Here is a 56,800-nt window from a genome sequence, read left to right as displayed (position 1 = left end):
TTCCGGTTGCTTGAGCTTGAGGATCTGCGTGTCGGAACCGACGGCGAGAATGCGGCCGTTCTCCACCGCCACCGCCTGCTGCAGTGCCTGGCCGGGTTCGGCGGTGTAGACCTTGCCGCCATGGAAGATCAGGTCGGCGGCGGCCATCGTTTCCATCGAGGAAAAAGCGCAAGCGGCGGATACCAGCGCCGGAATCAGTAGTTTCATCGCAAAGCCTTCGTTATTGTTGGTCTGCGAAGAAGGTTAAGCAAAAGCCCCGGCGCCTTTAACACCGACTTCCCGCACAACTTCTGTTCCTGCCAGGAAGCAATCCATGGACAAGATGACCGCCCTGACCATGTTCGTCGCCACCGCCGACCATGGTGGCTTCAGCCGCGCCGCCGAACAGCTGGGCAAGACGCCCTCGGCAATAACCAAGGGCGTCGCGCAGCTGGAGGCCGAACTGGGCCAACGCCTGTTCGAGCGCACCACCCGGCGCATGGCGCTGACCGAGGCCGGGCACATCTACCTGGAAGGTGCGCGCCAGGCGCTGGTGCAACTGCAGCGGGCCGAGGAGGAAGTAGAGCAGTTGCAGACCGAATTGCGCGGCAGCCTGCGCATTGCCGCCCCGCCCTCCTTCGCGCCGGCCTTCTTCAATGCCGTGTGTTGCCGCTTCCTGCGCGAACATCCGCAAGTGCGCCTGGAGGTCGACCTGGCCGACGAGTTCGCCGACCTGGTGGAAGGCGGCTACGACCTCGCCCTGCGCGACGGCCCCATCGACCTGCCGGACGTGATCGCCCAGCCACTCCTGGAAAACCGCCTGCTGCTCTGCGCGAGCCCGGCATACCTCGCGCGCAAGGGGCTGGATGTGACCCTGGAGAACTACGAGCAGCACGACTGGCTGATCTTCCGCCACCCGTTGCTGAACCGGAATTTCTGGTGGGTGCAGCGTGACGGCGAGCGCATCCGTATCCGCCAGCCGACACCGCGTGTGGCCAGCGACAACTACGACTTCCTGCTGTCGTGCCTGCTGGATGGCCAGGGCCTGCAATTCCTGCCGCAATGGAGCGCGTTGCCCTATCTCGAACGCGGCGAGCTGGTGGAGCAACTACCGGACTGCTGGCGCGACCAGAGTGCATTCGGGCCATGGGTGCATGTGCTCTACCTGCCGCACCGAAGGAGCACGCGCAAGGTGCGGGTGTTCATCGACTACCTGCGCGAGCATTTGCAGGGGAAGGGATTGATCTGAGGTGCGCACCGGCCTCGTGGGAGGTGTGATGTCGATCCTGATCGTGCACAGAGTGCGCCTCTGCATCATCAAAAGCCCCTCGCCCTGACTCTCTCCCGCACGCGGGAGAGTGCTGAGGTGAGAGGGAAGCATCGGCACCGATCAGGCGTCAGAAGATCGTTGCTCCTACAGGGATTTTCCTGCCCGATCAGACCAACCGCTGCTCGCGCAGGTAATCCCGGAGGTGCTCGATGAACGCGATGATCTTGCGCGTCGCCCGCCGCGTACTCGGGTACACCGCCAGCAACTCGGACCCGAGCGCCTTCGGATCGAAATGGCAGTCGTCGAGAATCGTCCGCAGCCGCCCGTCGCGCAGGTACGGCAGCACGCTCCAGTAGGGCGACGGCAATATCCCCTGCCCGGCCAGGCAAGCCTCCAGCAGCAGTTCCTGGTTGTCGCTGTTCAACCGCCCGTTGCGGGGCAGCAATACGCGCTCGCCACCGCGCTCGATCAGCCAGCTGTCCCCCAGCGCCGGGTGGCGATAGACCAGGCACTCGTACTCCACCAGTTGCTCCGGCCGTTGCGGCTCGCCGTGGCGCTGCAGATAGTCGGGGCTGGCACAGAACACGATGCGGCTCGCGCCGACCGGCTGCGCGATCAGCCCCGGCAGGTCGCTGTGGCCCAGGCGCAGCGCCAGGTCATAGCGACCGTCGAGCATGTCGATGTAGGCATCGCTCAGGTCCACCTGCAGGCGCATGTCCGGATGCTTCTGCAGGAAGCTTGCACAGGCGCCATTGAGGAACGGGCGGCCGAATGCCAGCGGCCCGTTGATCCGTAGCCGTCCCTTCAAGCTGTGGTGCAACTGGGCGATTTCCTCCTCGGATTCGCGCATGCGCTCCAGCACTTCCCGCGCGGTTTCCAGGTAGAGCTGCCCGACCGACTTGGCCACGGCGGAGGGCGTCTTGCCCAACTCCTCGGCGGCACGGCTGAAACTGCCGAGTTCGGCGCTGATGACGAAGAGCTGCAGGCTGTTGAGCTTGTCCACGATTGAGTCCGATTTTTCCCAAGTGTTGTGCCGGCGCGCCGCTTACTTGTCGCCCGCCAGGCACTTAGCCTCTGCGACACACCAACAAGAATCAAGGGCAACGCCATTTCTGCGGGTACTGACGCCAGGTCATCCCGCCGCACGCCGCGCCCTGCATTTTGAACTCGAAAATGAAAATGAGCTGCCCCGTCCGTCCCCGAGCACCGTTCCCGCCCCGCCGTCCGCACCAATGGGTGACGGATTTGGCAAGTCCAGCCCGAGCCGCCCCGCCCATCCCAAGCACCCTGGACGACTAACCGCCATCCAGGCGATACGCGGCCTCCGCGATGTCGCCTCTGCCCACTCAACTTCCGCCTTGCCTGGAGCCAACATGTCCACCCCTGCCGAGCTGATCATCACCCACGCCGACATCCGCACCCTCGATGACCGCCAGCCGCGCGCCGAGGCCATCGCCATCCGCGACGGACGCATCCTGCGCGTCGGCAGCAATGCCGAGATCGAAGCCCTGGCCGATGTCGCCACCCGGCGCATCGACGCCGGTGGCCGCCTGATGCTGCCGGGCTTCCAGGACACCCACGTGCATTTCCAGCTGAGCGCCGCCGACCTCTACCACAACGCCTCGCTGTACGAGGCCACCAGCCTCGACGAGCTGCTGGCGACCATTCGGGCCTTCGCCGAAGCGCATCCGGAGAAGCCATGGATTCGCGGCGTCGGCTTCTCCTCCGCGCGCTTCACGCCCGAGCAATTGACCAGGGAGCTGCTCGACAGCGTCACCGACGGCCGCCCGGCACTGATGTTCGCCAGCGACTACCACAACGGCTGGGCCAACAGCGCCGCCTTCGAAAAGTCCGGCGTGCGCCCCGGCAGCGCCGAGCCGGACAATGGCGAATACCTGCGCCTGGCGGACGGCACGCCGAAAGGCTGGCTGGTGGAAGACGCCATCTGGACGATGAACCGCATCGCCCCCGGCTACACCGACGACGACTACCTGCAGGCCATGGCGCACTACAGCAAGGCCTTCAACGCCCGCGGCATCACCGGCGTGCTGGATGCCATGGCTGCACGCAATTACCTGAAGAACTACCAGGCCTCCCATGAGCGCGGCGACCTGACCCTGCGCGTCTGCGCGACCTCGAAGGTCTTCGCGCACAAATCACTGGCCGAGCAGATGGCCGAGCTCAAGGACCTGCGCGCCACCTATAAGGGCGACCGCGTGCGCCTGCATTCCGCGAAGTTCTTCCTCGACGGTGTACTGGAGAACGGCACCGCCGTGCTGGCCGCGCCGCGCAGCGACACCGGCGGCAATGCCGAACTGATGTTCAGCCAGGAGCAGATCGACGAGTTCTTCACGGCCTTCGACAAGGAAGGCTTCCAGATCCATGTACACAGCATTGGTGATGGTGCCGTGCGCGCCGCACTGAATGGCCTGGAGGTCGCCCGCGAACGCAATGGCAAGTGGGATTCACGCCACCAGTTGGCGCACCTGCAGGTCGTCGCGCCGGAGGACATCCCGCGCTTCAAGCAGCTGGACGCACTGGCCAACTACCAGACGCTCTGGGCGCAGCCCAACCCGGAAGCCGACGCCATCGTCGAAGCCATGATCGGCCCCGAGCGCAGCCAGTACATCTACCCGCTGGGCGAGTTCGTCCGCCAGGGCGTGACCTGCATGCTCAGCAGCGACTGGGGCGTGACCGGCTACGACCCGTTCCAGATCATCCAGTGCGCCCTCACCCGGCAGAACCCGGCGCTGGGCAGCGACAGCCCGGTGCAGACCGCCCAGCACCGTATCGGCATCGACGACGCGGTCCGGGGCTACACGATCAACGCCGCCCACGCCGCCTGGCGCGACGACTGCACCGGCAGCCTCGAACCGGGCAAGTACGCCGACCTGATCCTGCTGGACCGTGACCTCTACGCCATCTCGCCCTACGAGATCGGCCAGACCCAGGTCCTGCTGACCCTGCTCGAAGGCCGCGAAGTCCACCGTGACGCCGCCTTCACCGGCTGAGCCTCGCCGCCACTACGCCCGTCGCATGGACGGGCATCCCTCAAGAACAACAAGATCGGAGCCTGATCATGGGCGTTGCAAACCTGCAGAGCGGAGCGCAACTCAAGCGCACCCTCGGCCTGAAAGACCTGGTGGCCTATGGCATGGCCTACATCGCGCCGATGGCGCCGCTGACCACCTTCGGCTTCGTCTGGGACGCCTCTGGCGGATTGATCGCCCTGGCCTACCTGCTGGGGGCGATCTGCATGTACTTCACCGCGCAGAGCTACGCCACGTTGTCCGGTGAAGTGCAGAGCGCCGGCTCGGTCTATGGCTTCGCCCGCCATTGCCTGGGCGAGCTGCCCGGCTTCGTCGCCGGCTGGCTGATCCTGCTGGACTACCTGCTGATCCCCGCTCTGGTATTCCTGATCATGTCGGTGGGCCTGCAGATCCTGATCCCCGGCCTCGACCGCGCGCCCTGCCTGGTGCTGCTGGTGGCGGTATCGCTGGGCATCAACTGGTTCGGCGTCGCCGTCACCACGCGGGTGAGCATGGTCTCGGTGGTGCTGCAGTTCACCGCAATGTTCGGTCTGCTCGGCCTGGCGCTGTTCGCGCTGTCCCAGGGCAAGGGTGCAGGCACGCTGACGGCTGCGCCGTTCTTCGACAGCAGCACCTTCGATGTCGCCAAGGTGTTCACCGCAACGTCCATCTGCGTGCTGTCATTCCTGGGTTTCGATGCCATTTCCACCCTCGCCGAGGAGGTGAAGGACAACGACCGCCGGCTGGTCGGACGCGCCATCCTCACCGTGCTGTTCATCTGCGCGGCGCTGTTCGTGGTGACGACCTGGGTGCTGGGCAACCTGATGCCGGGCGTGGCCATCAAGGATGCCTCGGCCGCCATCTACGAGCTGACCTCGACGCAGATCGGCCCCTGGCTCGCGCTGGTGCTCGCCTGGGTGATCGCGGTGATGGTCGGCCTGACCAACGCACTGCCGATGCAGGTCGGCGTATCCCGCGTGCTGTTCGCCATGAGCCGTGACCGCCAGCTGCCATCGCTGTTCGCCCGCCTGCACCACAAGCACGCCACGCCGCATGTCGCGCTAGTGCTGTCGACGCTGCTGTCGCTGGGGATTGCGCTGGTGATGCGGGAGAAAATCGACACCCTCGCCTCCTTCGTCAACTTCGGCGCACTCACTGCCTTCGTCCTGCTGCACCTGTCGGTACTGGTCAAGCTCGGCATCAAAGGGCGCAGCCGCCGCTGGTTCGCCCACTGGCTGGTGCCGATCGTTGGTATCGCAGTGGTGCTGACGGTGCTCGACGGCATGGACGTGCATGCACTGGCCATGGGCAGCATCTGGCTGGCGGTTGGCGTGGCCTACGGCCTGTATCTGCGCGGCAAGGGGCGGGTTGCACTGAGCGTTTGAGGCGCGGACAGGCCATGCCCGGGCAATCCGAATGATGGAACAACGCAGCGATACCCATCGACTTCCTGCACCGACTCACACTTCGGCGCCGGACGGGTTCGCGAGCAAGCTCGCTCCTACAGGTGTGCGCCGGAGTATTTCCTGTAGGAGCGAGCTTGCTCGCGAACAATGGCCATTCGAGAGATCGCGGCGGAGAGCAAGGCGCGGCCGAAGCCGCGCTGCGCTTCACATCACTTGATGTACCAACCCCACGGCTGGTCGCTGAGGTACTCGGTGACCTGCTTGGTCTCCAGGTAGTTGTCCAGGCCCCACACGCCCAGCTCGCGGCCGATGCCGCTCTGCTTGTAGCCGCCCCAGGGCGCCTGGGTGAAGGTTGGTTGCGAGCAGTTGACCCAGACGATGCCGGCGCGCAGGCCACGGCTCACGCGCTGGCAACGCGCCGGGTCGACGGACATTACCGCCGCCGCCAGGCCGAACTGGCTGTCGTTAGCCAGGCGCAGGGCCTCGGCTTCGTCCTTGAAGCGGCGCACGGCGAGCACCGGGCCGAAGATTTCCTCGCGCCACAGGGCGCTCTCCAGCGGCGAATCGATGAACACCGTCGGCTCGACGAACCAGCCCTTGTCCCGATGCGCCGGGCGCTTGCCGCCAGTGGCGAGTTTCGCGCCATCGCGCACGCCGGCTTCGATGGCCTGCAGCACCTTGGCGTGCTGGCCGGCGCTGACCAGCGGACCGAGCAGCACGCCCGGCTCCAGGCCGTTGCCGATGGTGATGCGGCGGGTTTCCTCCACCAGGCGCTCGATCAGCCGATCGTGCAGGCCGTCCTGTACCAGCAGGCGCGAGGTGGCGCTGCACACCTGGCCCTGGTTCCAGAAGATGCCGAACAGGATCCACTCCACGGCGGCCTCGACATCCGCGTCATCGAAGACGATGAAGGCCGACTTGCCGCCCAGCTCCAGGCTGACGTTCTTGATGTCCTGGGCCGCCGCCTGCATGATCGCGCGCCCGGTGGGCACGCTGCCGGTGAAGGCCAGTTTGTCCACGCCCGGATGCGCCGAAAGGGGCGAACCGGCATCGCGACCCAGTCCGGTGACCACGTTGAGCACGCCTTTGGGCAGGCCAACGGCATCAGCGGCAGCAGCCAGCTCCAGAGCGGTCAGCGGAGTCAGCTCGGAGGGCTTGAGCACGGCGGTGCAACCGGCAGCCAGCGCCGGCGCGACCTTCCACGAAGCCATCAGCAGCGGGTAGTTCCAAGGGATGATCTGCCCGGCAACACCGACCGGCTCGCGCAGCACACGACAGGCGAAGCGCTCGTCGGGCAGCGCAACCACTTCGCCCTCGCCGTTCAGTCCCTCAGCCAGCTCGGCGTAGTAGTCGAAGCAGCCGATGGCGTCGTCGATATCCCACTGTGCTTCAGGCAGCGGCTTGCCGTTGTCCTGCACTTCCAGGCGGGCCAGGTCTTCGCGGCGGCCGCGCAGGTTGTCGGCGATGGCACGCAGGTAGCCGGCGCGTTCCTTGCCCGTACTGCGGCCCCACTCGCCCTCATCGAAAGCCCGACGCGCGGACTGCACGGCGCGATCCACATCCTCACCGGTAGCGGCGGCGACCTCGGTCAGCACCGCTTCGCTGGACGGTTCGTACACCTCGAAGCGGCCGCCCTGTGCGGGTGCCTGCCACTGGCCATCGATATAGAGCTGGTCGCGCATGCGAAGGTCTCCTGAGCTTGTTGGAATGCTTGTCGGGCGAGCATAGGGAAATGGACACGGGATTGATAACGCGGACGCCGTGCATGCGGGCACGCGCGGAGCGGGCCCGAGAATTGGGGGAATCGATCAACACCGACTCCCTTCACGTCGCACTTTGTAGGATGGGTGGAGCTTGCGATACCCATCGCCCGGATCGCCAGCGATTGATGGGTATCGCTTCGCTCCACGCCATCCTACAAAAGCGATCCGATCACGAAGTCGCCTTCTGCTCCAGATACGCCTTGGGCGACAGCCCCGTCTCCTCGCGGAAGCAGCGGTAGAAGGTCGACAGCGAACGGAAGCCCGCCGCCCGCGCCAGTTCGTCGATGCGCGTGACGCTGGTGGCGCCGTCGAGTTGGCCGAGCAGGTGGCGCAGGCGCAACTGGTTCAGGTACTGGTAGAAGCTCAGGCCCAGCACCTGGTTGAGGAAGTAGGAAATCTGGTTGCGCGTGTAGCCGGTGGCCGCTGCAACCTGCGGCATGTCCAGGTCGGGATTGAGGAACGGCCGGGTCTGCTGGAAATACTGCTGGATATCGCCGCCGAGCTGGCTCAGCTGCCGCGCTGAAAGCCCCAGCCGGCTGTCGGCCATGCGCGGTTGCGGCTCACTGGCAGCCTTCTGCGGCTGACCGATCAATGCGGCGTGCTCGTTGACCCGGATGATCCGGCCATCGCGCACGGTATAGGCCTCGGTGGTGCGGAAGGACACCAGCCCTTGCGTGCCGCGCAGGGTCACCTGGTACTGCAGGAAGGCCGTGTCACCGTCCACCCGCAGGCGATCGGTGTAGACCTGCGATTCATCTCCCGCCGCCGGCATACTGGTTTGCAGGTACTCGCGCAGCTCACTCGGCGCGATCCGACGCCCCTGGAAGAAATCGTTGTACTCCACCTGCGGGTCGAACAGCGCCATCAGCGCCTCGATGTCATGCCGGCGCCAGGCCTGGTGGTAGCGCATGACCACCGCGTGAGTAGCGGCGCTGGCCGGGTCGGGCTGGTGAGTCGTGCCGTCGAGCGTGGAGCTCCAGCCCTGTTCTTCGATCATTGTTTTCCCCTGCCGGTCTCGGCCGGCATTTCCTGCTCCGGGCGTGCCCGCAAAGAGCAGCGGACCGTATGCCTGGCCCCCCCGGAGCGATTACAAAACTCGGACGCGGCCCGAAGACCGCTTTTTCTTCCGACATTCTGCCGGAGTTTTCCGATGACATCCGCCCCACTTGCGCACGCCACTCCCAGACCCTACTGGCTCGACACCCTCGACCCTGCTCCCGCCGCACCGGCGCTGGAAGCGGATCGCCGCTTCGACCTGGTGGTGGTCGGCGGCGGCTTCACCGGTCTCTGGACCGCCCTCCACGCCCGCCTGCGCTGGCCTGGCGCAAGCATCGCGGTGGTCGAGGCGCGGCGCTGCGGCGGCGAAGCCAGTGGGCGCAATGGCGGCTTCTGCGCGCCGAGCATTTCCCACGGCGTCGGCAATGCCCTGCGCCGCTGGCCGGAAGAAGCCGAGACTCTTGTACGCCTGGGTCGGCAGAATCTCGATGAATTCGAAGCGGACCTGAAGCGCTTCGGCATGAACGTCGAATTCGAGCGCCGCGGTAAACTCAGCGTTGCCGCCCAACCCTGGCAGGTCGACGGCCTGCGCAGCATGCAGCGCAACTACGAGCGCTTTGGCATCGCCTCGGAGTTTCTCGACAAGGCGCAACTGGCCGACAAACTGGACTCACCCGCCTACCAGGCCGGCGTATTCGAGCCCAACTATGCGTTGCTCAACCCGGCGAAAATGGCCGCCGAGCTGCGCCGGGTGTGCCTGGAACAAGGCGTCGAGCTGTTCGAGAACACCCCCGTGCACGAGCTGCACCAGCGCGGCGACCGCCTGATGCTGCGCTGCGATCGTGGCGAGCTGGAGGCCGGGCAGATCGCCCTGGCGACCAACATTGCACCGCCGCTGCTCGGCCACCTGAATTCCAGCGTGATCCCGGTGTACGACTATTCGCTGGTCACCCAGCCGCTCACTGACGAGCAGCTGCGTGCCATCGGCTGGGTCGACCGCTACGGTATCGCCGACGCCGGCAACCAGTTCCATTACCTGCGCAAGACCGCTGATAACCGCATCCTCTGGGCCGGCTTCGACGCCATCTACCACTTCGGCAACCGCCGCGACGAATCCCTGACCCAGCGCCCGGAAAGCTTCGAGCGCCTGGCCGGGCAGTTCCGCGAGGCTTTCTCGCAGCTCGGCCCGGTCGAGTTCAGCCATGCCTGGGGCGGCATCATCGACACCTCGGCGCGCACCACGCTGTTCACCGGCTGCGTGCTCAACGGCCGCGTCGCCTATGCGCTGGGCTTCACCGGCCAGGGCGTGTCGGCCAGCCGTTTCGCCGCGCTGAACATGCTCGACCAACTGGGTGGCGAGCGCACCGAACGCACCCAGCTGCGCATGACCTCGCAGAAGCCCTTCCCCTTCCCGCCCGAGCCGCTGCGCTACCTCGGCGTGAAGCTCGCCCAACGCTCGCTGGCCAAGGAAGACCGCACCGGCCGCCGCGACCTGCTGCTCAAGACCTGCGATGCCTTTGGCATCGGTTTCGATTCCTGATGGAGAACTTCATGTCCACCCTGCCCCGCCACGTCATCGACTTCGCCAACCCCGCCCTCGCCCCGCAAGAGCGCGAGATCAACGACCCGGCCATCGTCGATGCGCCCTATCAGAGCCGCAGCTGGCGGCACTTCTCAGCGCCCGAGAAGAACGCAATCGCCGGCATCTGGGAAGCCGGCGTGCACCTGGAGCGCTGCGAGTGCGACTACGACGAGCTGTGCCACATCCTCGAAGGCACGGTGCGCCTGACCGACGCCGACGGCGTGGCGAAGACCTTCGGCCCGGGGGACTCGTTCGTCGTGGCAGCGGGCTTCAAGGGCACCTGGGAAAACCTCACGCCGGTGCGCAAGGTGTATTTCATTCTCGGTTGAATCGCTGCTGCATAGGTTCGCGAGCAAGGACTAGGCGTCCCCCTCGGTCCTACAGCCGCGTGGCAAGCGCCGTAGGAGCGGACTCCGTCCGCGATCGACTCACCGCCACTCTGATCGACCCGGGAGTCGGGGGGGCCATCGCGGACAGAGTCCGCTCCTACTAAATGGCTGCCGTCAAACACCTCGATCTGTTCCGCCTTCCGCAGTACCGGCAGGCCGTACGTCTGCGCAAACTCCGCTGCAGGTGGAAAGGGCTATAACTAGCGAACCGAAACGGCGGGCTGCCCGGGATGAACCCTGCAACGGCAGCCCCTATTGGCATTTCCCATTTGCCCGGATCAGGCGCCCCAGCCTGATCGGCGCCCGCGGCGCGGAGCGGTTTGATGAGTTCCAGAACCTGGCGATGGGCTCGCAGGAGCCTTCCTGGCTGCATCGGACTGGCATTGCTGGTCGCGCCGCTTTACGCCAACGCCCTGTTCAAGTGCCACGCGCGGGACGGAACCGTCAGCCTCAGCAGCCAGGCCATCGCCGGTTCGCACTGCACTCGCCAGAAAGACTCGGCGAGCGCCGCTGGCAGCACCCGGGCAAAGACCGCATCCACGCTGGAGCGGGGCAACAGCCAGGGGGCAGATCGGATTCGCGTGTACACCTTCGTTCACAAGGGCGTTCGCCAGTATGTGAGCCGACGCCCGGTCGGCATTTCAGCGCGAGTCGATGTGATCGAGGTGTATTACATCAAGGGCTGCTACCTGTGCATGGCGCCGAAGGATTTCAACGTCGCCACACTGCGCCTGGACACCCGCTCCTATCGCCGGGAGATCGAAGCCGCATCGGTGCGCTACGGTGTCGACCGGGCGCTGGTGCGCGCGGTGATCCATGCCGAATCGGCATTCCAGCCCAACGCCATTTCCATTGCAGGCGCCCAGGGCCTGATGCAGTTGATGCCCGACACCGCCGAGCGCTTCAACGTGAGCGATCCGTTCGACGCGCGGCAGAACATCCGTGGCGGCGTGCGCTACCTGGCGTGGCTGCTCAAGCGCTTCAACGGCAATCAGCGGCTGGCGCTGGCCAGTTACAACGCGGGTGAAATGACGGTCGACAAGTACAACGGGATACCGCCCTACGCCGAGACGCAAACCTACGTCGCTCGCGTGCAGTCCCTGACCGAGCGCTATCGCAATCATCCGTAGGGCGCCGGGGACGGAGGCGGCTCGCGAGCAGGCATGTAGGGCGGATAACCTGGAACAGGTTATCCGCCGGCTTTTCGGCGGATAACGCTGGCGCGTTATGCGCCCTACGAAGGGCGCCAAGGTTTCAGCCGAACTTCCACCCCGCCACCGCCAGCCGCGCATCCAGCGTGGCGAGGTCGGCCTCCACCCGCGCGGCCGGTTCCGGCATGTAGGCCAGCGGATCGGGCAGCGAGGACGGCTGGCCGAGGAAGCCTTCGGTCGCCGCGTGCAGGCAGTACGCGCTGTACGCCGGGTTGTAGCCGCCCTCCTGCACCACCAGCAGCCGCCCGGCGCACAACTCGTCGGCCAGCCCACGGGCGCGGCGGGCCAGGCGGTTGAAGCCCTGCATGGTCACCAGTTGGCGGCCGTTGGGGTCGAACTGCGAGGCATCCAGGCCGTTGGCGATGATCAGCAGGTCCGGCTTGAACGCGCGCAACGCCGGCTCGACAAAGCGGCTGAAGACCATCTCGTAGAGCTGGTCGCCAGAGCCCATCGGCAGCGGCAGATTGAGATTGCTGCCCAGTCCTGCGCCAAAGCCGCGCTCGTCCACCGAGCCGGTCTGCGGGTGGCTCGGGCCCCAGGCGCCGTGGTCCATATGCAACGAGACGGTGAACACCGAGGGGTCGTCGTAGAAGCCTTCCTGCGTACCGTTGCCGTGGTGCACGTCCCAGTCGACGATGGCGACGCGTTCCAGGCCAGCGGCCTGTGCGGCGCGCGCGGCAATCCCGGCGTGGTTGAAGAAGCAGTAGCCGTCCGCCATGGCCGGCGCGGCGTGGTGACCCGGCGGGCGCACCAGGGCCATGGCCGGATGGCCGCTGGCCAATACGCTTTCCAGCGCTGCCAGGCTGGTGCCGGCAGCGGCCAGCAGCCCGGCGAGGCTGCCGGCGGACATCAGCGTGGTGCTGCTGAAGCGCTTGCCGGCGGCGTCCGCCTCGAAGATGCCGCGCAGGTAGTCGGCATCGTGGAAGCTCAGCAGATCCTCTTCGCTGGCGTGGCGGCCTTCGTGCCAACGCAACGAGCCGGCGACCGGCCCGCGCTGGAGGATGGCGCGCATGTTGAGCAGCCGGGGATTGCTCTCCGGGTGCAGCAGCTGCTCGGCCAGCAGGTCGCTGGGCGGCGCCTCGAACACGCCGGCGGCGGTGTCGTGGCGCAGCACGTCGTCGTGCCAGAAAACATCCATCGTGTGACTCATCAGAAGCCCTCGGTTTCCATCACTGCGCGCGCAGGCGCAGACACGCAACACGGCTTCGCCCCCGGCGGTACGCAGACCGGGGGCGAATCTCCATCAGTCGATGATCGTCAGTTCCGGCGGTATCTCCGACAGGCTCGCCGAGCCCTTCTCGCCGCACAGCACGGTGTCACCGAGCTTGATACCGAAGCCTTCGTTGTACAAGGACAGGTTGGGCTCGATGGAGAACGACATGTTCGGCTGGAACACGTGGTCGTCGGCCTCGTCCACCATCATCGCTTCCAGCCAGGTCGGCGGGTAGGCCAGGCCCAGGCTGTAGCCGATGCGGTGCACGCGGGTGCGCGAGAGGTCGATGCGGTCGAGGATCTGGTTGCACACGCGGTTGGCCTCGCCTACCGGGGTGCCCGGCTTGGCGATCTCGATTGCGGCGTTGAAGGCCTCGGTGAGCAGGGTAGCGACTTCCTTCACGCGCGGGCTGGGTTTGCCGATCACTGCGGTGCGCATGAGGATGGCGTGGTAGCGGTTGCACACGCCGGCGTGTTCGAGGATCACCACGTCGCCATGGCTGATGGTCTGGCGGTGCGGCATGGCGTGGGTCATGGTGCTGCGGCGGCCGGTGGCGCACATCGGGCTGATCGCCGAGTACTCGCTGCCGGCGCGGCCCAGGGCGTTGGCGACGATGCCCGCTACTTCTACCTCGGAGATGCCCGGACGCAGCGCCTCGAAGGCGGCCAGCATGCCCTGGTCAGCCATGCGTGCGGCGCTGCGCTGGTATTCGATTTCCTCGGCGGTCTTGATCAGGCGATTCTCCGCGACCAGCGGGCCGGCGTCTTCGAAGCGTGCTTCGGGCATGTAGCCCAGCAATGCGTTGTACTGCGCCGGGGAGAAGGTCGAGGCGGTCATTTCCAGGCCGATGCGCGCCTGGGACAGGCCGGCCTGGGCCAGCACGTCGGCGACGATCTTCAGCGGGTCCTGCTTGGCGATGTCATAGAAGATCGCCTCGTTGATGCACGACAGCTCCCAGGTGCAGGGCTCTTCGCTGGTGCGGGTGAGGAACACCGGCTCGGCCAGTTTCGGCGAGATGATCAGCGCCTGGTACCAGAGGAAGCCCAGGCTGTCGAAGCCGCTCAGGTAGTTGATGTTGTCCGGGTAGTTGACCACCAGGGCATCCAGGCCACGGTCGGCCATGCGGCGTTTGACGGCTTCGACGCGTTGACGGTAGGTGCGAGCGGGGAAAGCAGTAAGCATGGGGATTCCCTCCTCAGGGACAAGGTGCAAGCGACACAGGTGTTGTTGTTTGGGGCCGCCATCGGGCAGCCGTATGCGGGGGTTGAAACAGTCAGCTGGGTGGTTGCTGTCGCGCCAGGTACAGGCGCACCAGCATCACCACCAGGGTGAGGACGATCATCAGGGTGGACACGGCGGCAATCGCCGGGTCGAGGTTGTAGCGCAGGCCGTCCCAGATGCGCTTGGGCAGCGTCACCACGTTCAGGCCGCTGGTGAACAGGGTCACCACCACCTCTTCCCAGCTCATCACGAAGCCCATGAAGAAGCTGCCGAGCACGCCGCCGCGCACATTGGGCAGCAGCACGTTCCACAGCGTCGGCCAGAGCCCGGCACCCAGGGAGCGCGAGGCCTTGTACAGGCTCTGGTCGAGCCGCGCGTAGGCCACCAGCATGGCGATCACCGAGTACGGCAGCGCCATCAGCAGGTGGCCGAAACCGACGCCGAGCAGGCTGTCGAGCACGCCCAGGCGCGCATCGAGGTAGTAGATCGACATGGCCGAGACCACCTGCGGGACGATCATCGGCAGCAACACGATGGCGGTCAGCAGGGTGCGGTGCCGGCGCTGCAGCCAGATGCCGGTGGCGAACAGGAAGGCCAGCGCCGTGGACAGCGCACCAACCACCAGGGCCAGGCCCAGGCTCTGCAGGATCGACACCAGCCAGGCGCCGTCGAACAGCGTCGCATAGTGACGCAGCGACCAGCCGCCGTCCGGGAAAGCCAGGTAGCGCTGGTTGCCGAACGACAGCGGAACGATCACCAGGATCGGCAGCAGCAGGAACAGCGCAGACAGCGCCAGGGCGGCCCAGGACAGCCAGCGGCCGACCTGCGGGCGCGGCAGTTGCGGCTTTTTCACGCCCTTGGGCATGGCGGAGAGATAGGTTCCCTGCGGAGTCACAGCTCAGCCCTCCCGAGCAGGCGGCGGTAGCCGATGAGTTGTCCGAACAGCAGCGCGCAACCGACCACCAGCAGCATCAGCACGATGCTCAGCGCGGCGCCCAGGCCCCAGTTGGAGAGCTGGAACATCTGCACGTAGATGTACTCCGCGAGCATTGCCGCCTTGCCGCCGCCCAGCAGCGCCGGGGTGACGAAGCAGCCAAGGCTGAAGACGAAGACGATGGCCGATGCGGCGACCACACCGGGCAGCGTCAGCGGGATGAAGATGTCCTTCAGCGTCTGCCAGTGGCTGGCGCCCAGGCTGCTGGAAGCGCGCAGCAGGCTGTCGTCCACCTGCTTGAGCGAGGACAGCAGTGGCAGCACCGCGTAGGGCACCATGAAGTGCACCATGCCGATCAGCGCGCCCAGTTCGTTGCGCACCAGCGGCGGCGGCGCATCGAACCAGCCGGTGGCCATCAGCCCCTGGCTGACCAGGCCTCCGTTGCGCAACAGCACCAGCCAGGCGAAGGCGCGGATCAGCATCGACAGCCAGAACGGCAGCAGCACGAACAGCTCGATCAGTTGCCGGCCGCGCGGCGTCGCGAACCGCCAGCGATAGGCGATCAGGTAGGCGATGGCGACGCTGATTGCGGTGGTCAGCAGGCAGATGCGCAAGGTGCGCCAGATCACTGCCTGCAGGTTGGCGTTGTCGGCAATTGCCGCGTAGTTCTGCGTGCCCCACTCCGGCAGGCTGAAGCTCCAGCCCAGCACGCCGAGGGTCGGCAGCAGGTAGCCGACCACCACGAGCAATGGCAGGGGCAGGATCAGCAGGCCGTAGACCGGCAGCACGCCCGGTGCGAAACGTCGCATCTCAGCCACCGATCAGCGCGAGGTAGCGCTCCAGGGTTTCGCCGTAGTGTTCGGCATGCCACTTGTTGTTCAGCGACACCTGCTTCTTCAGGTTGTCCGGCGCGGTGGGGTTGATCGCCTGCAGCTGGGCGCTGAGCAGGTCGTTGGCCGCAAGGTTCACCGGGCCCATGTTGTAGACCTCCATGAGCTTGGCCTGCACTTCCGGCCGCAGCGCGTAGGCGATGAACTCCATGGCCGCCTTGGCGCCGGCCGGGTTGCCCTTGGGCACCATCCACACCGAAGGCGAGACAATGCCGCCGTCGAAGCTCCAGTCGATCTTGCCGCCGGTATCGTTCTTCACCAGCTCGGCGCGGGTGTGCCACATCTGCGCCATGCTCACTTCGCCATCGCGGATCAGCTGCTGCGACTCGGCTCCGGTGGACCAGTGGGTGGCGATGTGCGGCAGCAGTTCCTCGATCTTGCGCAGGGCGCGGTCCACATCCAGCGGGTAGAGCTGCTCCGGCGGCACACCGTCGGCCAGCAGCGCGCATTCGAGGTTGGCGCTCATCCATTTGTAGAGGGTGCGTTTGCCCGGGTACTTCTTCACGTCCCAGAAGTCGGCCCAGGACTTGGGCGGGTTCTTGCCGAACTGCTCGTGGTCGTAGCCGATCACGTAGCTGTAGGTGTAGTTGGCGAGGCCGAAATCATGCACGTCGCCGTAGCCGATCAGCGACTTGTCGACGATGCCGAAGTCGATGGGCGCGAGGAACTTGTCCTTGCCCAGGCGATAGGACGAATACATCTCGCCGTCGCACACATCCCAACGCACCGCGCCGCTGCTGACCTGGGTCTTCAGCGCACCCTCGGTGGGGCCGCTGCCATCGATCTTCAGCGTCAGCCCGGCCACCTCGTTGAAGCCGCCGAAGCTCTTCTCGAAGGCCGGCACCGCATCACCACCCCAGTTGGCCACCACCAGGTTGCCGCCGACAGCGAAGGCGCGGCCACCGGCGCCGAACGGCAGCGCGCTGGCGGCGGCGAGCAGCAGCAGGCTGCGGTTGAAATCACGGCGGCTGATGCCGGCGCGCTCGCCCTTCTGGGCAGCGATTTCGATGGCGTCTTCGATGAAGCCTGGGCGTTCTTTCATGGTGATTGCTCCCCGATCGTTGTTTTCGTTATGTGGTTGTCAGGCGGACAGCAGGTGGCAGTGCTGCGGCGACCAGCTGCACCAGTAGCGCTGGCCGCTGCGCAGATCGGCCAGCAGCGGGTGCGCGACCGGCAGGCGCAGGTCGAGGCGCTCGCCCTGCTCCAGGGTCAGCTCGAGGTTGACGTGGGCACCCTGGTAAGTGGCATTGCCGACGGTGGCGCACAGGCCGTTGTCGCGGCCGGCGTCCTGCAGCGGGCGCAGGTCGATATGCTCCGGGCGCACCGCCAGCCAGCTCTTGCCGCCCTGGTTCGCCTGGGCCGAATGGGCCACGCGCAGGTGCTGGCCACGGAAATCGCAGAGCGTGGCCTCGGCTTCGCGTCGTACCACGCCAACCTCCAGCAGGTTGGTGTCGCCGAGGAAGTTGGCGACAAAACGGCTGGCCGGGCGTTCGTAGACTTCGCGTGGGGTGCCGACCTGCTCCAGGCGGCCCTTGTTGAACACGGCGATGCGGTCGGACAGCGCCAGGGCTTCTTCCTGGTCGTGGGTGACGAAGACGAAGGTAGTGCCGAAATCCTTGTGCATGCGCGCCAGCTCGCCCTGCATTTCCTGGCGCAGGCGACGGTCGAGGGCGGACAGCGGTTCGTCGAGCAGCAAGAGCTTGGGTTTGAACACCAGCGCACGGGCCAGCGCCACGCGCTGCTGCTGGCCGCCGGAGAGCTGGGCGATGCCGCGATTGCCCATGCCGGCCAGGCCGACGCGCTCCAGCACCTCGGCCACCCGGCGCTCGATCTCCGCGCCCGGCACCTTGCGGATGCGCAGCGGGTAGGCGACGTTCTGCGCCACGCTCATGTGCGGGAACAGCGCGTAGCCCTGGAACACCACGCCGAAATCGCGCTGGTCCGGCGACAGCTGGGTGATGTCGCGGCCGTCCATCTCGATATGCCCTTCGCTGGGCTCGACGAAGCCGGCGAGCATCATCAGCGTGGTGCTCTTGCCCGAGCCCGAAGGGCCGAGCAGCGTGAGGAATTCGCCCTGGCGAATGCTCAGGCTGAGGTCGCTCAGGACCTGCAGGTTGCCGTAGCGCTTGCCCAGGCCGAGCAAGTCGACGAAATGCTGCATGGCGGGTCTCCAGCCGTTTTTCTTGTTGATCGGTGTTGGCTTGGTGATTTTTTTGTATTGGCTTGGGGCCATCTTCTGTGCAAATTTAACTAACGACAATTCAATAGATTTCCGCCTGAATCGTTAGTCAAATTCACACAAAAAGGTCTTCCATGCGTCAGAACAGTGCGTTCCGAATGCCCTCCCTCATCGCCCTGCGCGCTTTCGAGGCGCTGGTCCGGCAAGGCAGCATCAGCCGTGCGGCACTGGAGTTGCACGTCACCCACGGGGCGGTCAGCCACCAGGTGAAGAAGCTGGAAGAAGAGCTGGGCATGGCGCTGGTGGAGCGCCAGGGCAAGGGCGTGAAACTGACCGCCGCCGGGCGCCAGCTGAGCCAGCAGATCAGCAGCGCCTTCGACCAGTTGCGCGACATCCGCCGCGCCCTGCCCAGCGAGGAACCCGCCGGCGAACTGCGCATCGCCTGCGCCCCGGCGCTGCTCGCGCGGGTGTCGTCGCTGCTGGAGAAATTCCTGCGCAACTACCAGGAAGTCGCCCTGCACCTGCTGCCGATGAGCAGTGACCTGGGCCAGGTGGACATGGTGATTTCCTTCGGCGAGACGCACATCGAAGGCCAGCGCTTCGCCGCGCTGGGCGACATCCGCTACTTCCCGGTGTGCAGCCCACGCCTGCTCAACACCCAGGAACACCTGCGCAAACCGCGCGACCTGGCGCGCCAGGTGCTATTGCACGAGGACGATGGTTTCGACTGGAGCCGCTACTTCCTCGCCGCCGGCGTGCCCGGCCTGCAGGCGCGGCAGAACGTCTTCCTGCCCGACGCCTACCTGACCATCCGCGCCGCACTGGCCGGCGGCGGCGTGACCATCAGCGACCACATCCTGGCCGGCGAGGAGCTGGCCGAAGGCCGACTGGTGCGCCTGTTCGACATCGACTTCCCGGCGCCCCACCCCTACTTCCTGATCATCCCGCCCCACGGCAACCAGGCCCTGGCGCGGGAGTTCGCAGATTGGTTGCTGCACGAGCTGGAGGCGATTCCGGCGTTTGATTGAGTAGCGAAATGCTCTTGTAGGATGGCGTGGAGCGCAGCGATACCCATCGATTCCGTGCGGCGACAGCATGGGTATCGCTGCGCTCCACCCATCCTACGATCGAGGTTTTCCTGGCAAGGGTGGCGCTGGGCGTTCGCGAGCAAGCTCGCTCCTACAAAGAGCACCATGGCGCACCCTGTAGGAGCGAGCTTGCTCGCGAACAAAGACCCGCTGTGGCGGGCGGCTATGTCCTCAGAGCTTCCGCCCGCCGAGCAGGAAATGCGACAACGCCGGAATCAGGATCAGCGCCCCGAGCATGTTCCAGAGGAACATGAAGGTCAGCAGGATGCCCATGTCCGCCTGGAACTTGATTGGCGACCAGGCCCAGGTGATCACGCCCGCTGCCAGGGTCACGCCAACCAGCGCGACCACCTTGCCGGTGAAGGCGACCGCCTGCTGGTACGCCACCGACAGTGGCAGCCCGGCCCGCTGCAACTGCAGCTGCACGCTGAGCAGGTAGAGCGCGTAATCCACCCCAATCCCCACACCCAGGGCGATCACCGGCAGCGTGGCAACCTTCACGCCGATGCCCATCACTACCATCAGCGCCTCGCAGAGAATCGAGGTAAGCACCAGCGGCAGCAGCGCCACCAGGGTTGCGCGCCAGCTGCGGAAGGTGATCAGGCAGAAGATGCCCACGGCCGCATAGACGTAGAACAGCATGCGGTGGTTGGCCTCGCGCACCACGCGGTTGGTCGCCGCCTCGATACCGGCGCTGCCGGCGGCGAGGAGGAACTGGCGGTCCGGGGTGCTGTTGGCGCGGGCGAAGTTCTCGGCGATGCCGGCCACTTCGTCCAGGGTTTGCGCCTTGTGGTCCTTGAGAAAGGCGATCACCGGCATCAGCGAGCATTCGGTGTTGAACAGCTCAGGGGTGTTCACCGAGGCCTGCTGGGCGGCGTAGTTGAGCACGTCCTGGTTGCGCTGCAGGCTGGCGAACTTGGGGTTGCCCTCGTAGGTGCCGGCGGTGATCTGGCGCACCGCGTTGACCAGCGAAGTCGTCGCCTGCACACCGTCGTGCTGTTGCAGCGCCCAGCCCAGGCGGTCGGCGAGGATCAGCGTGCGGTAGTTCAGGCAGCCTTCGGGGGCGGTCTTCACCATCACCGCGAAGAGGTCGCTGGAGAGCGCGTAATGGCTGGTGATGTAGGCGTTGTCGCGGTTGTAGCGCGAGTCGGCGCGCAGCTCCGGCGCGCCGGCGTCGAGGTCGCCGATCTGCAGGTGCTGGCTGACCAGCAGGCCACCCGCCCCCAGCAGCGCCGCCACGGCCAGCGCGATAGTCGCCCAGCGTCGCTCGGTGAAGTGATCGAGCAGCGCCCACAGTTTGCCGAGGCCCTGCCGGCGATCCACCTGGCGTTCCTCGCGCAGGGCGCGCTCGACGGCACGCTGGCTGACACCGACATAGGACAGCGCCACCGGCATCATCAGCAGCGAAGTGAAGATCAGCACTGCCACACCGATGCTGGCGGCGATGGCCAGGTCCTGGATCACCGGGATGTCGATCAGCATCAGCACGGCGAAGCCCACCGCATCCGACAGCAGCGCAGTGACGCCGGCGAGGAACAGGCGGCGGAAGGTGTTGCGCGCGGCCACCTGCTTGTGGGTGCCACGGCCGATGTCCTGCATGATCCCGTTCATCTTCTGGGTGGCGTGGGACACGCCAATGGCGAAGATCAGGAACGGCACCAGGATCGAGTACGGGTCCAGCGCATAGCCCAGCCACGCCACCAGGCCGAGCTGCCAGACCACCGCAAGCAGCGAGCAGCCGATCACCAGCAGGCTGCTGCGCAGGCAGCGGGTGTAGAAGAAGATGATGACGAAGGCGGTGACCACCGCCAGGCCGAAGAACAGCATCACCCGCAGCAGGCCGTCGATCAGGTCGCCCACCAGCTTGGCGAAGCCGATCACGTGCAGGCGTACTGCGCCCTTGCCCTCTTCGCCAGCGGCGAAGGCCCGGGAATCCCCCAGGTATTCGTACTTCAGGCGCAGCTCGTCGAGGGCACGAGAGAATTCGCGGTAGTCGATGCCCTTGCCGGTGGCCGAGTCGCGGTCCAGCAGCGGCACCACCAGCATGCTGGAACGGAAGTCATTGCCCACCAGGCTGCCGACGATGCCGGCGCGGGCGATGTTCTGGCGCAACTGGCCGATGGCCTCGGGCTTGCCGTCGTAGCCGTCGGGCATCACCGGGCCACCCTGGAATCCTTCCTCGGTGACCTCGGTCCAGCGCACCGCCGGCGACCACAGAGACTTCATCCAGGCGCGGTCGACGCCGTGGCTGAGGAACAGCTGGTCACTGATCTGCCGCAGGCTGGAGAGGTAGGCCGGGTCGAAGATGTCGCCGTTGGGGTTCTCCACCACCACCCGCACCGCGTTGCCCAGGCCGCGCAGCGCGGCGCGGTTGTCCAGGTAGTTGCGGATGTAGGGATCGCCGTGGGGGATCATCTTCTCGAAGGCCGGGCGCATCTCCAGGCGGGTCACGGCCATGTAGCCCAGCACCAGGGTGACCAGGGCAATCAGGGCGATGAACAGCGCACGGTGGTTGAACACCAGGCGCTCCAGCAGGTTGCCGCTGTGGGCGTCGAAGTCCCGCAGTTCGCGGACTACAGGCATCTCGCCTTGCTTGAGGTCGACCATCAGGCTGTCTCTCTTTCTCTTGTTCTTATGAAGGGCCGGCGCATTCAGCGCACCGGCATGGCGTTCTCGCGAACGCCGCGGGTGCCGACCAGCAGCAGGCGGCCGGGACCAGCCACGGCGCCGCTGACGGGCAGGCGCTCGGCCAGTTCCAGCGGTTTGAAGCTGACACCATGGTCATCGCTGACCAGCCCCTGGCCAGCCTGGCTGAACAGGTACAGCCGGCCGCTGGCGTCGAAGCTGGCGGCGGTCAGGCTCACCGGCAGGCCGGTGTCGACCGCGCTCCAGCTCTCTCCACCGTCGACACTGCGCACCGCGTGCCCGCGCAGACCGTAGGCGAACACCAGGCCAGGCCGCGCGACCACGCCGAAGAAGCTGCCGGCATAGGGCGATGGCAGGGCGACGAAGCGTTCCTGCTGGCCCTCCTGCTGATGGGAAAGGCGCAGCAACAGGCCCTGCTCGCCGACGATGAACAGGTCATCGCCGCTGGCCGCGATGGCGGTCAGGTGCAACGCCTGGGGGTTGTCGATGCGATGGTTCCAGGGCTCCCAGGTGCGCCCGCCGTCGCGGGTATGCAGGATCAGGTTGAAGGCACCGACCACGAAGCCTTCATTGGCATCGCGGAACCACAGGTCGAGGAACGGCTTGTCGGCGCCCTCCTCCTTGAATCGCCGCGCCTGCTCCAGCCAGGTAGCGTTGTCCGGCTGCGGATGGGCGGCGTAGTAGTCGAGCATCAGTTGGCCGATCTGCCGGCCATCGAGCTGGCGCTCCCAGTGGATGCCGCCGTCGGCGCTGTGCAGCACCACGCCATCGTGGCCCACGGCCCAACCCTCGTTCGGCGTCGGGAAGTAGACGGCAGTCAGGTCCGAGCTGACCGGCACTTCGGCCTGGCGCCAGTGAGTGCCGCCGTCGTCGGAGTACAGGATATGGCCGCGCTGGCCGACGCTCACCAGCCTGTTGCCGGCACGGGTGACGGCCAGCAGCGGTACGCGGCTCGGTGCGTTGCTGTAGGCCGCCGGCAGGTCGAGCACGTCGACAAAACCATCAGCCTGTTCGCCAGCCTGGACGCCACCCGCCAGCAGCAACGCGCCCAGGAGTAACAGGCGCTTGAAGGGGATCTGCATGGAGCTTTCCTCGGGTAGAGCAGCGGCGGCTCCGGGGGGAGCCGCCACTTCTTTCATCAACGAATACCGCTACCGGCCAGCGCCTCGGGGGACCACTGGGTCTTGGCCAGCGGGTCGATGTAGCTGATGCCGCCATACGGGCCGACGACGCCGTTGATGTTGTAGGAGCCGGCAGTCAGGTCGTAGATCATGAACGGCGTGGCGTCCGGGATGCGCTTGTCGTAGCTCTGGCTGAGGAAGGCGAAGGAGCCGCGATAGAGCTGGCCGCGAGCGTCATATTGGTCGGAAGCCAGGGCCACCCAGCTGTCTTCGTCGAGGTAGAAGCGACGCTTGGCGTAGATGTGCCGCGCGCCGGATTTCAGCGTGCCTTCGACGACCCACACGCGGTGCTTCTCCCAGCGCACGTAGTCGGGTGAGAGGTGGTTGGGCGTGACCACCGGCTTGATGTCGCTGGCATAGGTCAGGCGGTAGGTGTTGTAGGGCACGATCATTTCCTGCTTGCCCACCAGCTTCCAGTCGTAGCGGTCCAGCGCGCCGTTGAAGACGAACACGTCGTCGTAGGTGCCGGCGCCGGCCATGCCGGGGTTCGGCGTGTCGTAGGCGAGGTTCGGCGCGAGCTTCACGCGGCGCTGGCCGGGCAGGTACTGCCAGGCGCGGCGCGGCTGCTGCAGCGGGTTGGCGGCGTCCTTGAGCATCATCGCCTCGCCGGCACGCCGGGCCGGGCCGCTGTAGTACAGCTTCATCTGGTAGTAGACCTCGGAGCCTTTCACCGGCTGGGTGAGGTCTTCGTACACCGGGTAGTTGATGAAGGCCTGGCCGGTGGTGGCGAGGTTGGCGCTACCGGAGGCGTCGACGTTCCAGGAGTCGTACTTGGCCTTGATGTTCACGCCCTGGTAGCGCAGCAGGAAGTTCCACATGGCTTCCGCGCCAGTCTGCGGAATCGGGAACGGCACGCCCGGCAGCGCGTTGTCGATGGCCGTGCCGCCTTCCAGGGACTGCGCGGTGACGGCGTTCTTCTTGCTGTTTTCCAGCACGGTATCCGGCAGCGCGGCGCTACGGTGGGTCGGATAGACGTCGACGCGGAAGGTCGGATAACGCTTGGCCAGCTCGACGGTGGTGGCCGACAGCTGGTTCTTGTACTGCTCGACGTTCTTGCCATCGATCACCAGCAGCGGCTTCTCGCCGGCGAATGGGTCCGGGCGCATGGAGTCGCCGGCCTTGAAGCCGGCCGGAGCGCTGGTCAGGCCGCCGGCGTAGGCGGGAATCGAGCCGTCGCTGCTGGCGGCTTTCTCGGCGCCGACCAGGGTCAGGGTGCTGCCCAGCTGGGCAGCGTCCTGCGGGGAGACAGCGGCCTGGGCCAGACCGCAGAGGGTCAGGCCGAGGGCGGTGGCGATCAGGGTGGGTTTGAAGTTCATGCTGGGTTTCTCCTGCTTCGAGCGCGAAGCCTGGGGTGAAATCAGAAGGTGGCCTTCAGGGAGGCGGTGACCATGCCGCGGTCCTTCAGCAGGGGCGCGAGGCCGCCTTGCGAGGTGATCTGGCCGGGAATGCACTGGTACTGGCCGTTGGCGCCGGGGGTGTTGTTGTCGCGGCCGCTCTCGCAGGTATCGAAGGGGCCGAAGGCGTCGACGTACTTCAGGTCCAGGCGGTACTTCTGGTGGAAGTCCGCGGCCACGCCCAACGAGTAGCTGCCGGCGTCCTCGTTGCCGCCCAGTTGCACCGCCGAGTTGCCGTGCAGGCCGACGTTGTACGAGAGCGGCATGGACAGGTCGACGCCGGGGAAGGCCTGGTACCAGGTCGGAGTGAAGTTGGCCGACATGGCGTAGGCGTTGGTGGTGACCTTGTCGACACCGTGGTAGCTGGAGTCGCCCTTGAAGGTCTGCTCGCCTTCGGTGACGTCGATCAGGTGGGTCAGGGTGCCTTCCACCGCCAGCGAAGAGGCATCCCACAGCGGGGTGGCGCCGAAGGTCACCAGGCCGTTGAGCACGACGTGGAAGGTCCTGCCGCGGGCAAGGCCCGTGTCGCCGTCGCTGGGCAGCTCGCCGATCAGGTTGGCGCCATTGACCGCGCCACGCTTGGCGGCCGCGTAGAGGGTCGAGTTGACGGTGGTGAAGTTGCTCGCCAGCGGCATGTTCTCGCGGTAGTTCAGGTCCATGCCGACGCTCACGCCGGCGATTTCCTTGGACAGGCTGATGCCGTAGATATCGATGTCGTCGGCGTAGGCGGTGATGTAGTTCATCCCCTGCAGGCCGGCGAGGCCGGGCTTGTGCAGGTTCGGTGCGTCGATGAGTACCGCCGGCAGGGTGTCCGAGGTCTTGCGGTAGTAGAAGCCCAGGGTGCCGTCGAGCCATTCCGGGCTCCACTTGGCCATCAGGCCGAAGTCGCCGGTGTTGCTCGGCTCGCGGTCGTGCCCGCGTGGCGCGGCGTAGAAAGCATTCTGCGCCGGCAGCGGCAGCCAGAAGACGTTGCCGCCGTCGTTGAGCATGTCGTAGGGGCCCATGTAGGTGCCGCCTTCGGGGAAGCGCGAGTTCTCGAACTCGAGGAAGTACTGCGCGGCCAGGGTCAGCTCGGGGTTTACCGTCAGCGAGGCGGACAGCTGGTTGCGCGGCATGAACAGCTCTTTCGCCTCGGTGCCCGGTACGTTGTAGAGCTTGCCCAGGTCCAGGGCCGATTGGCCGTAGTTGATGCCGTTGGCGGCGCTGAACAGCGTCTCGCCCCAGTAGATGGTGTGGCGGCCGAGCTTGCCGCTGAGCTGCATGTCGTCGCCCACCTGGTGGCTGGCGAAGACGAAGGCATCGAGCAACTCGCCCGATGGGCCGTTGTAGTAACGATCGGCGAAGGTGCTGAGGCCGTGGGTGGCCGGCTGCGCGCCACGCGGGGCGATTACCGTGCCATTGCGGCTGACCAGGTGGCCGGCGTTGCCCTTCTCGCCGGGGAACGGGTTGTCGGACCCGACATCATCGTAGGCATGGTCGTACCAGCCGGCGGCGCTGAGGCGGAAGCCCATGCTGTCGCGGTAGACGAAGTCCAGTTCGCTGAGCAGGTCGAAGCGCTGGGTCACCGGAGTGCCGGACGAAAAGTTGCGGTCGCCGTCGTTGGTGTTGGCAGTGCCGGCGATCTTGCTGTTGGGCGACTCGACCCGCTGCCCGTAGCTGAGCTTGACGGTGTTGTCGAAGCGGATCGACAGGTCCGGGTTGCCGGTATCCAGCTCGAAGGCCTGCAGGGGCTGGCCAGCCATGGCGGCGAGGACTGCGGTCGCCAGCAGGCAGCGCTGCAGGGGACGATTCGGATTGCTCTGGTGATGCATGCGTGTGCTCCGTTTCTTGTTGTGGTCGGGACGCTTTCCGGGCCCGTCCCGCAGCCCCTTCTTTGCTCTGGAAGAGCGTGCGCCGGGGCGCACGAGGGCCTGCCCCGGCGCGAACGCCGGAACCGGGGGTTGTCGTTGAGTCAGGTGTGGTGGATCAGTGGTCCAGCATCTGGATCAGTGCTTCGGCCTCTGGCCAGTCGCCGAACCCCGAAGCGGGATTGAGGTGGCCGACACGGCCCAGCTCTACCAGGCTCGCGCCCCAGGCCTCGGCCAGTCGCCGTACGGCATCGGGCGTGGCCAGCGGATCGTTGTCGCTGCACGCCACCAGGGTCGGGAACGGCAGAGGCTGCTGCGGCAGCGGTGCCCACCCCATCTCGGCAAGCACGGCAGGCCTGGGATAGTGGGCCGGCCAGTCGCCGTCCAGGTCCGGCGGGGTTGCCAGCAGCGCACCCTTGATCGGCCGGCTGTAGCGCGCGGCCCAGTGCGCGACCATCAGCACACCGGCGCTGTGGGCCACCAGGATCACCTCGCCGTCGATGCCCTCCAGCTCGCACTGAATGGCTTCGATACGGGCGTTCAGGTCGAGTTTGTTCTCGGTCAGTGGCGGCACGCTGCGAACATTGGGCAGGCGCTGCTGGAGCAGGGTCTGCCAGTGCTCGGCCACGTGGTCGCGCAGGCCGGGAACCATGAGGACGGTGGTGGAAGATTTATTGTTGTTCACCGGTTCACCTTTCAGTGATTTCGAACTTGTTGGACAGACAGTAGAGATGCCCCGGTGGCGGTGCTTTGCATTGAGCGTCAGGCACTTCGCATTTGATGACAGCCTGCCCCCCACCCGGCATGTCGTCGCTGAGCCAGGGGCCGTGCGTTACGGGACGTACGGTGCATTCCAGAGCGCCGGAAGCACTGGCCGAAGCACGAACTTTCGTACACGCTTGGTTACAGCTGTCGCTAGAATCTGATGTCATCGACCCAGCCAGCGTGCGCCCCGGTCGCCAGGTGTCCATGAACCCTGCCGGCACGGAGCAACCACAAGAACAAGAAGGCGATCGGCATGACCCCAATGGTTCGCATTGCGGCCCTCACCAACTACCTGGAAGTGGCCAGGCACCTGGGCCTCAACCCGCAGCAACAACTGAGCGCGGTGGGCCTTTCCCAATCCATGCTCGAGCACCCGGAGCAGCGCATTCCCGTTGCAACGGCAGTGACCCTGCTGGAGGAATCGGCGCGCATCAGCGGCTGCGAAACCTTCGGCCTGCGCATGGCCGAGTCGCGCCAGCTCGCCGACTTTGGCGTGATCAGCCTGCTGTTGTCGCACCAGGCGACGCTGCGCGAGGCGATGGATACCATCATTCGCTATCGGCACCTGCTCAACGAGTCCCTGGCGCTGTACGTCGACCAGGAAGGCAAGATGGCGATCCTGCGCGAAGAGCTCCTCACCGTACCGCCAATGCCCATGCGCCAGGGCCTGGAGCTGGCCCTTGGCACGCTGTACCGCCTCTGCGCCGCCCTCCTCGGCCCGCACTGGCGACCGATCAGCGTCAACTTCAGCCACGACGCCCCGGCGGACCTGCAGGTGCACCGCCGGCTGTTCGGCTGCAAGATCGAGTTCGGCAGCGAGTTCAACGGCATCGTCATCCCCGCCGCCGACCTGGACGCCGCCAACCCCATGGCCGACCCGGCCATGGCCCGCCACGCACGCAGCTTCGTCGACTCCCTGCCCGGCGCCACCGACGGCAGCACGCTGAACGAGGTGCGCAAGTCGATCTACCTGCTGCTGCCCATGGGCCGCGCGACCATCGAGCAGATCGCCCAGTCGCTGGGCCTGAACGTGCGCACGCTGCAACGGCGCCTGGAAGACAACGGGGTGACCTTCTCCGACCTGATCAACGAAGTCCGCCGCGAACTGGTACTGCGCTACATGGAGAACCCGCGCTATTCGCTGGGGCGCATCGCGGATTTGCTGGGGTATTCGATGCCCAGTTCCTTCACCCGCTGGTTCGCCGTGCAGTACGGGATGTCGCCGGCGGCGTGGCGCAAGGAGCATCTGGGGCGAGAGGGGGAGTGATTTTTCCCTGAGGGGAACGGTGCCGTGCGGTTCGCGAGCAAGCTCGCTCCTACAAGGAGTGCGCTTTGGCTTTGGCTCAGCAAGGCTTCCAGATAAACGTCAGCGCACTCCGAACGCCCCGTTCAGGAGGCCTCGTTGAAGCGGAGTTTCAGGGGTTGAGCGGCATGGATGCCGCGAGAGCTGCGATGGGCCAAGGATGGCCCTTCGCGGCGTGCCCCTGAAACTTCGATTCAACGAGGGAATTTTTCGCCTAAGCGAAAAACCGGATGTCCGGGGCGAGCCTTCTTGGTTACTTCTTTGGCGTTTGAAAGAAGTGACTCGCCCGAGGGGGCGAAACCCAATACATCCGAACACACTAATGCGACGCAGAAACTCCAAAACTAAATGCATCACGGTTCGGTGTTCCCGCGTCGCTTCGGCGTACGCGCGAACTTCGTGTTTCGCCCCCTCGGGCGACCTACTTTGGCAAACGACGGATGGCCGCCCCACCCAAAGTAGGCAAAAGTCTCGCCCCTGACATCCGGCTTTTCGCTTCGCGAAAAGTACCCTCGGTTCTTCGGAGTTCCAGGGGCCCGCGGCGAAGGGCCATCCCTGGCCCATCGCCGCTCTCGCGACATCCATGTCGCTCAACCCCTGAAACTCCGATCACCTTCGGCCTCCTGAAAGGGGCACTCGGCGCGTGCGGATATTTCTCTGGAAGCCCTCAAAAGCCAAAGCCAAAGCCAAAGCCAAAGCCAAAGCCAAAACAGGAGTCTTTGCGTAGAGCGCATAACCCGGAACGGGTTATCCGCCGATAGCCACATCGGCGGATAACGCTGGCGCGTTATACGCCCTACGATCTGATCGGCTCAACCCGCGACCTTCAACATCCCCAGCACCAACAGGGCCAGGAACACCGTCTCCCCCACCATCAGCAGGATCGGCTTCACCCCCACCGTCGCCAGAGCCTTGAGCTGGGTCTTCATGCCCAGCGCCGCGATGGAAATCACCAGGCACCACTGCGACAGCTTCCCGCCGGCTTCTACCAGCATCGACGGCAGATAGCCGGTGCTGTTCACCGCCGCCAGTAGCACGAAGCCCACGGCAAACCACGGCAACAGCGGCGGACGTTTGTCGCCCGGTTCCACGCCGCGGGCGCGGGTGATCATCGCCGCGCAGAGGATCACCGGCAGCAGCATGGCCACACGCATCAGCTTGACTACCGTGGCACTGTCACCAACTTCCTTCGAGATGCTGTAACCGGCGCCGACCACCTGGGCAACATCATGGATGGTGCCGCCGAGGAAGATCCCCGCCTGCAGCGGCGGCAGACCCAGGGACCGGACGATCATCGGGTAGAGGATCATCGCCAGGGTCGACAATGCCGACACGCCAAGCACGGTGAACAGCGTGGCCTTTTCCTTCTGCGTGTGCGCCGGCAGCGCCGCGGCCAGCGCCAGGGCCGCCGAGGCGCCGCAGATGGCGGTGGCGCCACCGGTGAGCAGGCCGAAGAGGAAGTTGAAGCCCATGGCGCGCGCCGCCGCGATGGAAACCAGGATCGTCACCGTCACCAGCACCACCACCATGACCACCGGCTGCCAGCCCAGTTCGGCAATCTGCCCGAAGGTGATACGGATACCGAGCAGCGCCACGCCCAGGCGCAGGATTTCGCGGGCGGTGAATTCAATGCCGGCCTTGCACACGCTGTCGGCGGCGAGGAAGTTCATCGCCAGGCCGAGCAGCAACGCGAAGAGCATCACCGGCGCGCCGTAGTGTTCGGACAGGAAGGTCGCGGCCGCCGCCACCATGGCGCTCACCAGCAGGCCCGGCAGCAGCGTGCGGCTGCGCGTGCCGAGCGCGGAGATCGTCAATGCGGTCATGCTGGCATCTCCTGGTCGGCGATCACCACGTGGCACTCGCCGGCGATCCAGGAAATCCCGTGCCGGCGCAAGCCGAAACCCTTGATCCCCGCCGGGCAACCCGTGGCCACGTCGAAGCGCAGGCCATGGGCCGGGCACTGCAACCAGGGGCCATCCAGGCGGCCGCTGAACAGCGAGGCACCGGCGTGGGGGCAGCTGTCTTCAATGGCGTGCAGTTCGCCGTCGATATCGAACAGCAGGAAGATGCCTTTCTCGTGATGGAACAGGCTTCTGCCACCGCGCGCCGGCAGGCGTTCAGCGGGAATACGGACCACACCGCTCATGCCGGAATCGCCTCCGGGAACTGCCGTTCCAACGCACGATAGAGCGCCGCCAGCAGTTGCTCAGGGCTCTGCCCGCCGAGCGCGAAGGCGCGGCCTTCAAGGAGGAACATCGGCACGCTGGAATCGGCCAGGGCCACGCGCCGGCCAATGAACTGGCGCGCGCCGTCGGCCAGGGCTTCATCGAAGTCAGCCACGTCGAAATCACAGGCTCGCAGCAGGCGGCACAGGGTGTCGCGATTGCCAATGTCCTGGCCCAGCTGGAAGTGCGCGCGAAAGATCATCTCCAGCAACTGCTCCTTCTGGCTCTCGCCGCCCACATGCACCGCGCGCTGGAACACCCGGTGCGCATAGGTGGTGTTGGGCATGGTGAGGATGCGTTGCAGATCGAGGTCGACCTTGGCGCCCTCCGCCGCCCGCCGCACCTCACCCATGCGCGCCTGCACGGCACGCTTGCCGCCCAGGCGGCGCTGGTAGAACTCGGCGAATGGCTCGCCCTCCATCGGCAGTTGCGGCAGCAGTTGCAGGCCGAGCCAGTTCACTCGCACCTGCAGTTCCGGGCGCTGACGGGCCAGCAGGCGCAGCGCCACATCGAGGTTGCGCTTGCCGATCAGGCACCAGGGGCAGATGAAGTCGAAGGTCATCTCAAGGTTCAGCGTCGGCATCAGGCGCCCTCCTCTTCGCCGCGCAGGCGGCGCATATCGCTGTGGTAGTGGCGCCGGGCGTAAAGGAACACCAGCGCGGCGAGAATGCTCAGCAACGGCACGAGCTGGAAGGCACGGTCCAGGCCGATGCGGTCGGCCAGCACGCCGGTGAGCAGCGGGCCGGGGGCCAGGCCCAGCAGGTTGTTGGCCAGGGTCAGGGTGGCGAAGGCGGTGCCGTGTACCGCCGGCGCGGTGAGGTTGGCGACCATCGCGCCGGACGGCCCGGAAGTACCGGCGGCGACCAGCATGCCCAGGCAGATCAGACTCAGCTGCATGGTGCCCGGTGGCAGGTGGAAGGCGATGGACAGCAGCACGCAGCTGACCAGGCAGAAGCCGATGGCGAGGATGATCTTGCGCGGCGGGTTGGCGCGGCCCAGGCGGTCGCAGAGGATGCCGCAGAGCACCATGCCGCTGCCACCGACCAGCACGATCACCGCCGAGATCAGCCCGGCCTTGCCGGTGTCCAGGTGGTAGTAGCGGTTCAGGTAGCTGGGAATCCACACCATCACGGCGGCAGCGACGAACAGTTGCAGGCCGCTGCCCAGGTAGGCGGCGATCACCGAACGGCTGCCGAACAGGCTGCGCAGGGAACGCCCACCCACCTGGCGCGGCGCTTCGGCGGCGGCTACCGGGGCGATGCGTTTCTCACTGACGATCAACGGATAGAGCAGCGCCAGCAGCAGGCCGAACAGCGCCATGCCAGCGAAGGCCCAGCGCCAGCCCAGGTGCGCGGCGAGCACGCCGCCCATGCCCATGCCAAGGACGGAGCCGAACATGCCACCGGCCATGAACGCGCCGGTCAGGGTGGCGCGCAGGTGCGCCGGGAAGACCGAGATGACCACGGCGATGCCGACGCTGCCATAGGCGGCCTCGCCGACGCCGACGAAGAAGCGCGCGGCGAACATCTGCGGGAAGTTCTGCGCCACCGCGCAGCCCAGGGTCGCCAGGCTCCACAGCATGGCCATCAGCGCCAGGCTGCGCACGCGGCCCCAGCGGTCGGCGAGCAGCGACAGGGGGAAGGTCAGCAAACCGACCATCACCGCGACGATTCCGCTGAGCAGGCCGAGCTGTGCGTCACTCAGGGCCCATTCGACCTTGAGCAGCGGGAACACGGCGTTGAGCACCTGGCGCGACATGTAGTCGGAGATCAGCAGGCCGAAGGTCAGGGCGAACACCACCCAGGCATAGCGGCGCGGCACGCTGGGCGCGGTGGCAGGGATGTCGCCCAGGGCGACGGAGTGGATGGCCATGGTGCTAGCTCTCCGGGGGAGTCAGTGGATTCTTGTTGTTGTGGGGTGAAGGTCAGCCCCCTCTCCCTAACCCTCTCCCTCAAGGAAGAGGGGACCGTTCGGTGCAGGATGAAACCTTGGCGTCAACCGGCACGGGCAGCTCCCTCTCCCTTCAGGGAGAGGGCTGGGGAGAGGGCCGTTTCGGACCATTACTTGGTCACGCGCGTTGCGGGACGGACTTCTGGCCCGGCTGGCGGTTGGGCGCCATGCCGTTCATGCGCAGGGTTTCCTCGACGCTCTCGTACTGCACGCCGATCTTGTAGATGGCACGCGCTTCCTTGCCGCTGGCGACCTCGCGGCCCAGTTCATGGGCAACGCGGACGCACTGCTGGATCTGCTCCACCGAAGTCATGCGCTGGCCGTGCTGGCCGATGATGGTGTCCTCGATGCCGCAACGCGGGTGCAGCCCCATGGCCATCGCCATCATGTTGAACGGCAGGACGTTCTTGAGCAGCGACTCGGCAGTGACGGTGGCGCCGTCCGGGGCGCGGTGCACGAAGTTCATGAAGTTGAACGGGTTGGGGCCGTCGAAACCGCCGCCGATGCCGATCCAGGTCAGGTTCAGCGGGCCCTTGTAGACGCCCTTGCGCACCAGGCGCTCGAGGGTTTCCAGGGCATGCATGCCGGTGAGCTGGAAGTGCGGCTGGATGCCCGATGCCTGCAAGCGCTTGAGGTGCTCCTCGACCCAGGCCGGGCCGGCCGGCACGGTCATCTCGCTATAGGCCGCCTGGTAGAGCGGGTTCGCCAGGGAAGTGCCCTTGAGGTACTCCGGATAGAGCAGCTCCATGATGTTCATCTGGGTGGTATTGATCGCCACCGTCACCTGGTCGGGCTTGGGGGTCAGCTCGGCGAGCATGTGGCGGGTGTCATCGGACAGCCACTTGGCCGCCTCGCCGTCGCTCTCCGGGGCGAAGGAAATCGAACCGCCGACCTGGATGATCATGTCCGGCACCGCTTCACGCACGCCAGCGATCAGCTCGTTGAACTTGGACAGGCGCTTGGAGCCCTTGCCGTCCAGCTCACGCACGTGCAGGTGGAGCACGGTGGCGCCGGCTTCGTAGCAGTCCACGGCCTTCTGCACCTGCTCGTCCATGGTCACCGGGATGTCTTCGGGGAAGTCCTCGGGCATCCATTCCGGGCCGTAGGGAGCGGTGGTGATGACCACCTTTTCCTGGTTCTCGGGGTGCAGCGAATCGTCGAAGAATTGCATGTCTGTCTCCTGGAATTGTTCTTGTAGAAGTCGGTTTCAACGAGGGCTCAGAACGGCTTGTCGCCGATGATCCCGGCGCGCTCCATGCGGCGCACGCAGGGCGGGTAGTCCATCACCGCGTAGTGCTGGGTACAGCGGTTGTCCCAGATCGCCACGTCGTTCCTCTTCCAGCGCCAGCGCACCTGGAATTCGGGGATGTACACCTGGCTCACCAGGTAGCGCAGCAGGTCGGACGCACCGGGGTTGGCGTCCTGGCCGAAGCGCACGTTCTGCGGGGTGTGGTAGTTGCTGAAGTGAGTGGTGAAGGCGTTGACGAACAGCACCTTCTCGCCGGTTTCGGGATGGGTGCGCACCACCGGGTGCTCGGCGTCCGGGTACATGGCCTTGAGCGCCAGGCGCTTCTCGATGGGCATCGCCGCACCGAAGCTGGCTTCGATGCTGTGGCGGGCGCGCAGCTTGGCGATGCGCTCCTTGATCTCAGCCGGGAGCATGTCGTAGGCCAAGGCCATGTTCGCCCACATGGTGTCGCCCCCGACCGGCGGGCACTCCACACAGCGCAGGACGCAGCCCAGGGGCGGCGCCTCGCGCCAGGTGGCGTCTGTGTGCCAGGCGTTTTCGTAGCGGTCGTTGGGCAGGTCCGGGGTCTTGTAGATGCGCACCAGGCCCGGATGCTCCGGGTCGCTGCCGGCCACCGGGTGGTCTTCCAGCTCGCCGAAGCGGCGGGCGAAGGCGACGTGCTCGGCTCGGCTGATGTCCTGATCGCGCAGGAACAGCACCTTGTGCTTGAGCAGCAGCTCGCGCAGCTCGGCGAACAGCCCTTCGTCGCGCGACGCATCGCCCAGGCTCACTCCTGAAATCTCGGCGCCGATGCTGCAGGTCAGACGTTCTACGTGCATGGCGGCGCCCTCAGATGACGAAGATCGACGAGCCGGTGGTCTTGCGCGACTCGAGGTCGCGGTGGGCTTGCACGGCATCTTCCAGCGCGTAGTGCTGGTTGATCTCGATGCGGATGTCGCCGTTGCCCACGTGGGTAAACAACTCATCCAGCAACGCCGCCTTCTCCGCCGGGTCGGCGATGTAGTCGGCCAGCGCCGGGCGAGTGAGGAAGATCGAGCCCTTCATCGCCAGCAGCACCGGATCGAACGGCGGGATCGGGCCGGAGGCGGTGCCGACGCAGACCATCAGCCCGCGGCGCTTGAGCGACTCCAGGGAGGTCATGAAGGTGTCCTTGCCGACGCTGTCGAACACCACGTCCACGCCACGTCCGTCGGTGAGTTCGCGCACGCGCTCGGCGACGCTTTCATGGCTGTAGTTGATGACGTGCTCGCAGCCGTGGGCGAAGGCCACTTCGGCCTTGGCATCGCTGGAAACGGTACCGATCACGCTCAGGCCGAGCAGCTTCGCCCACTGCGCGACGATCAGCCCGACACCACCGGCGGCCGCGTGCAGCAGGATGCTCTGGCCCGGCTTGAAGTCATGGATGCGGCGCAGCAGGTAGGCCGAGGTCAGGCCGCGCATGGTCATGGCGGCGGCGGTCTCGAAGGCGATGTTCTCCGGCAGGCGGATCAGCGGCGCCGCCGGAACCAGTCGCTCGGTGCTGTAGGCGCCGAGGGTGTTGATGAAGCCGGTGTAGGTCACACGGTCGCCGGGCACGACGTTGGTCACGCCCTCGCCCACCGCAACCACTACGCCGGCGGCTTCCACGCCCATGCCGCTGGGCAGCGGAACGGCGTAGGTGCCATTGCGGAAGTAGGTGTCGGCGTAGTTCAGGCCCACCGCCACATGGCGGATGCGCACTTGCCCCGGGCCGGGCTCGCCGACCTCCACGTCCTCGTAACGCAGGACTTCGGGTCCCCCTGTTTCATAGAAACGAACGGCTTTGGCCATGGCCGGAATCTCCAGTTGTCTTGTTGTCGTGGGCGCTCCGTTTGGAGCGGGCAAGCGCCCTTTGAGCGGACAATAGGCAGGGGGCCGGCAGGCAGCTTCACATCGTGCGACAGGGGCTTTTCATTTCATGACAGGCCAGGCCAGCGCAGGGCTGAGGCGTGCCTGTAGGAGCGTGCTTGCTTGCGAACCGTGTCTGCCGGCAGCTCCAGGCATCAAGCGATTCGCAAGCAAGCTCGCTCCTGCAAGTGGGGTACAACCCGGGAAGGAATGGCTGCGGCCGGACGGCCGCAGCGCGGGGTGGATCAGTGGAACGGGAAGATGTAGTTCATCCAGGCCGCCATGCGCAGGAGGATCTTGCGCATGATCGCCACGTGGTGGAAGTGCTGGCTGTAGATCGCTGCCTGGCCGTAGGCACCGCCAGGCATCAGGTTGGCGTACTGGGCATAGTCCGGGTCGGTAATCTCGATGATCACCGGTACGCGTCCCGGTGGCGGTGAGCCCGTATAGCTGAGGAGGGTACCCGAGGGCTGTATCTGGCCCTCCCCGATCACGCCGATCGCCTGTTTCACCTTGCCGCTGAAGACCTTGCCGGGAATCCCGTCGAAGGCGACTTCCGCCTCGTCTCCGGCGGTCAGTCGCAGCTGGCTGTTCTGCCGCATCCAGGCGGCGAAATAGTGCCCCTCGTCCGGCACGAAGACCATCGAGGGCCGCAACGGCAAGCGTGTCGCCATCATTCCCGGACGCAGCGACACATGGGTGACGAAGCCACGGGACGGCGCCCGCACCACCGTGTTGTCGAGGTTGAACTGCGCCAGTGCCAGCTGGGCATTCAGGTCATCGACACGCGCGGTAGTCAGGTCGACGTCGCGCTTGTTGCCGACGTTGCGCAGCGCCAGCTCACGGGCGCGAGCCTGGTCGGCACGGGCCGACACCAGCTGCGCCTTGATCGAATCCAGCTTCAACTGGAAGGGTTTGGGGTCGATACGGAACAGCACCGTGCCCTTTTCGATCATCTCGTTGCCCTTGACCGGCACTTCGATCACCTGGCCGGTCACCACCGGGATCACCGGGGTGGAAACGAAATAGGAGCGCGCCACCTCGGAGTACGGGTGGTTGTAGTTCATCGTGAAGATCAGCGCACCGATCAGCACAACCCCGCCAAGCACGGCGGTGGGCACCGTCCACTTGTTCAGCGGGATGTGGAAGATCTTGAAAATGGCGATGCAGATGGAGGCGTACGTCAGGATCAGCAACAGGTCCATGGCTCAGCCCTCCCCGCCCGGTTGCGTCGAAGCTGGCGGCACCACTGGCGGTGCACCGGGAGAACGACCTTCGAGCAGCTCCAGACGCTGGCGCAGTTCGGCAAGTTGCTCCTCCAGGTAATTTGCCTCGGCTTCCGGCGTTCTGCCGTGGTGAAAGCCCCAGCCCCGGTCCTCGCGGTACAACATCGCCCAGATCCAGAGGAACGGCCACAGCGCGTGCAGAGTGAACAGGCTGACCCACCCGGCCGCATGAATAGCGTCCTGGTGGGGGTGGTTGCGGTGTACCGCAATCTCATAGGGAATGTCGTGCAGCGCGATGATGCCGTAGAACAGCACCACGGCGGCGAAGATCAGTATTCCCAGGGCGACGTAATCGAGCATCCCACACTCCTTGGTCCCGGGCCCAATGCCTGGGGGGTGCGGATGAGTATGGCTGAGCCCTGGCGATCTGCACGATAGCGCTCAGGCCCGTGTGGCGGAGTTTCGAGCAATTGCCAGGCCACCCTGGCCGCTACGTTGCAACGGCTCCCACTCGTCAGGCCAGCCATCCACCTGCGGGGATTTCGCGTTCACTGAACAGGGACATCACCGGGGAGAAACGACATGCGAAAGTCCACCCTCCTGCTGCTGATCGGCGCGCTGGCCGTGCTGCTCGGCGGCTCGTCCTGCGGCGGCCACAATGACCGCCACGACGCCCCACCCCCGCCGCCCATGGACGACGGGCAGATGGGCTACCAGCGCATTCCGCAGCAACAGATCCAGCCGCAGGTGCAGTCGATTCCGCGGCGGTGAGCCCGCCCGGACAGCGGCGTTCAGCGAGGACAATCGCGGACGGAGCCCGCTCCTACACTGGCCTGGGCCTCAGCAGGATCACCCGCGCCACCACCAGCGCCAGCACGCCGACCACGGCGAAGGCGATGATGATCGCCACGCCGCCGTCCTGCTGCAGAAAGTCGGTCAACGCCGCAAGGGCTGCGGCCAGGAACAGCAACACCAGGCCAAACCACTGCATCCGCAGGGCGCGCAGGCGCCACGACCCAGGATGCTGACTCAGGACGGTCTTCTGGTTGCCCATGGCGGCATCTCCATGAGGGGTGTTACTCCACGCTAACAGGCAATCCGGCCGATGACGCGGGAGCTGACGAAACGCACAAGGTCAGCCCGTACGGCGGCGCCATCGAATTGAAACCTTCATCCTCTGTCGCTGCCGAATGGTCATCGAAACGGCCGGGCCTGCAGGCCAGAGCGTTTCGACATTGATACAGGTCCTCATGGCTGGCGTGGAACTGTCTATCCTTCATCGGGCTGTCATGAAACAGGGAAGGCCTGCATGCCTAAGAAGCTGGTGCTGGTAGCGCTCGTGGCGCTGCTGCTGGGGGGCGGAGTGTGGTGGTACCTGCACTCTCGCGAGAGTGATGACAAACGCCTGGTGCTCTACGGCAACGTGGACATCCGCCAGGTGTCGCTGGCCTTCACCGGCAGCGAGCGCATCGCGAAGATGAATGTCGAGGAAGGCGACCAGGTAAAGGCCGGCGATGTGCTCGCCAGCCTCGATACCCGAACCCTGCGCCTGCAGATCGACAAGGCCCAGGCGCAGATCGCCGCCCAGGAGCAGAACCTGCTGCGCCTGAAAAACGGCTCGCGTCCCGAGGACATCGACCGCGCGAAAGCTCAGGACAAGGCCGCCCGCGCCCAGCTCGACCTCGCCAACACCCAACTGCGTCGGCTTGAGAGCATCCGTGCCAACAGCCCCGGCGGCCGCGCCGTGAGTCAGCAGGACATCGACAGCGCCACCTCGCAGCAGAAGGTCGCCCAGGCCGAGCTGGAAGACCGCCAGAAATCCCTGCGCCTGGCGCAGATCGGCCCGCGGGCGGAAGACATCGCCCAGGCCGACGCCCAGCTCGCTGCCGCCCGCGCCGATGTGGCGCTGCTGCAGCACAACCTCGACGAGGCCGATCTTAAAGCCCCGCAGAACGCCACCGTGCGCTCGCGCCTGCTGGAACCCGGCGACATGGCCTCGCCGCAGCGCCCGGTGTATTCACTGGCGCTGACCGACCCGAAATGGATTCGCGCCTACGTCAGCGAAACCAACCTGGGCCGCATCAAGCCGGGCATGAAGGCGCAGGTGTTCACCGACAGCCACCCGGACCAGGCCATCGACGGCCATGTCGGCTTCATCTCCTCGGTGGCCGAGTTCACCCCGAAATCGGTACAGACCGAAGAGCTGCGTACCAGCCTCGTGTACGAAGTGCGCGTGCTGGTCGCCGACCCGGACAACCGCCTGCGCCTGGGCATGCCGGCCACGGTGCGCTTCGCCGACGAGCCGCGTTGATGGCCTCGACTCAGGGAACCCACCACGGAGGCCCGGTCATCCGCGCCGAGGGCCTGGCCAAGCACTTCCTGGTGAAGGAGTCGGGCAAGACCGTGCAGGCACTCAAGGACATCTCGCTGGATATCCCGCGCGGCCAGCTCACCGCGCTGGTCGGCCCGGACGGCGCCGGCAAGACCACCTTCCTGCGCCTGGTCGCCGGGCTGCTGCAGGCCGACGCCGGCACGCTGACCGTGCTCGACCTGGACGTCCACGCCCACCCGCAGCAGGTCCAGGACCGCATCAGCTACATGCCGCAGCGCTTCGGCCTCTATGAAGACCTGAGCGTGCAGGAGAACCTCGACCTCTACGCGGACCTCCACGGCGTGCCGCACAAGGAACGCCAGGAGCGCTACCAGCGCCTGCTGGAAATGACCGACCTGGCGCGCTTCACCGACCGCCCGGCAGGCAAGCTCTCCGGCGGCATGAAGCAGAAGCTCGGGCTGGCCTGCACGCTGGTTCGCTCGCCGGACCTGCTGCTGCTCGATGAACCCACCGTCGGCGTCGACCCGCTGTCGCGCCGCGAGCTGTGGGAGATCATCCAGCAGCTGATCGAGCAGGAGCAGCTCAGTGTGCTGGTCTCCACCTCGTACATGGACGAGGCCGAGCGCTGCGCCGAAGTCTTCCTGCTGCACCAGGGCCAACTGATGGCCAAGGGCGACCCGGCATCGATCCGCGAGCACGCCGACAACCTCTGCTTCATCGCCACCCCGCCCCAGGACGAACCTGCGCGCACCTTGCAGGCGCGGCTGCTGGACGACCACCAGAACATCGTCGATGCCGTACCGCAATCGGGCGAAGTGCGCTTCATCCGCCAGCCCGATGCGGATCAGGGCAAGCTCGACCAGCTACTCGATGGCGCCCCGGTACGCCAGGTGGATGCGCGCCTGGAAGACGGCTTCATGTTCCTGCTGCGCGCCCGCAGCGATGCCGAGCAAGTCGACATGGAATCGCTCAAGGCCGGCACTCGTCGCCACGGAGAGGGCCACGCCGACAGCGACGAAACGGTGATCGAAGTGAAGGATCTGGTGCGCAAGTTCGGCGACTTCACCGCCGTGGCCAGCACCAGCTTCAGCGTGCACCGTGGGGAAATCTTCGGCCTGCTCGGCCCCAACGGCGCCGGCAAGACCACCACCTTCCGCATGCTCTGCGGGCTGTTGCCCGCCACCAGCGGCACGCTGCAGGTGGCCGGGGTCAACCTGCGCAATGCTCGGGCCCAGGCACGGCGCAAGGTCGGCTACGTGTCGCAGAAGTTCTCCCTCTACGGCAACCTATCGGTGGCGGAAAACCTGCGCTTCTTCGGCGGCGCCTATGGCCTGGGCGGCAAGCAGCTGAAGCAGCGAATGGCGGAGGTATCCCACCAGTTCGACCTCGCCGGGCAGGAGGACTCGCCCAGCGGCCAGCTGCCCGGCGGCTTCAAGCAGCGCCTGGCGATGGCGGTGGGCCTGCTCCACGAGCCGGAAATCCTCTTCCTCGACGAACCCACCAGCGGTGCCGATCCCCTCGCCCGCCGCGGCTTCTGGCAGCGCATCACGGCGCTGGCGGCGTCCGGCACCACCATCATCATCACCACGCACTTCATGGAAGAGGCCGAGTACTGCGACCGCATCGTCATCCAGGACGCCGGCAAGCTGCTGGCCATGGGCACGCCGCGGGAAGTGCGCGAACAGGCCGGCGGCAAGGGCAGCACGCTGAACATGGAGCAGGCGTTCATCCGGATCGTCGAAACCAATCGCGTCGAAACCAACCGGCATGAGGCCAGCCACGGGCACGCCAAGGTGGAGTCCGCATGAGCGCCGGCGGCTTCTGGCGGCGCCTGGCCTCGCTGACCCGCAAGGAAGTGCGGCAGCTGGTACGCGACCGCAGCAACCTGCTGATCGGCATCGGCCTGCCCATCGCGCTGATCCTGATCTTCGGCTATGGCCTGTCGCTGGACGTGAAACGCGCCATCGTCGCCATCGTCCTCGACGATCCCTCCCCCGTGGCCCGTGATGTGGCCGCAGGGATCAGCCGCACCGAATACCTGGAGCCGCACCTGGTGCGCTCCTACGCCGAGGGCGAGAAGCTGATGCGAGCCCGCGAGGTGGATGCAGTGGTGCAGTTCCCCTCTGACTTCACCCGCCGCCTGAACGACGGCAACGCGCAGATCCAGGTGCTGGTGCAGGGTTCGGACGCCACCCGCGCCGCCAGCGTCTCCACCTACGTCAGCAGCGCGCTGGCGGGCTACGCCGAGAAGCAGGCCGACCGTGGCGCCGGCTCAGCGAGCCAGGCTGGCGCGGTCACCATCGTCCAGCGCATGTGGTTCAACGCCGCCAACACCAGCACCTGGTACCTGGTGCCGGGCCTGATCGTGCTGATCATGACGCTGGTGGGCGCCTTCCTCACCGCCCTGGTGATGGCCCGCGAGTGGGAACGCGGCACGCTGGAGGCACTGTTCGTCACGCCGGTGCGTCCGGTGGAAATCCTCCTGGCGAAGATCATCCCCTGCTTCGGCATTGGCATGATCGGCCTGGCGCTGTGCCTGCTCGCCGCACGCTTCCTGTTCGACGTGCCGATCTACGGCTCCTTCATCGTGCTGGTGATCTCCTCCATGCTCTACATGCTGGTGGCGCTGGGCATTGGCCTGCTGATCTCGGCGGTGACCAAGAACCAGTTCCTCGCCAGCCAGATCGCCCTGCTCGCCAGCTTCCTGCCGGCGATGATGCTCTCGGGCTTCATCTTCGACCTGCGCAACGTACCGACCGCCATCCGCGTGATCGGCAACCTGCTGCCGGCTACCTACTTCATGGAGCTGGTGAAATCCCTGTTCCTGGCCGGCGACTTCTGGCCGATGATCTTCAAGAACTGCGCCATCCTCGCCGCCTACGCCGTCGCCCTGCTGGGCCTGGCGCGGCTGGTAACGCGCAAGCGGCTGGACTGACTCGCATGGAATTTCTCTGGCGCATCCTCAACCTGTGGCGCAAGGAACTGCTGGTGATCCTCAAGGACCCGGCCAACCGCATCGTGCTGGTGGCGCCGGTGCTGATGCAGAGCGTGCTGTTCGGCTACGCCGTGACCTTCGACCTCAACGACGCGCCCTACGCCATCCTCGACCTGAGCCATAGCGAATCCTCCACGCGGCTGATTTCGCGCCTGGACGGCAGCGGCATCTTCCACCGGGTAGCGACGCTGACCCGCGTGGAAGAAATCCAGACGGTGATCGACGAGCAGAAAGCGCTGCTGGTGATCCACATCCCCTCGGATTTCCAGACCCGCCTCGCCCAGGGCGACCCGGCGCCGATCCAGGTCATCCTCGACGGGCGCAACTCCAACACCGCCGGCTCCGCCGCTGCCGGGCTCGCCGTGGTGGTGGACCAGTTCAACCGCGAACAGGGCCTGGCCTCGGCGCCGATCAGCGTGGTCAGCCGCTCCTGGTACAACCCCAACCTGGAAACCCGCTGGCCGCTGATCCCCGCGCTGATCGCCACCCTGAGCATGATGCAGACGCTGATGCTCACTGCCCTCTCGGTTGCCCGCGAACGCGAACAGGGCACCTTCGACCAGTTGCTGGTGACGCCCTACACACCGCTGGAAATCATGTTCGGCAAAGCCATCCCGCCGCTGCTCATCGGCCTGGTGCAGGCCACGCTGGTGCTGCTGATGGCGCTGTTCTGGTTCCGAATACCCATGGCCGGCTCGCTGTTCAACCTCTACGGCGGGCTGACGGTCTTCACCATCGCCTGCGTCGGGCTGGGCATGTCGATCTCCGCCGTGTCGCTGAACATGCAGCAGGCGATGCTCTACACCTTCGTGCTGATCATGCCGCTGACGCTGCTCTCCGGCCTCGCCACGCCGGTACGCAACATGCCCGAGTTCCTGCAGATCGTGACCTACGCCAACCCGCTGCGCTTCGGCATCGACCTGATCCAGCGGGTGTACCTCGAAGGCGCGACCCTGGCCGACGTGGGGCTCAACCTGATCCCCATGCTGGTGGTCGCGGCCGTCACCTTGCCGCTCGCCTCGTGGCTGTTCCGCCACCGGCTTGCGTAACGGGTCACCCGGCATGGCGAGCGAATGCAATACCCTGGCGGTGACCTATTTCGGAAATGGACAGCCATGAGCGACACCAGCAGCTTCATCGTCTTCCTCGTTACCCAGCTTCTGCTGCCGTTCTGGCTGGGCCACCGGTACTGCCGCAGGAAAGGCATTCCCACCCAGTCCTGGCGCGCGGGCGGCATCTACCTGATCGCCCTGTCGGTGGCGATGCTGTTCTTCATCGGCCTGCTCGGCCTGCCCACCCACGTGAAGAACGTCGGCATGGTGACCAACCGCTCCATGGGTCTGGCCTGCGGCGTGATCGGCATCGTCGGCGGCCTGCTGATGGGCTATGTCGCGCGACGCTTCGAGGGCACTTCGGATGACTAGGTCTGCAAGAGGGTGTCACCCATGAACCTCACTTCCCGTTTCGTCTCCCTGGCCCTGCTGAGTAGCCTCGCCGGCTGCGCCGTCGGCCCCGACTACGAAGCGCCGAAAACCCAGGCACCGGCGAGCTGGCAGGCCGCCCACGCCGGCGCCGGACAACTGCACCCGGTGGAGGGCAGTACCCGGCTCAGCGAGGACTGGTGGACCCTGTTCAACGACCCGGTGCTGAACAACCTGCAACGCCGCGCCGACAAGGCCAGCCCGGACCTCAAGACTGCCGTGCTGCGCTTCGCCCAGAGCCGCATGCAGCGGCAGATGGTGGCGGCCCAGCGCGGCGTCGACGTCAACGCCTCGGCGGCAGTGAATCGCCAGCGCCTGAGCGAGAACGGCTCCAACGCCCTGATGATCCAGCGCATCGCACCGACCGGTGACAGCGGCCAGATCGCCAAGGTCCTGGCCGAGCCCTTCACGCTTTACCAGGCTGGCTTCGACGCTTCGTGGGAGCCCGATCTGTGGGGCCGCATCCGTCGCTCCATCGAGGCCGCCGATGCCAGCGTCGATGCGCAGCAGGCGATGTTCGAGGAAACCCGCCTGGGCGTTTCGGCGGAACTGGCCCGCAGTTACTTCGAGCTGCGTGGCGTGCAGCAACAGATCGCCGTGGCGCAGCAGGACATCGCCGCCACCGAGGAGTCCATGCAACTGATCCAGGTGCGCGCCGATGGCGGCCTGGTGGACGATTTCGATGTCGAACGCCAGCGCGGCCAGCTCGCCGAGCTGCGTTCCAGCCTGCCGCAACTGCAGGCCAGCGAAAGCGCGGCGATCAACCAGATCGGCGTACTGATCGGCGCCGAACCGGGCAGCCTGCGCGAGGACCTGAAGCCTGTCGCGCAGACTGCGCCGCAGACACCGGACCTGAGCCTCGGCCTGCCCTCGGAAGTGGCGCGCCGGCGCCCGGATATCCGCGCCGCCGAGGCCCAACTGCACGCCGCCACCGCGAACATCGGCGTGGCCGTAGCCGACCTCTATCCGACCATCCGCCTGGGCGCGCATTTCGGCTACGAGTCGGTGGAAGACAGCAAATTCGGCGATTGGGGAAGCCGGACCTGGACGGTCGGCCCGAGCCTCTCCCTGCCGATTTTCGACAACGGCCGGCGCCGCTCGCAGATCAACCTGCGCAAGCTGGAGCAGCAGGAAGCCGCCGTGTCCTACCAGCAGACCGTGCTCAAGGCCTGGCAGGAAGTCGACGACGCGCTGAGCCACTACGGCGCCGAACGCCAGCGCAACCAGCGCCTGCAGGAAAAACTGCACAGCAGCGACGCCGCCTACGGCATGGCCAAGGCGCGCTACGCCGGCGGCATGACCGACTTCCTGGTGGAACTGGACGCCCAGCGCGCCTACCTGCAATCACGCCGCGACGTGGTGGACAGCGACACCCAGCTGCGCCTGACGCTGATCGCCCTGTGCAAGGCCCTGGGCGGAGGTACGCCGGCCCTGGAAGTCAGTCGCAGCGATACGCCGACTCCGGAAGCCACCGCCGCTCGCTGAGCAAGGACTCGCGAGCGCTATGGCGCCGGAGCGGCCAGCTTGCCATCGCGCAGGTCCTTCGCCACTCGCCGCGCCATTTCGTAGGCCGGCGCCTCCACGGCGTCGAAGTCGTCGGTGTAGCGCGTGGCGAAGCCCTGCACGCCCCATTCCTGGTACTGCTTTACATGCCACAGCTCGTGAGCCCAGAGCGCGACGTCCTTCTGCGCGTCTTCCTCGCGGCGGAAGACGATCACGTCGACCAGGGTGACGGCCTCCGTGTCGGGGTTCTGCATCATCGCCTGGGCGGCGTTGAGTTGGTCCAGCGCGCCGGTGGAGTAGCGCGCGCCCATCAGCACGTCATCGGAAAAGTAGCCCTGCAGCTGAGCGCGGATTTCCAGCGGGATCGGCTCGGTGCCGCCCTGCTCCGCCTGCTCGCGGGACTGTTGCAGCCAGACGCCCAGTGCCTGGGCGGCGACCTTGCGGGTGTCCGAGAGGACCGGCCCGAGCACGGCACCCAGGTCGGGCAGGCACACGCAGCTGTCCAGGCAGACCTGGCGCTGCCCCGTCGGGCAACTGGGCGCGACGGCGGAGGCAGACGCGCAGACGGCCAACCCGGCCAGCAGCGTCAGCGCGCGCAGGAGGCGGGTCGGTAGGAAGGATGGCATGGAAGACTCCGCTACAGCGTGGAGAAAGACTTGGCGTTTGGACCACGGCGCGGCGCGATCATGCCACGGCGCGAGGAAAAAAGAGCACTGGCGCAGCGCGGGAATTTTCTGCTAGCTTCTGACCCATGAATGCCGCCAACCGCACCTTCCAGCAGATTATTACCACCATCGCTCCGATGGTGGGTTAGCGCATTCCGCGAACAACCAAACCCGCCTCCCGGCGGGTTTTTTAATGCCCGCCGTCCGAGGCTCCCGAACAAGGAGACACTGATGGATCAGGCATTCCCCCCACAACAGCACCCGCTGCAAGCGCTCATCCAGGCCGCCGACGAAGCCATCGGCCGCGAGGATTTCGACGCGCTGATCGACTTCTACACCGACGACGCCCTGCTGGTGGTCAAGCCCGGCCTGTTCGCACGCGGCAAGGGGCAGATCCGCCAGGCCTTCGTCGCCATCGCCGAGCACTTCGGGCACAACCTGCGGGTGCGCCAGGGCCGCCTGGAAATCCTCGAGACCAGCGACACCGCGCTGGTCGTGGCGCAGACCCTGCTCGACACCAGCCACGGCAAACTGACCCGCCGCGCCACCTATGTCTTTCGCCGCGAGGCCGATGGCGCCTGGCGCTGCGCCGTGGACAACTCCTACGGCACCGACCTGCTGGAGGCCACGACATGAGTACAGGCACATTGCACCTGCTGTGCGGCAAGGCGGCGTCGGGCAAGTCCTGCCTGGCGCGACAACTGGCCGAAGCACCGGGCACCGTGATGCTGGCCGAGGAACAGTGGCTGGCCGAGCTGTTCCCCTGGGGTATCAGCAGCCCCGACGACTACCAGCTCTACGCCCGCCGTGTACGCAAGGTGATGGGGCCGCACGTGGTCGGCCTGTTGCGCGCCGGCACCAGCGTAGTGCTGGATATTACCGCCAATACCCTGGCCGACCGCCGCTGGCTGATCGACCTGGCACAACAGGCCGGCGCGGCGCATTGCCTGCACTTCCTCGACGTCGACCCGGCCACCTGCCGCAGCCGCCTGCTGGCGCGCCATGCCATTGCACCACTGGCGGCGCCGCTGGACCCGGCCGGCTACGAGGCGCTCAACCGCTACTTCGTCGCCCCGCGCCCGGAGGAAAAACTGCGGGTGCAGCGCCATGGCGCCTGAGCGCGTAGAATCGCCGCCCCGATCCGCCGAATCAGCCTGTGTAGAAAGACCCGAAGCATGAACACCGACGCCATCGCTACCCTGCGCGAGCAACTGCTTGCGGCCCTGAACCCCGCCCCCGCGGAGACCCGCCGCCTGTTCCACGGCCGCGGCCGGCGCTGGCCGGGGCTGGAGCACGTGACTGCAGATTGGCTGGAAGGCGTGCTGCTGGTTTCGCTGTTCCGCGAGCCTGCCGAAGACGAGCTGGCAGCACTCAGGACGATGCTGGTCGAACTGGCGCAAAGCGAAACCTGGCGCGCCACCGGCGCCCGCAGCCTGATGCTGCAGCACCGCTACACCCTGGAAAGCACGATGGAAGTCCTCCACGGCGAGGCATTCGACGGCTGGCAGATCACCGAGCACGGGCTGCGCTACCAACTGGACCTGGGCCGCAAGCAGAACAACGGCCTGTTCCTCGACATGCGCTACGGCCGCCAGTGGGTACAGGCCAACGCCAGCGGCCTGCGCGTGCTCAACCTGTTCGCCTACACCTGCGGCTTCTCCGTGGCGGCCATCGCCGGCGGCGCGCAGAAGGTGGTCAACCTCGACATGGCCCGCGCCGCGCTCAGCCGTGGCCGCGACAACCACCGCCTGAACAGCCACGACCTGTCGAAGGTCAGCTTCCTCGACCACGACCTGTTCAAGTCCTGGGGCAAGGTGAAGAAATCCGGCCCCTACGACCTGATCATCATCGACCCGCCGAGCTTCCAGAAAGGCAGCTTCGTCCTCGACAAGGACTACGCCCGCGTCCTGCGCCGCCTGCCGGAACTGCTGGACGGCAGCGGTACCGTACTGGCCTGCGTGAACGACCCGGCCGTTGGCGTCGACTTCCTGCTCCAGGGCATGGCCGCCGAGGCGCCGCAACTGCGCTTCATCGAGCGCCTGGAGAATCCGCCGGAATTTGCCGACATCGAAGAAGACAGCGGCCTCAAGGCGCTGGTGTTCCGACTGAATTGACCCGTAGGGCGCATAACGCCTACAGCGTTATCCGCCAACCACGACGGGCATAGTTTCCCTGTAGGAGCGAGCTTGCTCGCGAACCGAGCTTCACGCCGAAACGCCAGGTTTAGAGCGTTCGCGATCAAGATCGCTCCTACAGAAAGCCATTCTTTTGTAAGACGCATCCCGATGAAAGGCCGCCAGAGCCCTTGCAGCCAAGCCCCCATCGCGCCATCCTTGGCACTGTATGTAAAACCAGTGCCCGCCGATGTCTGCGCCGCTCGACCCCAGCCTCTACTACCTGACCAACTTCCACCGCGCCCTCGACTGGATCGACGAGCGCTACGCCGACCTGCTCGACGCCGAGGAAGCCCGGTTCATCGCGGACTTCCGCGCGCTGCCGCTGCCCTCGCGGGCGCTGCTGGTGCGGCTGGTCATGCGCAAGGGACCGCACTTTCGCGCCGGCAAGCTGAGCTATGCCGAGATCGGCGATATCCCCAAGGCCGCCGCGCCGCTGCTGGAGCTCGGCTGGCTGAGCGATGACTACCCGCTGGCACTGGACGAACTGCTGCCGTTGCTGCTCAAGGACGAACTGCTCGCGCGCTTCCGCGACGACCTGCCGCGCGGCTCGCTGAAGAAGGCCGAGTTGTACGAGCACCTGCACGCCTATCACCAGCAGGTGCAGCCATTCGACAGCTGGTACCCGGACCTCGACCGCCTCTATACCCTCATGGCGACGCCGCTGTGCGACCGTCTGCGCCTGCTGTTCTTCGGCAACCTGCAGCAGGACTGGTCCGAATTCGTCCTTGCCGACCTCGGCATCTTCCGCTACGAAACCGTCCCCTTCACCCCCGATTCCCGCGCCTTCCGCCGCCGCGATGAACTGGAGGCCTACATCCACCTGTGGAATGGCGCCGTCCGCTTCGACGCCGGCGAATCCATCGCCGAGCTGCTGGTCGAACTGGGCGAGTTCCGCAGCGACAACGCCTACCTGCAAGCTCGCCACGCCCGCCTGTTGTACCGCATGGCCTATCAGCTGGAGCGTGAAGGCGAGCTGGACGCCGCCCTGGCGCTCTATCGGCAAACCTCCGCAGGTGGCTCGCGGCAGCGGCAGATCCGCGTGCTGGAACGCCTGCAGCGCTTCGATGAAGCGCATGCACTGGTCCAGGCCGCACTGACCGCGCCGGAAAGCGACGGCGAGCTGCAGCTTGTGGAACGTGCGCTGACGCGACTGGTCCGCCAACTCGGGCTGCCGAAGGAAAAAGTGGCCAAGCCCGTACCGCCGTTGCGTATCGACCTGGAACTGCCGCGCCCCGACGTCAACGTCGAATTCGCCGTGCAATCCGTGCTCCACGAGGAAGAGGCGCCAGTGCACTACGTGGAAAACGCGCTGGTCTGCAGCCTGTTCGGCCTGCTCTGCTGGGAGGTGATCTTCGCTCCGCTGCCCGGCGCCTTCTTCCACCCCTTCCAGGCCGGGCCGAGCGATCTGTATCGCGGCGATTTCGTCAGCCGCCGCGCCGAGGCCTTCGCCGCGCGCCTGGCACTGCTGGACAGCGACGCCTATCTGGCTGCGATCCGTGAGACTTACGCCGCCAAGCACGGCATCCTCTCGCCCTTCGTGCACTGGGAGCTGCTCGACGAGAGCCTGCTGACACAGGCCCTGCACTGCCTGCCGGCCGCGCACCTGAAGCTGTGGTTCGCGCGCCTGCTGGCCGACCCGAAGGCCAACCGCGCCGGCATGCCGGACCTGATCCAGTTCTGGCCCGGCGAGGCGCGCTACCGGATGATCGAAGTGAAAGGCCCGGGCGACCGCCTGCAGGATAATCAGAAGCGCTGGCTGGCCTTCTGCGCCGAGCACGGCATGCCGGTGGAAGTCTGCTACGTGCGCTGGCAGGGCGAGGCGGACGAAAGCCAATGAGCTACGCCGTCGCCGTGCGCGCGCTGTGCGAATTCACCGCCAAGGAAGGTGACCTCGACCTGCGCTTCACCCCCGCGCCCACTGCCCAGGAAGGCATGGCCGGGCACGCCACGGTGGTCTCGCGCCGGGGCCTGGGCTATATCGCCGAGCTACCGCTGCGCGGGGAGTATCCGGGGCTGGTGGTCAGCGGCCGCGCCGATGGCTACGACCCCGACGCCAATCTGCTGGAAGAGATCAAGACCCACCGAGGCGACGTCGCGCGCATCCCGCAGAACCACCGGCTGCTGCACTGGGCGCAGGTGAAGGTTTACGGCTGGCTGCTCTGCCAGACACTGGAGATCGACGCCATCGATCTCGCCGTCGTCTACTTCAACGTCATCACCCAGAAGGAAACGGTATTCCGCGAGCGCTTCGCCGCCGATGACCTGCGTACCTTCTTCGAGCTGCAATGCAGCCGCTTCGTGAAATGGGCCGAGCAGGAAAGCGCCCACCGCATCGAGCGTGACCAGGGCCTGGAAGCGCTGCGCTTCCCCTACGCCGACTTCCGCCAGGGCCAGCGCATGCTCGCCGAATCGGTCTACCGCGCCGCCCGCGACGGCCAGACGCTGATGGCCCAGGCCACCACCGGCATCGGCAAGACCCTCGGCACCCTGTTCCCGCAGCTCAAGGCCTTCCCCGGCCAGAAGCTCGACCGGCTGTTCTTCCTCACCGCCAAGACTCCCGGCCGGCGCCTGGCCCTCGACGCCCTGGCGACCCTGCGCCAGCAGGACGCCGCGCAGCCGCTGCGGGTGCTGGAGCACGTCGCCCGCGACAAGGCCTGCGAGCACCCGGACAAATCCTGCCACGGCGATTCCTGCCCCTTGGCCAAGGGTTTCTACGACCGCCTGCCCGCCGCCCGCGAGGCCGCGCTCAAGCATCGCTGGCTGACCCAGGAAGCACTGCGCGACGTGGCGCTGCAGCACCAGGTCTGCCCCTACTACCTGAGCCAGGAACTGTGCCGCTGGGCCGACGTGGTGGTGGGCGACTACAACTACTACTTCGACATGAACGCCCTGCTCTACGGCCTTACCGTGCTCAACGACTGGAAGGTCACCCTGCTGGTGGACGAGGCGCACAACCTCATCGAGCGCGGCCGCGGCATGTACAGCGCCGAACTGGACCAGTCCGAGTTCAACGCCCTGCGCAAGGTAGCCCCGGCCGGGTTGAAAGGCGTGCTGGAGCGCGTCGGCCGCCACTGGAACCAGATGCACCGCGACCAGGAGGTCGATTACCAGATCTACCCGACGGTGCCCGACCTGTTCATCGCCGCGCTGCAGAAAGCCGTCAGCGCCATCACCGACCACCTCACGGACCAGCCCACCGGCAACGAGGCCGAACTGCTGCGTTTCTACCTCGACGCCATGCTGTTCTGCCGGCTGGCCGAAGCCTACGGACCACACTCGCTGTTCGACATCACCCGCCACGACGGCAGCGGCCAGCGCACGCTCTCCACCCTGTGCCTGCGCAACGTGGTGCCGGCGCCCTTCCTCGAACCACGCTTCGAGGCGGCCCACAGCACCACGCTGTTCTCCGCCACGCTGAACCCGGCCAATTACTACGCCGACCTGCTCGGCCTGCCGGAAGACACTACCTGGCGCGAAGTGGAATCGCCCTTCCGCGCGGAGCAACTGGAAGTCCACGCGCTGAGCAACCTATCCACCCGCTACCAGCACCGCGAGGCCAGCCTGTCGCCAATCAGCACGCTGATGGCCCGGCAGTTCCGCGCACGTCCCGGCAACTACCTGGCCTTCTTCAGCAGCTACGCCTACCTGCAGCAGGCGCTGGAGCGCTTCGCCGCCGAGCACCCGGACATTCCGCGCTGGGTACAGTCGCGCAGCATGAACGAGATCGAGCGCCAGGCTTTCCTCGACCGCTTCACCCCACACTCGCAGGGCATCGGCTTCGCCGTGCTCGGCGGCGCCTTCGGCGAGGGCATCGACCTGCCGGGCGACCGCCTGATCGGCGCCTTCATCGCCACGCTGGGCCTGCCGCAGGTGAACGAGGTCAACGAGGAGATCAAGCAGCGCATGCAGGCCATGTTCGGCGATGGCTACGACTACACCTACCTGTTCCCCGGCTTGCAGAAGGTCGTCCAAGCGGCCGGCCGGGTGATCCGTACGCCGACGGATTCGGGGGTGATCTACCTGCTCGATGATCGATTCAACCAGCCGGCGGTGCGGCGGTTGTTGCCGGGGTGGTGGAAGCCGGAGCGGCTGAGGTTCGTTGCCGATCCGCCGCGCTCGAAAGAGCCGCAAGGTTTTTTGCTGCTGTAACGCATTGCGGGGATTTTCACTTGGGGAATGGCCTTGTGCCGTGCGGTTCGCGAGCAAGCTCGCTCCTACGAAGGGTGCACTGGCTTTACCTGTAGGAGCGAGCTTGCTCGCGAACCCGCTCAGCGCCAGCCTTGCCGGCTGATCGCGGAGAAGCTCCGCTGCTACGAGAACAGAAATACTGGAGTCGATCTATCGAAGGGCTCCGTCGCGTCCGAATGGCCGTCAGACCAACCGCCATTGACGACACCACCCCATCAGATAAACTGTATATCCATACAGTTATATCCGAGCAATCCCATGCCACACCCATCCATCCTTCCCCCCCGGCCCTCCTGCCGGGCGCATGACTGTCGCCGCTCGCCGGCCGGGAGGCCGTGATGGGCAGCGTGGTTGCGCTCGACACCCTGTTCCACCAGCGCCAGGTCTGGAAAGGCCAGCCCCAGGGCCTGCCACCCAGCCAGCAACCCACCGGCCACGCCGTGCTGGACCAGGCCCTGCCCACCGGTGGCTGGCCGGAAGCCGCCCTCAGCGAAATCCTCCTGGCCCAGGAAGGCGTCGGCGAGCTTCAGTTGGTCTGGCCAACCCTCGCGCGGCTCAGCGCAGCCGGCGAGCGCATCGTGCTGGTCGCGCCGCCCCACGTACCCTACCCGGCCGCCTGGCAGGCCGCCGGCGTGATGCTCGACCAACTGGCCATCGTCCGCGCCGAAGGCCGCGATGCCCTCTGGGCCGCCGAACAGTGCCTGCGCTCGGGCAGTTGCGGCGCCGTGCTGTGCTGGCCGCAGCAGGCCGACGACCGCGCCCTGCGCCGCCTGCAGGTGGCTGCCGAGACCGGACAGACCCTGGCCATCGCCTATCGTTCGCAGCGCGAAGCGCTCAACCCCTCGCCCGCCGCGTTGCGCCTGGCGCTGGACGCCACCCCGGCACAGCTGCGCGTACTCAAGTGCCGGGGTGGGCTGGCGCCGGCGCGGCCCATCCCGTTGCCCTGGCACTGAGGCCGCCATGCTCTGGGCCTGCATTCTCCTGCCACAACTGGCGATGGACGGCGCGCTCCGTGGCCGTCCCGAGCCGGGCGCCGCCCTGGCACTGCTCACCGGACCAGCGCAACGCCGCGTGCTGCAAGCGGTGAACCCGGCGGCACGGGCGCTGGGGCTCAAGCCCGGCCAGTCGCTCACCGCCGCCCAGGCCCTGAGCCGCGATTTCGAAACCGCCGAGTACGACCTGCGCGAAGTGCAGCGCTGGCAGGACCTGCTGGCCGCCTGGGGCTACGGTTTCAGCTCGCAGGTCAGCCAGCACTACCCGCGTGCGCTGCTGATGGAAGTACAGTCCAGCCTGCAACTGTTCGGCCCCTGGCCACGCTTCGAAGCGCGCCTGCGCGAGGAGTTGAACGCCCTGGGTTTTCGTCACCGCATCACCGCTGCGCCCAATCCGGCCGCCGCGCGCATCCTCGCCAATGGCCACGATGGCGTGGCGATCCACGACAACCAGCAACTGCGCCAGTACCTGGGCAGGATGCCGCTGGAACGCCTCGGCCTGGAGCGCGACGTCGTCACCTCGCTGAGCCGCATGGGCCTGCGCAGCCTGCAGCAACTGCTCGCCCTGCCGCGCGAGAGCCTGGCCCGGCGCTTCCCGCCGCAGGTACTGCGCCAGGTCGACACCCTGCTCGGCCAGCGCCCGCTGGCCCTGGAGTTCTACCGGCCACCGGACAGTTTCAAGTCGCGCATCGAGCTGAACTTCGACGTGGAATCCACCCAGGCGTTGCTCTTCCCGCTGCGCCGCCTGACCGCCGACCTGGGCGCCTTCCTCGCCGGGCGCGATAGCGGCGTGCAGCGCTTCGTCCTGCATCTGGAGCACCACGACGGCCCGGACACACAGATGCCGGTGGGCCTGCTCAGCGCCGAGCGCGAGGCGACGATGCTCTTCGAGCTGAGCCGGGGCCGCCTGGAACAACTGCAACTGCGCGCCCCGGTGCACAGCGTGCGGCTCACCGCCGACGACTTGCCGCCCTTCGTGCCGCAACACCGCGAGCTGTTCGACGACCGCCCGCAGCAATCACAACCCTGGGAACAGCTGCGCGAACGCCTGCGCGCACGCCTGGGCGACGACGCCGTACACGGCCTCGGCGGCCTCGCCGAGCATCGCCCGGAGCGCGCCTGGCAAGGCAACTCCACGCCGCGCCTGCCCACTACCGAGGTCCCGCGCCCCGGCTGGCTGCTGGCAGAACCGCAACCGCTGCGCGAATTCGCCCCGACCCTGCTGGCCGGCCCGGAGCGCATCGAGTCCGGCTGGTGGGACGGCGAGGACATCCGCCGCGACTACTATCAGGTGCGCACCCGCAGCGGCCAGCGCGCCTGGGTGTTCCGCCCGGTGGGCGACGACGGCCCGTTGCTGCTGCACGGCTGGTTCGCATGAACGCGCCGGATGAAGGCCCCGACTACGCCGAGCTGCACTGCCTGTCCAATTTCAGCTTCCAGCGCGGCGCCTCCAGCGCGGCCGAGCTGTTCGAGCGGGCGAAGAAGCTGGGCTACCGCGCCCTGGCGATCACCGACGAATGCAGCCTGGCCGGCATCGTCCGCGCCTGGCAGGCGTCGAAGGAAACCGAGATTCCCCTGATCACCGGCAGCGAACTGAGCATCGAGCAGGGCCCGAAGCTGGTGCTGCTGGCGGAGAACCTCACTGGCTACGAAAACCTCTGCCGCCTGCTCACCCACGCCCGGCGTCGCGCCGAGAAAGGCAGCTACCGTCTGGTGCGCGCGGACTTCGACGGCAACCTCGACCACCTGCTGGCGATCTGGCTGCCGCGAGACGACCAGGACGATGACGGCCTGTGGCTGCGCGAACGCTTCCCCGAGCGCCTGTGGTTGGGCGTCGAGCTGCACAAGGGCCCTGACGACGCCGGCAAGCTGCATCGCCTGCGCGATCAGGCCGTGCACCTGGCCATCCCCGCCGTGGCCTGCGGCGACGTGCACATGCATATCCGCGGCCGCCGCGCCCTGCAGGACTGCATGACCGCCATCCGCCAGCACCTGCCGGTGCACGAGGCCGGCCAGTACCTCTATCCCAATGGCGAGCGGCATCTGCGGCCGAAAGAAGCGCTGGCGGCGATCTATCCGGCCGAGTTGTTGGCGGAGACGGTGAAGATCGCCGAGCGCTGCAGCTTCAATCTCGGTCAACTGGATTATCAGTACCCGCGCGAGCTGGTGCCAGAAGGTCATACGCCCACCACCTGGCTGCGGGAGAAGACCGAGGAAGGCATCCTGTGCCGCTGGAAAGACGGCGCCGATGCCGCCGTCCGCCAGCGTGTCGAGGATGAGCTCGCGCTGATCGCCGAGCTTGAGTACGACAGCTACTTCCTCACGGTCTACGACATCGTCGCCTTTGCCCGCAGCCAGAGCATTCTCTGTCAGGGACGCGGCTCGGCGGCCAACTCGGTGGTCTGCTTCGCCCTTGGCATCACCGAGCTGGACCCGACCCGCGAACACGTACACCTGCTGTTCGAACGCTTCATCTCCCGCGAACGCAACGAGCCGCCAGACATTGACGTCGACTTCGAGCACGACCGCCGCGAGGAAGTTATCCAGTACGTGTTCCGCCGCTATGGCCGCACGCGCGCTGCGCTCACCGCCGTGGCCAGCACCTACCGCGGCGCCGGCGCCGTGCGCGACGTGGCCAAGGCGCTGGGGCTGCCGCCGGACCAGGTCGGCGCACTGGCCGACTGCTGCGGCGCCTGGAGCCGCGAAGCGCCGCACCCCGACCGCCTGCGCGAAACCGGCTTCGATCCGGAGAGCCCGATCCTGCGGCGAGTCCTGGCGCTGACCGGCCAGCTGGTCGGTTTCCCCCGGCACCTGTCGCAGCACCCCGGCGGTTTCGTGATCTCCCAGCAACCGCTGGAAACCCTGGTACCGGTAGAGAACGCCGCGATGCCCGAGCGCACCCTGATCCAATGGGACAAGGACGACCTCGACGCCGTCGGCCTGCTCAAGGTCGACGTGCTCGCCCTCGGCATGCTCAGCGCCCTGCGCCGCTGCTTCAACCTGATCGCCGACTATCGCGGCAAACACTGGACCCTCGCCACGCTGCCGCAGGAGTGCAAGGAAACCTACGCCATGATCAGCCGCGCCGACACCGTGGGCGTGTTCCAGATCGAGTCACGCGCGCAGATGGCGATGCTGCCGCGCTTGCGGCCCGAGACTTTCTACGATCTGGTGATCGAAGTCGCCATCGTCCGTCCCGGTCCGATCCAGGGCGACATGGTCCATCCCTACCTGCGCCGGCGGAACAAGGAAGAACCGGTCATCTACCCCTCCGAGGAACTCAAGCCAGTATTCGAGCGCACCCTCGGCGTGCCGCTGTTCCAGGAGCAGGTGATGCAACTGGCGATCATCGCCGCCCAATACACGCCCGGCGAAGCCGACCACCTGCGCCGCTCCATGGCCGCCTGGAAACGCCACGGCGGCCTGGAACCGCACCGCAAGCGTCTGTTCGAGCGCATGACCGCCAAGGGCTACGAGCAGGAGTACATCGCGCGCATCTTCGAGCAGATCAAGGGCTTCGGCAGCTACGGCTTCCCCGAATCCCACGCCGCCAGCTTCGCCCTGCTCACCTACGCCAGTTGCTGGCTGAAATGCCACGAGCCGGCGGCCTTCACCTGCGCCCTGATCAACAGCTGGCCGATGGGTTTCTACAGCCCCGACCAGTT

49 protein-coding genes (2 of these 49 only partly in view) are annotated in these 56,800 nt (G+C 66.5%); 23 read left to right on the top strand and 26 right to left on the bottom strand.

The features are described from left to right. Positions 1-207, bottom strand: the start of a protein-coding gene (locus RS899_RS09575) for an amidohydrolase (protein ID WP_315809729.1). Its footprint begins 1,530 nt before the window's first position; 207 of the gene's 1,737 nt are visible here — the first part of the coding sequence; its start codon is at positions 205-207; its stop codon lies off the left edge, out of view. 106 nt (positions 208-313) lie between these two features. Here RS899_RS09575 and RS899_RS09570 point away from each other — a divergent pair, with 106 nt between their 5' ends. Next, positions 314-1,228, top strand: coding sequence for a LysR family transcriptional regulator (locus tag RS899_RS09570; RefSeq protein ID WP_054909767.1), 915 nt, complete (start codon positions 314-316; stop codon positions 1,226-1,228). A gap of 187 nt (positions 1,229-1,415) precedes the next feature. Here the strand turns inward: RS899_RS09570 and RS899_RS09565 are convergent, their stop codons facing one another. Next, a complete protein-coding gene (locus RS899_RS09565) occupies positions 1,416-2,252 on the bottom strand; it encodes a LysR family transcriptional regulator (protein WP_315809728.1) in 837 nt (278 codons plus the stop codon). A gap of 370 nt (positions 2,253-2,622) precedes the next feature. On the opposite strand from RS899_RS09565, the gene RS899_RS09560 reads away from it, so the two are divergent. Together RS899_RS09560 and RS899_RS09555 are read left to right on the top strand one after the other, a co-directional pair. Then, on the top strand, positions 2,623-4,260 hold the full coding sequence (locus RS899_RS09560) for an amidohydrolase (RefSeq protein ID WP_315809727.1): 1,638 nt from the start codon (positions 2,623-2,625) through the stop codon (positions 4,258-4,260). Positions 4,261-4,328: 68 nt separating this feature from the next. Beyond that, the gene (locus RS899_RS09555; protein WP_315809726.1) at positions 4,329-5,663 is read left to right on the top strand and encodes an APC family permease; all 1,335 of its coding nucleotides are present in this window, start codon (positions 4,329-4,331) and stop codon (positions 5,661-5,663) included. Between the two features lie 230 nt (positions 5,664-5,893). Here RS899_RS09555 and RS899_RS09550 read toward each other — a convergent pair whose 3' ends face one another. Together RS899_RS09550 and RS899_RS09545 are read right to left on the bottom strand one after the other, a co-directional pair. After that, a complete protein-coding gene (locus tag RS899_RS09550; protein WP_315809725.1) occupies positions 5,894-7,366 on the bottom strand; it encodes an aldehyde dehydrogenase family protein in 1,473 nt (490 codons plus the stop codon). A 250-nt stretch (positions 7,367-7,616) separates the two neighbouring features. Beyond that, positions 7,617-8,357 carry a nuclear transport factor 2 family protein gene (locus tag RS899_RS09545; RefSeq protein ID WP_054909797.1) on the bottom strand — a complete coding sequence of 247 codons (741 nt, stop codon included), beginning with the start codon at positions 8,355-8,357 and terminating at the stop codon, positions 7,617-7,619. A gap of 240 nt (positions 8,358-8,597) precedes the next feature. On the opposite strand from RS899_RS09545, the gene RS899_RS09540 reads away from it, so the two are divergent. From RS899_RS09540 to RS899_RS09530, 3 genes are all read left to right on the top strand, one after another. After that, a complete protein-coding gene (locus RS899_RS09540) occupies positions 8,598-9,983 on the top strand; it encodes an FAD-dependent oxidoreductase (protein ID WP_315809724.1) in 1,386 nt (461 codons plus the stop codon). An 11-nt stretch (positions 9,984-9,994) separates the two neighbouring features. Beyond that, a complete protein-coding gene (locus tag RS899_RS09535; RefSeq protein ID WP_084357700.1) occupies positions 9,995-10,354 on the top strand; it encodes a cupin domain-containing protein in 360 nt (119 codons plus the stop codon). Between the two features lie 383 nt (positions 10,355-10,737). After that, positions 10,738-11,544 carry a lytic transglycosylase domain-containing protein gene (locus tag RS899_RS09530; protein WP_315809723.1) on the top strand — a complete coding sequence of 269 codons (807 nt, stop codon included), beginning with the start codon at positions 10,738-10,740 and terminating at the stop codon, positions 11,542-11,544. A gap of 124 nt (positions 11,545-11,668) precedes the next feature. On the opposite strand, the gene RS899_RS09525 is transcribed toward RS899_RS09530, so the two are convergent. The 6 genes from RS899_RS09525 to RS899_RS09500 all read right to left on the bottom strand — a co-directional run bounded on the left by RS899_RS09525 (position 11,669) and on the right by RS899_RS09500 (position 18,044). Beyond that, positions 11,669-12,775 carry a hypothetical protein gene (locus RS899_RS09525; protein ID WP_315809722.1) on the bottom strand — a complete coding sequence of 369 codons (1,107 nt, stop codon included), beginning with the start codon at positions 12,773-12,775 and terminating at the stop codon, positions 11,669-11,671. A gap of 93 nt (positions 12,776-12,868) precedes the next feature. Beyond that, a complete protein-coding gene (locus tag RS899_RS09520) occupies positions 12,869-14,020 on the bottom strand; it encodes a M24 family metallopeptidase (RefSeq protein WP_054909775.1) in 1,152 nt (383 codons plus the stop codon). A gap of 91 nt (positions 14,021-14,111) precedes the next feature. Further along, positions 14,112-14,954, bottom strand: coding sequence for an ABC transporter permease (locus RS899_RS09515; protein WP_196913645.1), 843 nt, complete (start codon positions 14,952-14,954; stop codon positions 14,112-14,114). Then, positions 14,951-15,802 carry an ABC transporter permease gene (locus RS899_RS09510; RefSeq protein WP_054909776.1) on the bottom strand — a complete coding sequence of 284 codons (852 nt, stop codon included), beginning with the start codon at positions 15,800-15,802 and terminating at the stop codon, positions 14,951-14,953. The genes RS899_RS09515 and RS899_RS09510 overlap by 4 nt, the downstream gene beginning before the upstream one ends. 1 nt (position 15,803) lies before the next feature. Further along, entirely contained in the window at positions 15,804-16,925 is a 1,122-nt protein-coding gene (locus tag RS899_RS09505; protein WP_315809721.1) for an ABC transporter substrate-binding protein, read from the bottom strand. 39 nt (positions 16,926-16,964) lie between these two features. After that, the gene (locus RS899_RS09500) at positions 16,965-18,044 is read right to left on the bottom strand and encodes an ABC transporter ATP-binding protein (RefSeq protein WP_233298593.1); all 1,080 of its coding nucleotides are present in this window, start codon (positions 18,042-18,044) and stop codon (positions 16,965-16,967) included. 176 nt (positions 18,045-18,220) lie between these two features. Between RS899_RS09500 and RS899_RS09495 the strand changes: the two genes are divergently transcribed. Continuing rightward, the gene (locus tag RS899_RS09495) at positions 18,221-19,090 is read left to right on the top strand and encodes a LysR substrate-binding domain-containing protein (protein WP_045207678.1); all 870 of its coding nucleotides are present in this window, start codon (positions 18,221-18,223) and stop codon (positions 19,088-19,090) included. Positions 19,091-19,321: 231 nt separating this feature from the next. Here the strand turns inward: RS899_RS09495 and RS899_RS09490 are convergent, their stop codons facing one another. From RS899_RS09490 to RS899_RS09470, 5 genes are all read right to left on the bottom strand, one after another. After that, positions 19,322-21,757, bottom strand: a complete 2,436-nt coding sequence (locus RS899_RS09490) for an efflux RND transporter permease subunit (RefSeq protein ID WP_315809720.1) — start codon at positions 21,755-21,757, stop codon at positions 19,322-19,324. Between the two features lie 44 nt (positions 21,758-21,801). Next, positions 21,802-22,878: a WD40/YVTN/BNR-like repeat-containing protein gene (locus RS899_RS09485; protein ID WP_315809719.1), complete on the bottom strand. Its 1,077-nt coding sequence runs from the start codon at positions 22,876-22,878 to the stop codon at positions 21,802-21,804. A gap of 56 nt (positions 22,879-22,934) precedes the next feature. Beyond that, the gene (locus RS899_RS09480; protein WP_315809718.1) at positions 22,935-24,293 is read right to left on the bottom strand and encodes a DUF1329 domain-containing protein; all 1,359 of its coding nucleotides are present in this window, start codon (positions 24,291-24,293) and stop codon (positions 22,935-22,937) included. A gap of 41 nt (positions 24,294-24,334) precedes the next feature. Further along, complete coding sequence (locus RS899_RS09475; RefSeq protein ID WP_315809717.1) at positions 24,335-26,182, bottom strand: DUF1302 domain-containing protein; 1,848 nt, start codon at positions 26,180-26,182, stop codon at positions 24,335-24,337. A 154-nt stretch (positions 26,183-26,336) separates the two neighbouring features. Further along, positions 26,337-26,870 (bottom strand): RBBP9/YdeN family alpha/beta hydrolase, encoded by a 534-nt coding sequence (locus RS899_RS09470; RefSeq protein WP_065086636.1) that lies wholly within the window; start codon positions 26,868-26,870, stop codon positions 26,337-26,339. Between the two features lie 375 nt (positions 26,871-27,245). Between RS899_RS09470 and RS899_RS09465 the strand changes: the two genes are divergently transcribed. After that, positions 27,246-28,250, top strand: coding sequence for an AraC family transcriptional regulator (locus tag RS899_RS09465; protein ID WP_051445555.1), 1,005 nt, complete (start codon positions 27,246-27,248; stop codon positions 28,248-28,250). A gap of 848 nt (positions 28,251-29,098) precedes the next feature. Here RS899_RS09465 and RS899_RS09460 read toward each other — a convergent pair. The 9 genes from RS899_RS09460 to RS899_RS09420 form a co-directional block, all read right to left on the bottom strand. Next, positions 29,099-30,109, bottom strand: a complete 1,011-nt coding sequence (locus RS899_RS09460; protein ID WP_315809716.1) for a YeiH family protein — start codon at positions 30,107-30,109, stop codon at positions 29,099-29,101. Beyond that, positions 30,106-30,432, bottom strand: coding sequence for a Rieske (2Fe-2S) protein (locus tag RS899_RS09455; RefSeq protein ID WP_169939309.1), 327 nt, complete (start codon positions 30,430-30,432; stop codon positions 30,106-30,108). Before RS899_RS09455 ends, RS899_RS09460 begins: the two co-directional genes overlap by 4 nt. Continuing rightward, positions 30,429-31,094, bottom strand: a complete 666-nt coding sequence (locus RS899_RS09450) for a DsbA family protein (RefSeq protein WP_054909785.1) — start codon at positions 31,092-31,094, stop codon at positions 30,429-30,431. Before RS899_RS09450 ends, RS899_RS09455 begins: the two co-directional genes overlap by 4 nt. Further along, positions 31,094-32,383: an MFS transporter gene (locus RS899_RS09445; protein WP_315809715.1), complete on the bottom strand. Its 1,290-nt coding sequence runs from the start codon at positions 32,381-32,383 to the stop codon at positions 31,094-31,096. Before RS899_RS09445 ends, RS899_RS09450 begins: the two co-directional genes overlap by 1 nt. Positions 32,384-32,579: 196 nt before the next feature. Then, positions 32,580-33,632 carry a 3-keto-5-aminohexanoate cleavage protein gene (locus RS899_RS09440; RefSeq protein ID WP_315809714.1) on the bottom strand — a complete coding sequence of 351 codons (1,053 nt, stop codon included), beginning with the start codon at positions 33,630-33,632 and terminating at the stop codon, positions 32,580-32,582. 47 nt (positions 33,633-33,679) lie between these two features. Continuing rightward, positions 33,680-34,528, bottom strand: a complete 849-nt coding sequence (locus RS899_RS09435) for a TauD/TfdA dioxygenase family protein (protein ID WP_315809713.1) — start codon at positions 34,526-34,528, stop codon at positions 33,680-33,682. 10 nt (positions 34,529-34,538) lie between these two features. Further along, the gene (locus RS899_RS09430) at positions 34,539-35,519 is read right to left on the bottom strand and encodes a quinone oxidoreductase (RefSeq protein WP_315809712.1); all 981 of its coding nucleotides are present in this window, start codon (positions 35,517-35,519) and stop codon (positions 34,539-34,541) included. A gap of 302 nt (positions 35,520-35,821) precedes the next feature. Beyond that, the gene (locus RS899_RS09425) at positions 35,822-36,781 is read right to left on the bottom strand and encodes an HlyD family secretion protein (protein ID WP_054909788.1); all 960 of its coding nucleotides are present in this window, start codon (positions 36,779-36,781) and stop codon (positions 35,822-35,824) included. A 3-nt stretch (positions 36,782-36,784) separates the two neighbouring features. Continuing rightward, positions 36,785-37,162 carry a DUF3302 domain-containing protein gene (locus RS899_RS09420; protein ID WP_054909789.1) on the bottom strand — a complete coding sequence of 126 codons (378 nt, stop codon included), beginning with the start codon at positions 37,160-37,162 and terminating at the stop codon, positions 36,785-36,787. A 222-nt stretch (positions 37,163-37,384) separates the two neighbouring features. Between RS899_RS09420 and RS899_RS09415 the strand changes: the two genes are divergently transcribed. Further along, the gene (locus tag RS899_RS09415; protein WP_054909790.1) at positions 37,385-37,573 is read left to right on the top strand and encodes a hypothetical protein; all 189 of its coding nucleotides are present in this window, start codon (positions 37,385-37,387) and stop codon (positions 37,571-37,573) included. A 52-nt stretch (positions 37,574-37,625) separates the two neighbouring features. On the opposite strand, the gene RS899_RS09410 is transcribed toward RS899_RS09415, so the two are convergent. Continuing rightward, positions 37,626-37,856: a hypothetical protein gene (locus RS899_RS09410; protein ID WP_315809711.1), complete on the bottom strand. Its 231-nt coding sequence runs from the start codon at positions 37,854-37,856 to the stop codon at positions 37,626-37,628. Between the two features lie 255 nt (positions 37,857-38,111). Here RS899_RS09410 and RS899_RS09405 point away from each other — a divergent pair, with 255 nt between their 5' ends. From RS899_RS09405 to RS899_RS09380, 6 genes are all read left to right on the top strand, one after another. Continuing rightward, positions 38,112-39,113: an HlyD family efflux transporter periplasmic adaptor subunit gene (locus tag RS899_RS09405; RefSeq protein ID WP_315809710.1), complete on the top strand. Its 1,002-nt coding sequence runs from the start codon at positions 38,112-38,114 to the stop codon at positions 39,111-39,113. Next, entirely contained in the window at positions 39,113-40,942 is a 1,830-nt protein-coding gene (locus RS899_RS09400) for an ATP-binding cassette domain-containing protein (protein WP_233298618.1), read from the top strand. The genes RS899_RS09405 and RS899_RS09400 overlap by 1 nt, the downstream gene beginning before the upstream one ends. Then, entirely contained in the window at positions 40,939-42,069 is a 1,131-nt protein-coding gene (locus RS899_RS09395; protein ID WP_054910178.1) for an ABC transporter permease, read from the top strand. Before RS899_RS09400 ends, RS899_RS09395 begins: the two co-directional genes overlap by 4 nt. Before the next feature lie 5 nt (positions 42,070-42,074). Beyond that, positions 42,075-43,178, top strand: a complete 1,104-nt coding sequence (locus tag RS899_RS09390; RefSeq protein ID WP_054910177.1) for an ABC transporter permease — start codon at positions 42,075-42,077, stop codon at positions 43,176-43,178. A 66-nt stretch (positions 43,179-43,244) separates the two neighbouring features. After that, positions 43,245-43,553 carry a hypothetical protein gene (locus RS899_RS09385; RefSeq protein WP_315809709.1) on the top strand — a complete coding sequence of 103 codons (309 nt, stop codon included), beginning with the start codon at positions 43,245-43,247 and terminating at the stop codon, positions 43,551-43,553. A gap of 21 nt (positions 43,554-43,574) precedes the next feature. After that, positions 43,575-45,095 (top strand): efflux transporter outer membrane subunit, encoded by a 1,521-nt coding sequence (locus RS899_RS09380; protein ID WP_315809708.1) that lies wholly within the window; start codon positions 43,575-43,577, stop codon positions 45,093-45,095. A 17-nt stretch (positions 45,096-45,112) separates the two neighbouring features. On the opposite strand, the gene RS899_RS09375 is transcribed toward RS899_RS09380, so the two are convergent. Next, positions 45,113-45,739 (bottom strand): DUF4157 domain-containing protein, encoded by a 627-nt coding sequence (locus RS899_RS09375; protein WP_233298626.1) that lies wholly within the window; start codon positions 45,737-45,739, stop codon positions 45,113-45,115. A 270-nt stretch (positions 45,740-46,009) separates the two neighbouring features. Between RS899_RS09375 and RS899_RS09370 the strand changes: the two genes are divergently transcribed. The 8 genes from RS899_RS09370 to RS899_RS09335 all read left to right on the top strand — a co-directional run. Next, the gene (locus tag RS899_RS09370) at positions 46,010-46,414 is read left to right on the top strand and encodes an SgcJ/EcaC family oxidoreductase (RefSeq protein ID WP_315809707.1); all 405 of its coding nucleotides are present in this window, start codon (positions 46,010-46,012) and stop codon (positions 46,412-46,414) included. Then, positions 46,411-46,896, top strand: coding sequence for an ATP-binding protein (locus RS899_RS09365; RefSeq protein ID WP_315809706.1), 486 nt, complete (start codon positions 46,411-46,413; stop codon positions 46,894-46,896). Before RS899_RS09370 ends, RS899_RS09365 begins: the two co-directional genes overlap by 4 nt. 57 nt (positions 46,897-46,953) lie before the next feature. Then, complete coding sequence (locus RS899_RS09360; protein ID WP_315809705.1) at positions 46,954-47,892, top strand: class I SAM-dependent methyltransferase; 939 nt, start codon at positions 46,954-46,956, stop codon at positions 47,890-47,892. A 250-nt stretch (positions 47,893-48,142) separates the two neighbouring features. Continuing rightward, entirely contained in the window at positions 48,143-49,792 is a 1,650-nt protein-coding gene (locus RS899_RS09355; protein WP_315809704.1) for a VRR-NUC domain-containing protein, read from the top strand. Beyond that, positions 49,789-52,104: an ATP-dependent DNA helicase gene (locus RS899_RS09350; RefSeq protein ID WP_233298637.1), complete on the top strand. Its 2,316-nt coding sequence runs from the start codon at positions 49,789-49,791 to the stop codon at positions 52,102-52,104. Before RS899_RS09355 ends, RS899_RS09350 begins: the two co-directional genes overlap by 4 nt. Positions 52,105-52,481: 377 nt before the next feature. Next, positions 52,482-53,096 (top strand): translesion DNA synthesis-associated protein ImuA, encoded by a 615-nt coding sequence (gene imuA / locus RS899_RS09345; protein WP_233298639.1) that lies wholly within the window; start codon positions 52,482-52,484, stop codon positions 53,094-53,096. A 7-nt stretch (positions 53,097-53,103) separates the two neighbouring features. After that, entirely contained in the window at positions 53,104-54,513 is a 1,410-nt protein-coding gene (locus RS899_RS09340) for a DNA polymerase Y family protein (RefSeq protein WP_315809703.1), read from the top strand. Beyond that, positions 54,510-56,800 carry the 5' portion of an error-prone DNA polymerase gene (locus tag RS899_RS09335; protein ID WP_315809702.1) on the top strand. Its footprint extends 802 nt past the window's final position, so 2,291 of the gene's 3,093 nt are visible here — the first part of the coding sequence; it begins with the start codon at positions 54,510-54,512; its stop codon lies beyond the right edge, outside the window. Before RS899_RS09340 ends, RS899_RS09335 begins: the two co-directional genes overlap by 4 nt.

The organism is Pseudomonas sp. C9-3 (genome assembly GCF_032392015.1).
Taxonomy (GTDB): Bacteria; Pseudomonadota; Gammaproteobacteria; order Pseudomonadales; family Pseudomonadaceae; genus Pseudomonas; species Pseudomonas nitroreducens.
This window is presented reverse-complemented; position numbering and strand designations above follow the sequence as displayed.

What these genes read in the sequence shown, in the direction of transcription:
- RS899_RS09570 (WP_054909767.1), top strand. Translation starts at nt 314, where the DNA reads ATGGACAAGATGACCGCCCTGACCATGTTCGTCGCCACCGCCGACCAT.
- RS899_RS09560 (WP_315809727.1), top strand. Translation starts at nt 2,623, where the DNA reads ATGTCCACCCCTGCCGAGCTGATCATCACCCACGCCGACATCCGCACC.
- RS899_RS09555 (WP_315809726.1), top strand. Translation starts at nt 4,329, where the DNA reads ATGGGCGTTGCAAACCTGCAGAGCGGAGCGCAACTCAAGCGCACCCTC.
- RS899_RS09550 (WP_315809725.1), bottom strand. Translation starts at nt 7,366, where the DNA reads ATGCGCGACCAGCTCTATATCGATGGCCAGTGGCAGGCACCCGCACAG.
- RS899_RS09545 (WP_054909797.1), bottom strand. Translation starts at nt 8,357, where the DNA reads ATGCGCTACCACCAGGCCTGGCGCCGGCATGACATCGAGGCGCTGATG.
- RS899_RS09540 (WP_315809724.1), top strand. Translation starts at nt 8,598, where the DNA reads ATGACATCCGCCCCACTTGCGCACGCCACTCCCAGACCCTACTGGCTC.
- RS899_RS09535 (WP_084357700.1), top strand. Translation starts at nt 9,995, where the DNA reads ATGTCCACCCTGCCCCGCCACGTCATCGACTTCGCCAACCCCGCCCTC.
- RS899_RS09530 (WP_315809723.1), top strand. Translation starts at nt 10,738, where the DNA reads ATGAGTTCCAGAACCTGGCGATGGGCTCGCAGGAGCCTTCCTGGCTGC.
- RS899_RS09525 (WP_315809722.1), bottom strand. Translation starts at nt 12,775, where the DNA reads ATGAGTCACACGATGGATGTTTTCTGGCACGACGACGTGCTGCGCCAC.
- RS899_RS09520 (WP_054909775.1), bottom strand. Translation starts at nt 14,020, where the DNA reads ATGCTTACTGCTTTCCCCGCTCGCACCTACCGTCAACGCGTCGAAGCC.
- RS899_RS09510 (WP_054909776.1), bottom strand. Translation starts at nt 15,802, where the DNA reads ATGCGACGTTTCGCACCGGGCGTGCTGCCGGTCTACGGCCTGCTGATC.
- RS899_RS09505 (WP_315809721.1), bottom strand. Translation starts at nt 16,925, where the DNA reads ATGAAAGAACGCCCAGGCTTCATCGAAGACGCCATCGAAATCGCTGCC.
- RS899_RS09500 (WP_233298593.1), bottom strand. Translation starts at nt 18,044, where the DNA reads ATGCAGCATTTCGTCGACTTGCTCGGCCTGGGCAAGCGCTACGGCAAC.
- RS899_RS09495 (WP_045207678.1), top strand. Translation starts at nt 18,221, where the DNA reads ATGCCCTCCCTCATCGCCCTGCGCGCTTTCGAGGCGCTGGTCCGGCAA.
- RS899_RS09490 (WP_315809720.1), bottom strand. Translation starts at nt 21,757, where the DNA reads ATGGTCGACCTCAAGCAAGGCGAGATGCCTGTAGTCCGCGAACTGCGG.
- RS899_RS09485 (WP_315809719.1), bottom strand. Translation starts at nt 22,878, where the DNA reads ATGCAGATCCCCTTCAAGCGCCTGTTACTCCTGGGCGCGTTGCTGCTG.
- RS899_RS09480 (WP_315809718.1), bottom strand. Translation starts at nt 24,293, where the DNA reads ATGAACTTCAAACCCACCCTGATCGCCACCGCCCTCGGCCTGACCCTC.
- RS899_RS09475 (WP_315809717.1), bottom strand. Translation starts at nt 26,182, where the DNA reads ATGCATCACCAGAGCAATCCGAATCGTCCCCTGCAGCGCTGCCTGCTG.
- RS899_RS09470 (WP_065086636.1), bottom strand. Translation starts at nt 26,870, where the DNA reads ATGGTTCCCGGCCTGCGCGACCACGTGGCCGAGCACTGGCAGACCCTG.
- RS899_RS09465 (WP_051445555.1), top strand. Translation starts at nt 27,246, where the DNA reads ATGGTTCGCATTGCGGCCCTCACCAACTACCTGGAAGTGGCCAGGCAC.
- RS899_RS09460 (WP_315809716.1), bottom strand. Translation starts at nt 30,109, where the DNA reads ATGACCGCATTGACGATCTCCGCGCTCGGCACGCGCAGCCGCACGCTG.
- RS899_RS09455 (WP_169939309.1), bottom strand. Translation starts at nt 30,432, where the DNA reads ATGAGCGGTGTGGTCCGTATTCCCGCTGAACGCCTGCCGGCGCGCGGT.
- RS899_RS09450 (WP_054909785.1), bottom strand. Translation starts at nt 31,094, where the DNA reads ATGCCGACGCTGAACCTTGAGATGACCTTCGACTTCATCTGCCCCTGG.
- RS899_RS09445 (WP_315809715.1), bottom strand. Translation starts at nt 32,383, where the DNA reads ATGGCCATCCACTCCGTCGCCCTGGGCGACATCCCTGCCACCGCGCCC.
- RS899_RS09440 (WP_315809714.1), bottom strand. Translation starts at nt 33,632, where the DNA reads ATGCAATTCTTCGACGATTCGCTGCACCCCGAGAACCAGGAAAAGGTG.
- RS899_RS09435 (WP_315809713.1), bottom strand. Translation starts at nt 34,528, where the DNA reads ATGCACGTAGAACGTCTGACCTGCAGCATCGGCGCCGAGATTTCAGGA.
- RS899_RS09430 (WP_315809712.1), bottom strand. Translation starts at nt 35,519, where the DNA reads ATGGCCAAAGCCGTTCGTTTCTATGAAACAGGGGGACCCGAAGTCCTG.
- RS899_RS09425 (WP_054909788.1), bottom strand. Translation starts at nt 36,781, where the DNA reads ATGGACCTGTTGCTGATCCTGACGTACGCCTCCATCTGCATCGCCATT.
- RS899_RS09420 (WP_054909789.1), bottom strand. Translation starts at nt 37,162, where the DNA reads ATGCTCGATTACGTCGCCCTGGGAATACTGATCTTCGCCGCCGTGGTG.
- RS899_RS09415 (WP_054909790.1), top strand. Translation starts at nt 37,385, where the DNA reads ATGCGAAAGTCCACCCTCCTGCTGCTGATCGGCGCGCTGGCCGTGCTG.
- RS899_RS09410 (WP_315809711.1), bottom strand. Translation starts at nt 37,856, where the DNA reads ATGGGCAACCAGAAGACCGTCCTGAGTCAGCATCCTGGGTCGTGGCGC.
- RS899_RS09405 (WP_315809710.1), top strand. Translation starts at nt 38,112, where the DNA reads ATGCCTAAGAAGCTGGTGCTGGTAGCGCTCGTGGCGCTGCTGCTGGGG.
- RS899_RS09400 (WP_233298618.1), top strand. Translation starts at nt 39,113, where the DNA reads ATGGCCTCGACTCAGGGAACCCACCACGGAGGCCCGGTCATCCGCGCC.
- RS899_RS09395 (WP_054910178.1), top strand. Translation starts at nt 40,939, where the DNA reads ATGAGCGCCGGCGGCTTCTGGCGGCGCCTGGCCTCGCTGACCCGCAAG.
- RS899_RS09390 (WP_054910177.1), top strand. Translation starts at nt 42,075, where the DNA reads ATGGAATTTCTCTGGCGCATCCTCAACCTGTGGCGCAAGGAACTGCTG.
- RS899_RS09385 (WP_315809709.1), top strand. Translation starts at nt 43,245, where the DNA reads ATGAGCGACACCAGCAGCTTCATCGTCTTCCTCGTTACCCAGCTTCTG.
- RS899_RS09380 (WP_315809708.1), top strand. Translation starts at nt 43,575, where the DNA reads ATGAACCTCACTTCCCGTTTCGTCTCCCTGGCCCTGCTGAGTAGCCTC.
- RS899_RS09375 (WP_233298626.1), bottom strand. Translation starts at nt 45,739, where the DNA reads ATGCCATCCTTCCTACCGACCCGCCTCCTGCGCGCGCTGACGCTGCTG.
- RS899_RS09370 (WP_315809707.1), top strand. Translation starts at nt 46,010, where the DNA reads ATGGATCAGGCATTCCCCCCACAACAGCACCCGCTGCAAGCGCTCATC.
- RS899_RS09365 (WP_315809706.1), top strand. Translation starts at nt 46,411, where the DNA reads ATGAGTACAGGCACATTGCACCTGCTGTGCGGCAAGGCGGCGTCGGGC.
- RS899_RS09360 (WP_315809705.1), top strand. Translation starts at nt 46,954, where the DNA reads ATGAACACCGACGCCATCGCTACCCTGCGCGAGCAACTGCTTGCGGCC.
- RS899_RS09355 (WP_315809704.1), top strand. Translation starts at nt 48,143, where the DNA reads ATGTCTGCGCCGCTCGACCCCAGCCTCTACTACCTGACCAACTTCCAC.
- RS899_RS09350 (WP_233298637.1), top strand. Translation starts at nt 49,789, where the DNA reads ATGAGCTACGCCGTCGCCGTGCGCGCGCTGTGCGAATTCACCGCCAAG.
- imuA (WP_233298639.1), top strand. Translation starts at nt 52,482, where the DNA reads ATGGGCAGCGTGGTTGCGCTCGACACCCTGTTCCACCAGCGCCAGGTC.
- RS899_RS09340 (WP_315809703.1), top strand. Translation starts at nt 53,104, where the DNA reads ATGCTCTGGGCCTGCATTCTCCTGCCACAACTGGCGATGGACGGCGCG.